This is a genomic window from Candidatus Bandiella woodruffii (genome assembly GCF_034359465.1).
Lineage (GTDB): Bacteria > Pseudomonadota > Alphaproteobacteria > Rickettsiales > Midichloriaceae > NDG2.
Genome location: NZ_CP110820.1, coordinates 56,264 through 113,934 on the forward strand (window position 1 = coordinate 56,264; position 57,671 = coordinate 113,934).

51 protein-coding genes, 2 tRNA genes and 2 pseudogenes (2 of these 55 running past the window's edge) are annotated in these 57,671 nt (G+C 37.6%); 26 read left to right on the forward strand and 29 right to left on the reverse strand.

The features are described from left to right. Positions 1-469 carry the 5' portion of an IS6 family transposase gene (locus tag Bandiella_RS00350; RefSeq protein WP_323732571.1) on the reverse strand. Its footprint begins 236 nt before the window's first position, so the window shows 469 of its 705 coding nt (coding positions 1-469); its start codon is at positions 467-469; its stop codon lies off the left edge, out of view. A gap of 68 nt (positions 470-537) precedes the next feature. On the opposite strand from Bandiella_RS00350, the pseudogene Bandiella_RS00355 reads away from it, so the two are divergent. Further along, positions 538-1,127, forward strand: a pseudogene (locus Bandiella_RS00355) (IS5 family transposase); the annotation flags it as partial. Between the two features lie 622 nt (positions 1,128-1,749). Here Bandiella_RS00355 and Bandiella_RS00360 read toward each other — a convergent pair. The 12 genes from Bandiella_RS00360 to Bandiella_RS00415 all read right to left on the reverse strand — a co-directional run bounded on the left by Bandiella_RS00360 (position 1,750) and on the right by Bandiella_RS00415 (position 12,970). Next, positions 1,750-1,824 (reverse strand) — tRNA-Gln (locus tag Bandiella_RS00360). A 183-nt stretch (positions 1,825-2,007) separates the two neighbouring features. Next, a complete protein-coding gene (gene ccoG / locus Bandiella_RS00365; RefSeq protein ID WP_323732943.1) occupies positions 2,008-3,369 on the reverse strand; it encodes a cytochrome c oxidase accessory protein CcoG in 1,362 nt (453 codons plus the stop codon). A gap of 10 nt (positions 3,370-3,379) precedes the next feature. Beyond that, entirely contained in the window at positions 3,380-4,621 is a 1,242-nt protein-coding gene (locus Bandiella_RS00370) for a proline--tRNA ligase (protein ID WP_407651247.1), read from the reverse strand. Positions 4,622-4,713: 92 nt separating this feature from the next. Continuing rightward, complete coding sequence (locus Bandiella_RS00375) at positions 4,714-4,959, reverse strand: DUF2312 domain-containing protein (RefSeq protein ID WP_323732945.1); 246 nt, start codon at positions 4,957-4,959, stop codon at positions 4,714-4,716. A gap of 8 nt (positions 4,960-4,967) precedes the next feature. Then, the gene (locus tag Bandiella_RS00380; protein ID WP_323732946.1) at positions 4,968-6,038 is read right to left on the reverse strand and encodes an AI-2E family transporter; all 1,071 of its coding nucleotides are present in this window, start codon (positions 6,036-6,038) and stop codon (positions 4,968-4,970) included. Next, positions 6,025-6,351, reverse strand: a complete 327-nt coding sequence (locus Bandiella_RS00385; RefSeq protein WP_323732947.1) for a zinc-finger domain-containing protein — start codon at positions 6,349-6,351, stop codon at positions 6,025-6,027. The genes Bandiella_RS00380 and Bandiella_RS00385 overlap by 14 nt, the downstream gene beginning before the upstream one ends. Further along, a complete protein-coding gene (locus Bandiella_RS00390; RefSeq protein ID WP_323732948.1) occupies positions 6,335-7,096 on the reverse strand; it encodes a type III pantothenate kinase in 762 nt (253 codons plus the stop codon). The genes Bandiella_RS00385 and Bandiella_RS00390 overlap by 17 nt, the downstream gene beginning before the upstream one ends. A 12-nt stretch (positions 7,097-7,108) precedes the next feature. Further along, positions 7,109-8,569, reverse strand: coding sequence for an NADH-quinone oxidoreductase subunit N (locus Bandiella_RS00395; RefSeq protein ID WP_323732949.1), 1,461 nt, complete (start codon positions 8,567-8,569; stop codon positions 7,109-7,111). Between the two features lie 10 nt (positions 8,570-8,579). Beyond that, positions 8,580-10,085 (reverse strand): NADH-quinone oxidoreductase subunit M, encoded by a 1,506-nt coding sequence (locus Bandiella_RS00400; protein ID WP_323732950.1) that lies wholly within the window; start codon positions 10,083-10,085, stop codon positions 8,580-8,582. A 3-nt stretch (positions 10,086-10,088) separates the two neighbouring features. Continuing rightward, positions 10,089-12,020, reverse strand: coding sequence for an NADH-quinone oxidoreductase subunit L (gene nuoL, locus Bandiella_RS00405; RefSeq protein ID WP_323732951.1), 1,932 nt, complete (start codon positions 12,018-12,020; stop codon positions 10,089-10,091). Beyond that, a complete protein-coding gene (gene nuoK, locus Bandiella_RS00410; RefSeq protein WP_407651248.1) occupies positions 12,021-12,353 on the reverse strand; it encodes an NADH-quinone oxidoreductase subunit NuoK in 333 nt (110 codons plus the stop codon). Then, complete coding sequence (locus Bandiella_RS00415) at positions 12,347-12,970, reverse strand: NADH-quinone oxidoreductase subunit J (protein WP_323732952.1); 624 nt, start codon at positions 12,968-12,970, stop codon at positions 12,347-12,349. The genes nuoK and Bandiella_RS00415 overlap by 7 nt, the downstream gene beginning before the upstream one ends. A gap of 136 nt (positions 12,971-13,106) precedes the next feature. Here Bandiella_RS00415 and Bandiella_RS00420 point away from each other — a divergent pair, with 136 nt between their 5' ends. The 6 genes and pseudogenes from Bandiella_RS00420 to Bandiella_RS00445 all read left to right on the forward strand — a co-directional run bounded on the left by Bandiella_RS00420 (position 13,107) and on the right by Bandiella_RS00445 (position 18,783). Next, the gene (locus Bandiella_RS00420; protein ID WP_323732953.1) at positions 13,107-13,739 is read left to right on the forward strand and encodes an epoxyqueuosine reductase QueH; all 633 of its coding nucleotides are present in this window, start codon (positions 13,107-13,109) and stop codon (positions 13,737-13,739) included. A gap of 6 nt (positions 13,740-13,745) precedes the next feature. Then, positions 13,746-14,582, forward strand: coding sequence for a TIGR01459 family HAD-type hydrolase (locus Bandiella_RS00425; protein ID WP_323732954.1), 837 nt, complete (start codon positions 13,746-13,748; stop codon positions 14,580-14,582). Between the two features lie 14 nt (positions 14,583-14,596). Beyond that, complete coding sequence (locus tag Bandiella_RS00430; protein WP_323732955.1) at positions 14,597-15,154, forward strand: NifU family protein; 558 nt, start codon at positions 14,597-14,599, stop codon at positions 15,152-15,154. A gap of 15 nt (positions 15,155-15,169) precedes the next feature. Then, positions 15,170-17,401: an NADP-dependent malic enzyme gene (locus Bandiella_RS00435; RefSeq protein WP_323732956.1), complete on the forward strand. Its 2,232-nt coding sequence runs from the start codon at positions 15,170-15,172 to the stop codon at positions 17,399-17,401. A 257-nt stretch (positions 17,402-17,658) separates the two neighbouring features. Beyond that, positions 17,659-17,976, forward strand: a complete 318-nt coding sequence (locus Bandiella_RS00440) for a hypothetical protein (RefSeq protein ID WP_323732957.1) — start codon at positions 17,659-17,661, stop codon at positions 17,974-17,976. Positions 17,977-18,078: 102 nt separating this feature from the next. Further along, a pseudogene (locus Bandiella_RS00445) lies at positions 18,079-18,783 on the forward strand (IS6 family transposase). 40 nt (positions 18,784-18,823) lie between these two features. Here the strand turns inward: Bandiella_RS00445 and Bandiella_RS00450 are convergent. Continuing rightward, positions 18,824-19,099 (reverse strand): hypothetical protein, encoded by a 276-nt coding sequence (locus Bandiella_RS00450; RefSeq protein WP_323732958.1) that lies wholly within the window; start codon positions 19,097-19,099, stop codon positions 18,824-18,826. A 55-nt stretch (positions 19,100-19,154) separates the two neighbouring features. Here Bandiella_RS00450 and Bandiella_RS00455 point away from each other — a divergent pair, with 55 nt between their 5' ends. Further along, the gene (locus Bandiella_RS00455; protein ID WP_323732959.1) at positions 19,155-19,352 is read left to right on the forward strand and encodes a hypothetical protein; all 198 of its coding nucleotides are present in this window, start codon (positions 19,155-19,157) and stop codon (positions 19,350-19,352) included. Here the strand turns inward: Bandiella_RS00455 and murA are convergent. Both murA and Bandiella_RS00465 read right to left on the reverse strand, forming a co-directional pair. After that, entirely contained in the window at positions 19,347-20,672 is a 1,326-nt protein-coding gene (gene murA, locus Bandiella_RS00460) for a UDP-N-acetylglucosamine 1-carboxyvinyltransferase (protein WP_323732960.1), read from the reverse strand. The genes Bandiella_RS00455 and murA overlap by 6 nt on opposite strands. Continuing rightward, positions 20,672-20,977, reverse strand: a complete 306-nt coding sequence (locus Bandiella_RS00465) for a hypothetical protein (protein WP_323732961.1) — start codon at positions 20,975-20,977, stop codon at positions 20,672-20,674. Before Bandiella_RS00465 ends, murA begins: the two co-directional genes overlap by 1 nt. Before the next feature lie 246 nt (positions 20,978-21,223). Between Bandiella_RS00465 and Bandiella_RS00470 the strand changes: the two genes are divergently transcribed. The 11 genes from Bandiella_RS00470 (at position 21,224) to rpoC (ending at position 35,481) form a co-directional block, all read left to right on the forward strand. After that, entirely contained in the window at positions 21,224-21,808 is a 585-nt protein-coding gene (locus Bandiella_RS00470; protein ID WP_323733405.1) for an IS6 family transposase, read from the forward strand. Between the two features lie 189 nt (positions 21,809-21,997). Further along, the gene (hemB, locus tag Bandiella_RS00475; protein ID WP_323733425.1) at positions 21,998-22,993 is read left to right on the forward strand and encodes a porphobilinogen synthase; all 996 of its coding nucleotides are present in this window, start codon (positions 21,998-22,000) and stop codon (positions 22,991-22,993) included. A 167-nt stretch (positions 22,994-23,160) separates the two neighbouring features. After that, the gene (locus tag Bandiella_RS00480; protein WP_323732962.1) at positions 23,161-24,096 is read left to right on the forward strand and encodes a class I fructose-bisphosphate aldolase; all 936 of its coding nucleotides are present in this window, start codon (positions 23,161-23,163) and stop codon (positions 24,094-24,096) included. A 249-nt stretch (positions 24,097-24,345) separates the two neighbouring features. After that, the gene (secE, locus tag Bandiella_RS07390; protein ID WP_407651249.1) at positions 24,346-24,543 is read left to right on the forward strand and encodes a preprotein translocase subunit SecE; all 198 of its coding nucleotides are present in this window, start codon (positions 24,346-24,348) and stop codon (positions 24,541-24,543) included. 1 nt (position 24,544) lies between these two features. Then, the gene (nusG, locus tag Bandiella_RS00485; RefSeq protein WP_323732963.1) at positions 24,545-25,081 is read left to right on the forward strand and encodes a transcription termination/antitermination protein NusG; all 537 of its coding nucleotides are present in this window, start codon (positions 24,545-24,547) and stop codon (positions 25,079-25,081) included. 11 nt (positions 25,082-25,092) lie between these two features. Next, a complete protein-coding gene (gene rplK, locus Bandiella_RS00490; protein WP_323732964.1) occupies positions 25,093-25,521 on the forward strand; it encodes a 50S ribosomal protein L11 in 429 nt (142 codons plus the stop codon). Between the two features lie 17 nt (positions 25,522-25,538). After that, a complete protein-coding gene (gene rplA, locus Bandiella_RS00495; RefSeq protein WP_323732965.1) occupies positions 25,539-26,237 on the forward strand; it encodes a 50S ribosomal protein L1 in 699 nt (232 codons plus the stop codon). A gap of 46 nt (positions 26,238-26,283) precedes the next feature. Further along, positions 26,284-26,793 (forward strand): 50S ribosomal protein L10, encoded by a 510-nt coding sequence (rplJ, locus tag Bandiella_RS00500; protein WP_323732966.1) that lies wholly within the window; start codon positions 26,284-26,286, stop codon positions 26,791-26,793. 20 nt (positions 26,794-26,813) lie between these two features. Next, positions 26,814-27,179, forward strand: a complete 366-nt coding sequence (rplL, locus tag Bandiella_RS00505) for a 50S ribosomal protein L7/L12 (protein WP_323732967.1) — start codon at positions 26,814-26,816, stop codon at positions 27,177-27,179. 43 nt (positions 27,180-27,222) lie between these two features. Next, the gene (gene rpoB / locus Bandiella_RS00510) at positions 27,223-31,359 is read left to right on the forward strand and encodes a DNA-directed RNA polymerase subunit beta (RefSeq protein WP_323733426.1); all 4,137 of its coding nucleotides are present in this window, start codon (positions 27,223-27,225) and stop codon (positions 31,357-31,359) included. A 21-nt stretch (positions 31,360-31,380) separates the two neighbouring features. Beyond that, the gene (gene rpoC / locus Bandiella_RS00515) at positions 31,381-35,481 is read left to right on the forward strand and encodes a DNA-directed RNA polymerase subunit beta' (RefSeq protein ID WP_323732968.1); all 4,101 of its coding nucleotides are present in this window, start codon (positions 31,381-31,383) and stop codon (positions 35,479-35,481) included. Between the two features lie 599 nt (positions 35,482-36,080). Here rpoC and Bandiella_RS00520 read toward each other — a convergent pair. Both Bandiella_RS00520 and Bandiella_RS00525 read right to left on the reverse strand, forming a co-directional pair. Then, a tRNA-Met gene (locus Bandiella_RS00520) sits at positions 36,081-36,157 on the reverse strand. A 253-nt stretch (positions 36,158-36,410) separates the two neighbouring features. Beyond that, entirely contained in the window at positions 36,411-37,703 is a 1,293-nt protein-coding gene (locus tag Bandiella_RS00525) for an MFS transporter (protein WP_323732969.1), read from the reverse strand. 159 nt (positions 37,704-37,862) lie between these two features. Between Bandiella_RS00525 and Bandiella_RS00530 the strand changes: the two genes are divergently transcribed. Further along, positions 37,863-39,098, forward strand: coding sequence for a lipoprotein-releasing ABC transporter permease subunit (locus Bandiella_RS00530; protein ID WP_323732970.1), 1,236 nt, complete (start codon positions 37,863-37,865; stop codon positions 39,096-39,098). A 3-nt stretch (positions 39,099-39,101) separates the two neighbouring features. After that, entirely contained in the window at positions 39,102-40,340 is a 1,239-nt protein-coding gene (tyrS, locus tag Bandiella_RS00535; RefSeq protein WP_323732971.1) for a tyrosine--tRNA ligase, read from the forward strand. A gap of 75 nt (positions 40,341-40,415) precedes the next feature. Here tyrS and Bandiella_RS00540 read toward each other — a convergent pair whose 3' ends face one another. Then, complete coding sequence (locus tag Bandiella_RS00540; protein ID WP_323732972.1) at positions 40,416-41,384, reverse strand: NAD(P)H-dependent glycerol-3-phosphate dehydrogenase; 969 nt, start codon at positions 41,382-41,384, stop codon at positions 40,416-40,418. Continuing rightward, complete coding sequence (gene recJ / locus Bandiella_RS00545) at positions 41,377-43,176, reverse strand: single-stranded-DNA-specific exonuclease RecJ (RefSeq protein WP_323732973.1); 1,800 nt, start codon at positions 43,174-43,176, stop codon at positions 41,377-41,379. The genes Bandiella_RS00540 and recJ overlap by 8 nt, the downstream gene beginning before the upstream one ends. A gap of 77 nt (positions 43,177-43,253) precedes the next feature. On the opposite strand from recJ, the gene truA reads away from it, so the two are divergent. Then, positions 43,254-44,030, forward strand: coding sequence for a tRNA pseudouridine(38-40) synthase TruA (gene truA, locus Bandiella_RS00550; RefSeq protein ID WP_323732974.1), 777 nt, complete (start codon positions 43,254-43,256; stop codon positions 44,028-44,030). Here truA and Bandiella_RS00555 read toward each other — a convergent pair. The 9 genes from Bandiella_RS00555 to secD form a co-directional block, all read right to left on the reverse strand. Beyond that, positions 43,985-44,650 carry a helix-turn-helix transcriptional regulator gene (locus Bandiella_RS00555; protein WP_323732975.1) on the reverse strand — a complete coding sequence of 222 codons (666 nt, stop codon included), beginning with the start codon at positions 44,648-44,650 and terminating at the stop codon, positions 43,985-43,987. The two genes, truA and Bandiella_RS00555, sit on opposite strands and share 46 nt — an antisense overlap. 86 nt (positions 44,651-44,736) lie before the next feature. Then, the gene (locus Bandiella_RS00560) at positions 44,737-45,204 is read right to left on the reverse strand and encodes an ATP synthase subunit B family protein (RefSeq protein WP_323732976.1); all 468 of its coding nucleotides are present in this window, start codon (positions 45,202-45,204) and stop codon (positions 44,737-44,739) included. After that, positions 45,201-45,644 carry an ATP synthase subunit B family protein gene (locus Bandiella_RS00565; RefSeq protein WP_323732977.1) on the reverse strand — a complete coding sequence of 148 codons (444 nt, stop codon included), beginning with the start codon at positions 45,642-45,644 and terminating at the stop codon, positions 45,201-45,203. Before Bandiella_RS00565 ends, Bandiella_RS00560 begins: the two co-directional genes overlap by 4 nt. A 14-nt stretch (positions 45,645-45,658) precedes the next feature. Further along, the gene (locus Bandiella_RS00570) at positions 45,659-45,886 is read right to left on the reverse strand and encodes a F0F1 ATP synthase subunit C (RefSeq protein WP_323732978.1); all 228 of its coding nucleotides are present in this window, start codon (positions 45,884-45,886) and stop codon (positions 45,659-45,661) included. A gap of 24 nt (positions 45,887-45,910) precedes the next feature. After that, positions 45,911-46,633 (reverse strand): F0F1 ATP synthase subunit A, encoded by a 723-nt coding sequence (locus Bandiella_RS00575; RefSeq protein ID WP_323732979.1) that lies wholly within the window; start codon positions 46,631-46,633, stop codon positions 45,911-45,913. Positions 46,634-46,977: 344 nt separating this feature from the next. Further along, a complete protein-coding gene (locus Bandiella_RS00580; protein WP_323732980.1) occupies positions 46,978-47,985 on the reverse strand; it encodes an outer membrane protein in 1,008 nt (335 codons plus the stop codon). A gap of 326 nt (positions 47,986-48,311) precedes the next feature. Beyond that, positions 48,312-49,253: a DMT family transporter gene (locus tag Bandiella_RS00585; RefSeq protein WP_323732981.1), complete on the reverse strand. Its 942-nt coding sequence runs from the start codon at positions 49,251-49,253 to the stop codon at positions 48,312-48,314. 37 nt (positions 49,254-49,290) lie between these two features. Then, entirely contained in the window at positions 49,291-51,234 is a 1,944-nt protein-coding gene (locus Bandiella_RS00590; RefSeq protein WP_323732982.1) for a sensor histidine kinase, read from the reverse strand. A 9-nt stretch (positions 51,235-51,243) separates the two neighbouring features. Continuing rightward, on the reverse strand, positions 51,244-52,821 hold the full coding sequence (gene secD, locus Bandiella_RS00595; RefSeq protein ID WP_323732983.1) for a protein translocase subunit SecD: 1,578 nt from the start codon (positions 52,819-52,821) through the stop codon (positions 51,244-51,246). 53 nt (positions 52,822-52,874) lie between these two features. On the opposite strand from secD, the gene glmU reads away from it, so the two are divergent. From glmU to petA, 4 genes are all read left to right on the forward strand, one after another. Beyond that, positions 52,875-54,200, forward strand: a complete 1,326-nt coding sequence (glmU, locus tag Bandiella_RS00600; RefSeq protein WP_323732984.1) for a bifunctional UDP-N-acetylglucosamine diphosphorylase/glucosamine-1-phosphate N-acetyltransferase GlmU — start codon at positions 52,875-52,877, stop codon at positions 54,198-54,200. A gap of 177 nt (positions 54,201-54,377) precedes the next feature. Next, positions 54,378-56,399, forward strand: coding sequence for an NADH-quinone oxidoreductase subunit NuoG (gene nuoG, locus Bandiella_RS00605; RefSeq protein ID WP_323732985.1), 2,022 nt, complete (start codon positions 54,378-54,380; stop codon positions 56,397-56,399). Positions 56,400-56,533: 134 nt separating this feature from the next. Next, entirely contained in the window at positions 56,534-57,340 is an 807-nt protein-coding gene (locus tag Bandiella_RS00610) for a polyprenyl synthetase family protein (protein ID WP_323732986.1), read from the forward strand. 8 nt (positions 57,341-57,348) lie between these two features. Next, a protein-coding gene (gene petA, locus Bandiella_RS00615; protein ID WP_323732987.1) for a ubiquinol-cytochrome c reductase iron-sulfur subunit crosses the window boundary here: on the forward strand, positions 57,349-57,671 show its 5' portion. 217 nt of this gene lie beyond the right edge of the window; only the first 323 of its 540 coding nucleotides appear in the window; it begins with the start codon at positions 57,349-57,351; its stop codon lies beyond the right edge, outside the window.

Consider the following 57,671-nt stretch of genomic DNA (forward strand, 5'->3'; position numbering starts at 1 on the left):
ATGGCTTATTGATCGAATTCAAAGCAGAAGTATTAGAGCCACTTTTATCTATATTAACCTTTATAGGCTGGCCACTAGATTTAATTGCTTTCCTGAAAAACGCTTTAGCTGCCCTTTTATCTCTTTTTGCTCTTAGCATAAAATCTATGGTATCCCCGTATTTATCAACTGCTCTATACAAATAGACCCATTTACCTTTAACCTTGATATATGTCTCGTCCATTCTCCAGCTGCCGTTGACTGGCTTTTTTCTTTTTCTGAATCTTCCTTCAAGTATTGGCATAAACTTTACTACCCATCTTTGTAGAGTGGCGTGATCTATGTTGAGTCCTCTCAACCCGCCTATCTCTTCTATCTCTCTGTAACTTAAAGAATATCTTCCTTTCATATACAGCGATACCATAATGATTTCTGCGCCATATTCATGGTTCTTAAAATACTTCATTAATTTTGGGTCTACTTTAAACATTATTACCAGCAACTATTTCTTTCAGAATATCAAAAATTCTTATGTGTTTCAACAGATGCGACAGAACCGAATATGGAGGATGGAAAAATACACATAAAAGATTTTGCAGATGGAGAGACAAAAGGATATGGGAGGCTTTATTGGAGATATTTGTGAAAGAACCTGATATGGAATGGTTAATGATAGACGCAAGTCATAGTAAAGTGCATCCACATGCTTCAGGTGCAAAAGGCGGCAATCAAGATATGAGTCGTACAAAAGGGGGCTCAATACAAAGATTCACCTTGCCGTGGATTCACATGGTATGCCACTCAAAGTTATTATCACAAAAGGCTCAGAAGCTGATTGCAAGCAGGCTGTTAATCTTATTGAAGAGATGAAAGCTGAGTACTTACTAGCCGACAGAGGGTACGATGCTAATTACATAATTGACCATGCCCAAGAATTGGGCATGAGAGTTGTTATTCCTCCTAAAAAGAACAGAATCACCCAGAGAAAATACAATAAAGATTTATATAAAATAAGGCATATTGTAGAAAACACCTTTCTTCATCTTAAAAGATGGAGGGGAATTGCAACCAGATATGCTAAAAATTCAGCTTCTTTCCTTGCCGCAATTCAGATTAGATGCTTATCTCTTTGGCTTAAAATCTCATGACGACATTATCTAAGTATAAGGAAAAGATGCGAACTTTAATAACAGATAATTTTCAGACAATTACTACTAACCATTTTGCCAACTCTTCAAGTTAATGTGGTATACCTAAGACGAAAAAAGCTTTATCAAAGAAAGATAAATTAATGATGAAGCGCAGGAACGCTATAGAGCCAATCATTGTTCATTTAAAGAATTTTTGCCGAATGGGCAGAAACTATTTGAAGGGTAAGATCGGAGATATCATCAATCCCTTTATCTCTGCGATTGGGTTGAACTTACGCTGTATAGCTAATCATCTAGCAGCCATAAGCTAACCATCCGCAAGGATCGCCAGCTTTAGAAGAAATGCATGAATGCTAAACCAAGCCCTATACCAAAAATTTGCTTTACCACTTTGAAATTGATCATTTTTTTAGAAAAAGATTGATCCCTGCTTTAAAAATCACAAAAAATTAACCTACCACCCAAAAAACTAAATCTTTCTCTTTTTAAAAATTCATTTTTTGACGGAGAGACTATATATATCATATCTCTTTATCTCACCTGGAAACAGCAGAATGAAAACTCTATTCCCTACTTACATAAAATCACCCGCCTGAACAGATACTAGATTCTAAAAGGTTGGTTGGGGTGGATGGATTCGAACCACCGCATGACGGTATCAAAAACCGTTGCCTTACCGCTTGGCTACACCCCAAAAAGCGTAAATAGGATTGTATATGGTAAATTATTTTTTTCAAGAGTTTTTAATGTTATATTAGATTTTATATTACGCAGTGGTCTTTATGAGGGAACGTACAATAGTACTCAACGAAATACCCCAGACCGATATATTTTTAGGCTAATTTTGAAGTTAGCGGAGTGTACAGCTTCAGCAGTCCTAATTAAATATAAAAACGCTTGTCTCGTTATATAACTTATGGCTGGACGTATCTTTCAAAGTAAATTCTATTTTCTGCTCATGAAAGCTGCTGTTGTTCGCTTCAATAAAAATCTTCAATTCAGTTTCCAGTTCTGGCGCCAAACTAATGATGAATTCTCTCCCAGAACTTTGTTGAAAGCCCTGGACTTTAAACTTATAGCTATCTAATCCATCTATAGAAAGTAAGTACTCTTTCTGCGATAAAGACTTGTTTTGTAGTTTTAACGTATAGGCGTTTCTTATTGTCCCGGCCGGAGTTAATGTGAAAAGAGGTGCCCTTTCTTTGATGACTATTATGCTAAGTTCCTGCTTATTGATTAAGCTGAAAACAGCAAGACCGAACACTACGCAAAAGACTAAAAAATAAAAAATACTTTTGGGGCTTGAAATTTTCTTGAGTGTTGGTTGGTCTATAGAACTGGATTTTACAGCATCCTCGCTGCTGTAAGCAATTAGCCCCTTTGGACGTTTTATTTTTTCCATCACCTCATCACAAGTATCCACACAAAGACCACATCCGATGCATTCCATTTGCAAACCATCTCTAATATCTATCCCCATAGGACACACTAAAAAGCATTTATAGCAGTCTATACAATCCCCAACAACTTCACTTACCTTACCTCTTGGTTCACCTCTTAAATGATTGTACGTAACTACAGTTGTGCTTTTTTCAATCATTGCAGATTGAAACCTTCCGTATGGGCACATATATATGCAGACTTTTTCTCTAAAAACCCCTGCGAATACATAGGTTGTAAACGTCAGGGATAGCAACCAAAGTATGCCAGAAAAACTGATGCTGAGACTGTAGAAATCTTTAGCCAAATCCATAGCATCATAGAAATATGCAACCCAAGCAAATGCAAAAAAGAAAGCAACAATTAACCACGAGATATAGGTGAGTGATTTTTTTATGAATTTCTTCTTATCGAGGCAAGAATTATCCAGCGTAATTCTTTCGTTTCTGTCACCCTGAAAAAAAGTTTCGATTTTAATAAATATATCAGTAAAAACAGTATGAGGGCATGTATAACCACACCAAAGCCTACCAAACAAGGTTGTAAAAATAAAAAGTCCAAGAGCTGCTAGTATTAAGAGTATGGTTATAAAATAGATTTCATCCGGCCATATTTGCAGTCCAAAAAAGTAGCCTTTTCTTGAAGGTAAATCAATTATAATAGCTTGATTAGGAAACCCCATGCCTCTATCCCACCTTATCCATGATGCGAAGAAATACGCAAGCACTAAAGCAATATTAACTTTATTCTTGAGTCTTCTATACTTACCTTTGACCGATAATGGATAAATCTTTTTCAACAACGCTGGGTTACTTAGAACTATTGGTTTTGTAGCTTTTTATATGTTGAGCTACTTCATGAATCTGTGCTAAATCCAAAACTTCTATAGCACTAGTTTTTCTATTTTTCAGCTCGAATTTTCTTTCAGTCGCAAGTTTAGGGCCTATGATTACCTGCCACGTTATGCCAACTAAGTCCATATCCGCAAATTTTCTTCCAGCACTATTGTAAGTATCGTCACAAAGCACTTCATATAACGAACTAAGTTGTGTATACAACTCTTTTGCAAGGGTATCACATACTGCATCATCTGGCTTTAAATTGATTATAACAAGATCAAATGGTGATATTGCACTTGGCCAGATTATGCCTTTGGAATCGTTAGAGCTTTCTATTACAGCAGCCACCAACCGTGAAATCCCTATGCCGTAGCAACCCATTTCGGGAAAATGATTGCCCCCATCGTTTGCCTGATATATGCAACCTAACGCTTTACTATATTTCTGCCCTAAATAAAACAAATGTCCAACTTCTATGCTTTTACTCTGCACAACATTGAGAGAGTCATAACTTTCTGGGATATGTTTTTCCTCTTCTTTTGCATAAAATTTTTCGAAGTTTTGCAGTGTGAAGTCATTTTGCTTGAGATAATCCAGTAGCTCTGTTTGGTAATATATCGTACTTTCACCATTTGGGGATAAAATATGAAATTCATGACTGTAATTCCCTCCCATCGCACCAGTTGGAGCTAATACCGGCACAACAGTTAAATCCATTCTCTTGAAAATATTCAGATATGCTCTAAACACCCTTTCATAACTTTCAAGCGCCATATCCCTACTTGTGTCAAAAGAATACGCGTCTTTCATCAAAAACTCTTTTGCACGCATAACGCCATGTCTTGGCCTAATCTCATCCCTGAATTTCCAGGTGATCTGGTAAAGTATTTTACCCATCTCCTTATACGACTGCACGGAGTTATTGAAGAGATCGGTAATTACTTCTTCTCCAGATGGTGGCAATACGTACTTACTCTCTTTATGATCTACCAGATGAAAAATTTGTGATTTCATGTCGGATTCTTCTACAGCTCTACCCGACTTTTCCCAAAGAGTAAGCGGTTGTAATGATGGTAGGACAATTTCTTGACCATAAATAACATCGAGTTCTGCTCTTATAACGCTTTCAATTTTACTTAGGACCCTCACGCCTAAAGGAAGCCAACTATATATCCCGGAGGATACTTGTTTTATCATGCCACTTTTCAACATTAATTGGTGAGACACAAGTTTTGCTTCTGACGTTACATCTTTGCTGGTTGGTAATAAAAACTTACTTAAGTACATTTGTATAAAAAATTTATTTATTCTAACCCAACAGCATTTTTGTAAAGCTCAAATAGGGCTTCTTGCTCATTTAAAGTATCTGCATCCATTTTTCTGGCTTTTATTACCTGTTTGATTATGTTGGGTACAAACCCCTTCGCTTTTGCATCAAGCAACAAATCCTTAATGTCATTGCTAATAAGATTTCTTTCTTCTTCTAGCCTTTCTATTTTTTCAATATACTGTTTGAGCAGTTCCTTTGTGTTGTTATCAATAGATTCCATATGTTACCTTAATATTTATATAATTTACTTTTTTTATACAGCCTTACTATAAACCTTATAAATACAGCGATAATAGCTGTCAATGGAATTGCAAGCAATATCCCAAAAAATCCTAATAAGCTTCCACCAAGGAATAAACCCAAAATAATCCATAATGGGTGCAGATTTAAGCTTTTTCCTATCAGTTTTGGGGTAATAAAAACGCCTTCCATAATGTGCCCACATACATATACTGCGGTTAAATAAAGCAAGATATTAAATGTTTTAAATTCTATAAACCCAAGAATGGCCGTTAGTATAAAGCTAAATGCAATGCCTAAGTAGGGTATGAATAATGAGATACCTGAAAATATCCCAAGCACCACAGCATAGTCAATCCCAAGAGCGAGTAGTGCTACGCTATAATATATCCCTAAGATTATACAGACAGTAATCTGCCCCTTTAGATATTTAGACAATGTAGTGTTTACTTCGTTAATCAGGTTGAGCACATCTTGTTTGTGATTTTTTGGTATTAAATTTTTAAGACAGTCTTTAATTTTTTGCATATCAAAAGCAAAGTAAAAAGTTAAAATTGGAGTTATAAGTAAAATGGTTGCCAGGTTGAGCAGAAATCTGCCAGAATTTATTATATTAGTAAATATCTGGTTGGAAAATTTAAAAAAGAAGGTGGAAATATCATCCAGACTACTTTGCATCATGTGGGCAAAAGCTGGGAAATTTTCTCTTAAAATATCTGTCACATAATTCATTACGGTTATTTTAGAGAAATAATATTGCACATTTAGTTTTGTTAGCAATCCATCTGTTTCTGCCAAAAAAATGGGTATCAAATAATAAAACAGAAGGAAAAATCCAGCAAAAAAACCAAGCAACACAATCGTTATAGAGAAAGTTTTATTTAGTTTTCTTCTCAGTGTCATATAACGGATAAGAGGTTCAAGGAAATATGCAAACGCAAAGGCTAAAATAAATGGTATGAATATCGTCGTGAATGTAAAAATAACAGCGATAAAAGCGGCAAAAAACCCAGCTATAATCAGCAGCTGATATTGCGAAACATTGTTATTGGAGTTCATCAGAGTTCCTGCATAAATCCATTGCAGTTGGTGATTGTGTAGTCAAATCGTTACCAAAGCGCTTAAATTGTTCATGTTCTTCTTTCTCTAACATTCCAGCAGTTGTTGTATGCAATCTATTATGTGCTGTCTGATCTAAAGGCGTATAAATAAACTGTCTGCTGCAATATGGGCAGGCTATCTTGTTATCCGAAGAAATTTTTAAATAAACTCTTGGATGTCCAAACTCTTTACTTTCGCCATGGCATTGAACTTCCGTCTTTGTTGAATAAACTATATCGTTAGTCTGGAGCATTTTATTTGTTAAAATCATATAAAAGTTTTAATCCTTTGAGCGTCAAGTCTGGATCATAAAAATCCACTGATTCAATTTCATTCTGGATTATGGATGCAAAACCTCCGGTAATCACAGTTTTAAAATCTCTTTCATGTTCCCTGCGGATCATCGAGAGTATACCATTAACAGCACAAACGTAAAAGGTATATATTCCAGAACTTATTGCAGTGGCTGTGTTAGTTCCAAGTATATGTTTTGGTTTGGATATATTGGTGTGGCCTAGGAGGTCTGCCTTGCTTATAAGAGCACTGTGCGCTGTCTTTATCCCAGGTGATATCGTAGCTCCCAGAAATTCTTTTTCTTTTGTAATCACACCAATTACAAGCGCCGTTCCAAAGTCCAAAAATATACAATTCTCTTTAGCTAAATCGTTCGCCGCTATTGCATTGGCTAATATGTCCGAACCAAGTTCTTCTGGTTGCTCAATCTTCAAAGATACATCGTGCATGCAGTCTTTTGCGATTAAAGGGGTTAACTTCAGATACTTTTTCACAAAGGCAGACATGGGTTTCACAGTCCTTCTAACCACTGATGAGATGATGGCTCCATTAATTTGCGTCAAATCTATATTTAAAAGGGTAAGAAGTGGTAATATTTGTCCCGCATATTCATCCTCTGTATACTGGTTTAACGTCGCAATTCTCCATTTTGCGATTATGGTATCATCGTTAAACAAACAAATTACTATATTAGTATTTCCCGCATCAATTACAAGTAGCATAGACCACCGCCCCTAGCTAATACAACTCTTTATCAAATCTAGCATGTAAGATGGGAATAATATATAGAAAAGATTGAAGGCTGCGCCAAAGGCAAGAAATAAAACCTCCACCCAAGTGAAGTTAATAGCCTTTGGTCGCACCTTAAGGTTCTGTTTTTCGAAATATATCGCTCTTATTACATTGAGGTAGTAGAACACGCCAATTACCGTAGTAATAAACGCAATAATTGCCAGCTGGTAATAACCTGTTTTTAGCAGCATTACGAAGATGTAGAATTTAGCAAAAAACCCAGCCATTGGTGGGATACCTGCCATAGAAAACATTACAACAACAAAGATAAGAGATAAAAAAGCACTATCTCGTGACAAACCACTTAAACTTTTTAAGCTTCCGTCAAACCCCTCTTTTTTATTCAGAACAACCACTAGCGCAAAGAATGTTAGGGTTAAAGTAACATACGTAATTGCATAAAAAATTATGTATTCAAGATAAGCTTGGTGATATATCGCAATGCTCATCAAAATAAAGCCCATATGGCTTATTGAACTATAGGCTATAAGTCTTTTTATGTTTTTTTGTAATATCGCGGCAATGTTGCCAAAAAACATGGAGGCAACAGCTACGATTATTAAGACTGGTTGTAATTGCTCTTTAAAAACAAGTAACGGTTCAAAGATCAATCTCAAAAACAAGGCGAATACTGCATATTTAGCCGAGGATGCTAGTATCATAGTAATCGTAGTTGGAGACCCTTCATACACATCCGGGGCCCAATTATGGAAAGGGAATAGCGAAAGTTTAAACATCATAGTGATTATGAGCAGCATCAATCCTATAAGTAGAATCGGACTGTGTGTTGCATCATGTGAACTGCAACAATAATTACTGCTATAAATAAAACTTATCTCATCAAAATTTATAACGCCTGTATAGCCGTAAATCAGCGATGCTCCAAGTAAAAAAATACCAGAGCTAATAGACCCTAAGATAAAGTATTTTAAGCTTGCCTCTATCGATTTTTCGTCATCTCGATTGGTTGCGATCAGAATATATAAACTTAAACTGAAGAGTTCAAGCCCTAAATACAAAACCAACAAACTGTTACTGCTCACAAAAATGCACATTCCTAAAGCAGAAATGGAGATAAGGATTGGTGTTTCGAAAGTCGAGGTCTGTCTTTCAAAATAAGAAATAGCAAGCAATGCCATAAAGTTGCACGCAATGATTATGATCTTAGTCAATTGAGTAAAGTTACTAACCAAGAATGAGTCGTTAAATAATAAAAATGTTCCATTCTCCACATGCAATATCTGGTATACACTCGCGATAAACACAAGAAGTGTAAGATTGCTTGTAATCCGGAAGGCTTTGGTTTTTAAAAATACTCCAACCATTAGGGCCAAAAAAGCCCCAAGTATCATGGTGATTTCTGGGGCAATGTGATATAAGTCTATGTGTAAAATTTTTAACATCGGTTTAAGATTATCTGTTTAGCTTTTGAATCTTCACATTACTTATTTTAGTTACAAGCTGTTCAACTGCCTTCTGTGAGTAATCATTAATTATTTTAGGATACACTCCAATTGTTATAATTAATATTGCAAATACTGTCAGTATGACCCTATCTAACCCTTTTATATCTTGCAAGGCTTGGAGTGTCTTGTTATGGTCACCAAATATTGTTCGTATATATAACCAAAGCATGTATGCTGCACCCAAGACCATTCCAAATGTAAGCAATATACCATAAAGATGGTCAAACTCAAACGCCCCAAGTAAAACCAGAAATTCACCGACAAATCCAGCAGTTGAAGGTAAACCTATCGATGCCATAACAAATACCGTAAACAATAGCGAAAATTTTGGCATTTTATGCGCCAGTCCTTGATACACAACTATTGCTTTTGTATGTGTTTGTGCGTATAAAACCCCAACACAGAGGAACAACGCGCTAGAAACTAAGCCATGGCTTATCATTTGAAAAATCGCTCCCTGAATTCCATATACATTGAAGGAAAAGATGCCGGCAACAACATACCCCATATGAGCAACTGACGAATAGGCGATCATTTTTTTCATATCCGTTTGCATCAATGCGACGATAGATGTATAGATTACGGCTATTATACTAATCCATAACACGTAATCTGCGAAGTAGATTGATGCTTCTGGAAACATTGGCAGATTGAATCTTAATAGTCCATACCCCCCGATCTTCAACAACACACCTGCAAGTATTACAGAACCACTTGTAGGTGCTTCAACGTGTGCATCTGGCAACCAAGTATGAAATGGCCATAATGGGATTTTTATTGCAAACGAAATAAAAAAAGCCAGCCACAAAAGCTTCTGAATCTCAAGCGGATAATTTTGCAAGATGGTTGCCAATTCAGTGATATCATTGGTAGACTCGTGCACGAATATGTAAGCAATCGCAAGTAGCATCAATATTGAGCCAAAAAGCGTATATATGAAAAATTTTATCGACGCGTAGACTCGGTTCTTCCCACCCCATATACCTATGATAAGATACATTGGGATTAGAAAAGCCTCAAAAAAAACGTAAAATAAAATCAAGTCTTTAGCGCAAAACACACCTATCACACAGGTTTCTAAAATTAGAAACAAGCTGACAAAAAGTATTCTGTGAGTTTTAATGGACTTCAACCCTACCGCGATACACACCGGGGTCAAAAAAATAGTCAACAACACAAGGTAAATAGAAAAGGAATCCACACCCAATGAATAAAATATGTTCATTGACCGAAACCAAACAAGCTTTTCTTCAAATTGAAAATCAGAATTATTTTGATCAAACGATCCCCAAAGCAATACACCTAAAACTACTTCGCCAAACATACATACTAAACAAACCACCATTGCCATATCTTCAGAATGAGCCCTAAAAACATAGGAATATATGGCAATTGCACACACTGCGATGAGTGGGGCAAGAAGTATGTGGGTTAAAATTGTGAAGTGTTCCATTTTCTAACTAAAAATAACTATACTGACAATCGCCAAAATGCCCATAAGCATAGTGAATAAATAATGATAAACTTTCCCAGTTTGCACATGACGAGCCACTCTTGAGATGTCGAATGTCATCCTAGCCAAACTGTTGGGTATGCCGTCAATTATACTATTATCAAACCATTTCCAAAGAAAGTCACTCAAGTCTTTGATTGTTACTACGAATATCCTGTTATAAATCTCGTCAAAGTAATATTTATTGTACAAAACTTCACGAATAAGTCTCAGCCTATCTATTATAATATACATAAAAGACGAATTTCTGAAATAGGTTATATAAGCAAGCATAATGCCTGATACTGCTATTACAAGTGGTAGTATCTTTACAAACTTACTTGAATCATCCCCCCCATGCGCATGGGCTGCCAAAGCCCCGTTCCAAAAACTGCTATTAGGGGATGAAATTTTGAATATGTATTCTCCAACATAGCCACTAAAAACAGCCCCAACTGCAAGCAATATCATTGGTACCATCATACTTTTAGGAGCTTCATGAATGTGTTCTTCAGACTCGGCTTCGCAATTAACTCTTGAGGATTTATGAAACACCAAAATAATAAGCCTCCATGAGTAAAAAGCTGTGCAAAGTGCAGCAAATAGACCCATCCAATACGCGAAAGTTCCTAAGCCAGAGCCGGCAAGATGCGCATGCTCCAGAATCAAGTCTTTAGAGAAGTACCCAGCAAACGGGAAGATGCCGGCAAGAGCAAGAGAGCCTATCCACATGAAAGCATACGTCACTGGCAAAAATTTATACAACCCTCCCATTTTGTTGATATCTTGTTCATTGTGTATCGCATGGATCACGCTTCCTGCTCCCAAAAACAACAGGGCTTTGAAGAAAGCATGGGTCATCAAGTGAAATATTGCCACTGAGTAAGCCGAAACGCCGCATGCAAAAAACATATATCCCAGCTGACTGCTTGTGGAATATGCTATGATTTTTTTGATGTCGGTTTGTACCAACGCAATGCTTGCTGCAAACAAGCATGTAAATGCACCAATTACTGTAACAGTGTTAAGCGCCATCTGCGAATGTTCGAAAAGAAAAGAGCATCTCGCTAATAAAAATACGCCTGCTGTTACCATTGTTGCTGCATGTATTAATGCAGAAACTGGTGTGGGCCCTTCCATTGCGTCTGGAAGCCATGTGTGCAACCCTAATTGCGCGGATTTCCCCATGCACCCGATCAGCATAAGTATGCATATGATGTCCATGGTGGAAAGCTCAATACCAAAAAATTTGGCATATACAACTTCTATTCCGGAAAGGCTTGCAAAAATTTGTTGGTATTCTATAGACTTAAACGTAACGGCAATTAGAAAAATTGACAATGCAAGGCCAACATCGCCAACTCTATTGACTAAAAAAGCTTTAAGAGCTGCTTTGCTTGCACTTTCTTTCTTGAACCAAAAGCCAATCAGAAGAAAAGAGCTTAATCCAACTCCCTCCCATCCAAGAAATAGCTGCAATAGGTTGTCCGACGTGACTAACATAAGCATAAAAAAAGTGAACAAAGAAAGATAGCTCATAAACCTTTGTTTAGAATCGTCATCTTCCATATACCCTATAGAATATATGTGCACCAGGCATGAAACGAAAGTCACAACGAATAACATCACGGCCGTCAACGAGTCTACGTATATAGACCAATAAGCTTGAAAAAATGATATATCCACCCATTTTAAAAGCCTGATGTGAATTACCTCATGCAGAAAAACAACATGATAGAACACAATTACAGAGAAAATAGCCGAAAAACACAGCATACTAGTTGTGATTAATTGAGCGGATAAAGCGGTGAATTTTCTAGTATTTAACCCGATCCAAAGCGCTCCCAATAATGGAAAAAACACGCTGTATACTGCCAATAATTCAATTTTAAACATCTATCCTTTTAGCTCTGTTGTGTTATCTATATCAATATTTTTCTTATTTCTAAAGAATAGTATCAGTATTGCTAAGCCAATTGCGGATTCTGAAGCAGCTATTGTTAATATGAATATGGAGAAAACCTGCCCATCAATTGCATTTAGCAACTTAGAAAATGCCAAAAAGTTTAGATTCACAGCAAGTAGCATAATCTCTATCGAGAACAGTATGTTGATTATGCTTTTTTTATTGAGCATTATCCCAACAATGCCAACTAAAAAAAGAAGGGTTGAGAAGATAATAAAATGGCTGATTGAAACGCTGCCAAGCAATATTTGGTTTTCTACCATACCTTTACTCCACTTCTAGATTTCACATCGACCAATTCTATTGAATCAGCTTTACTTCTTCTAACCTGTTTATATACATCCTGCTTTCTTACAAATTTACCAGAACTTCTATGTACCAATGTGATCGAACCAACCATGGCTAAAAATAAAATTACCCCGGCAATCTGAAACTCCAAAATGTGTTTTGTGTAAAGCGTTTTGCCCAATTGGTCTACTGCGTTCTGGAAAAGAGCTTCTTTACCATAGTTTTCAACAAATGCTGCCGGCAAATTGATTTTCGATTGTGTGAGCGCAAAACAAACACCACCCAAGAATATAATAACAAATAAAACGGCAAAAGGTAAAGTTTTTGGCATATTGCTTTGCATCTCAGCAAGATTGATGTTGATCATCATTACAACAAATAGAAAAAGGGTGACAACTGCACCAACATAAACTATAAGCGTAATCATCGCTACATACTCAGCCTCAAGCATGATCATTACGCCAGCCGCGTTGACGAATGTTAGGATTAGGAAGAGTACAGAATGTATAGGGTTTTTTAAAGAAATCACAAACAATGCAGATATTAACACTAGCGCGAGTAAAAGGTAAAATATAATCGAAACCATCAGCATCTGAATGCGTTCATTATTTATAAGTTCAAGTTATAAGATTATGTGATAAAAAATCAAGCAATTTGATGAGAACTATTGAAGAAACCAAATATTTTATGTATTATTCTGTCCTGATAACTCAAAAGATCAAATATTGATGGAAAGGGAAAAAATTACATCCCCCGGCGACAAAAATAAAGTGCTGCTACACTCATGTTGTGCGCCTTGTTCCGGAGAGGTGATCCAAGCGATGGTCTCTTCCGGAATCAATCTTACGATATTTTTCTATAATCCAAACATCCACCCTAAAAAAGAATATGAGATCAGAAAAGATGAAAACATCAAATATGCACAAAAATTAGGGATAGACTTCATAGATGCCGATTATGATGTGCAAAATTGGTTTAGAAGAGCTAAGGGAATGGAGTTTGAGCCTGAAAGGGGGCCAAGATGCACAATGTGTTTTGATATGCGCTTTGAGAGAACGGCGTTGTATGCTTATGAAAATGGCTTTGAGGTTATTACAAGCTCCCTTGGGATTTCCAGGTGGAAAAATATGGAGCAAATTAACGAAAGCGGGAAAAGAGCTGCTGCAAAGTATCCTAAAGTTGAATATTGGACTTATAATTGGAGAAAAAATGGTGGAAGCAGTAGGATGTATGAAATAGCAAAAGAGGAGAGCTTTTATAAACAAGAATTTTGTGGTTGCGTTTTTTCATTGAGGGATACAAACGATTGGAGAAAGAAAAATGGAAAAGGGGAGATAGAGATAGGTAAAATGTATTATTAAATCAACATGAAAACAGGCAATATCAGTAACTATGACGTATTATTACTCGACTTATGGGGTGTTATTTACGATGGACACAATCTTTATCCAGAAGCGTTGGAAACTTTGCAAAAATTAAAACAAATTGGTAAGGAGGTGATTTTCTTTTCCAATGTTCCAAGAATGGCTTCGACCGTAAAGTCTATGTTAACTGGCTTTGGCATAAACGATTCTTTATATTCTAAGCTAGTTTCTTCAGGTGAATTTGCGAATGATCTCCTCACCAAAAAAAAGCAATTTGGCACCAAATACTTTTACATTGGCTCACCAGAGTCCGAAGAAGTGGTTTTTAACTTAGGTGGGTATCAAAAAGTTAGTAAGGCAGAAGATGCAGACTTTGGAATTATCACAAGCATCATCAATTACCATGAGGAAGCAAAAAAACTAGCAGAAGAAGCAATAAAGTATAAACTCCCGGTGCTCTGTGTCAATCCAGATAAATCTTCGATAAAAACAAGTGGGGAAGTTGTTCCATGCCCCGGTGTTATTGCTGAGGAATATGAAAATTTGGGTGGTGAAGTCATTTATTTCGGTAAGCCGTACAAGCATATATATGAATATGCCCTTAAAGACGTCGCGACTGGCAAAAGAGTTCTGGCGATTGGGGACAGCATGGAAAATGATATAAAGGGGGCTAATAATATGAATATAGACTCCGTTTTGGTGTGCAGTGGAATTCACAGACACGATTTGGCAATAGGTGTTGGGGAGATACCAGAAGAGGAAAATTTAATGAAGCTGTATGAAAAATATTCACTAAAACCTACATTTGTGATAAGTTTGCTAAGAGATATAAAAATATAAAGTATAGTGGTTGCATGTATATACAAACTCAAGATACTCCCAACCCCAATACAATCAAGTTTATCCCTGGGGTAGAGGTTTTAAAAAAGGGGACGTACCATTTTAATAATGATGACGACTATTCAAATTCACCATTGGCAAAGCGATTGTTTGAGATTGATGGTGTAAAATCGGTTTTTTTAGGGAAAGACTTTGTTTCTGTTACAAAAGAAGAAGATATTGCGTGGGATAGGTTAAAGACCTATGTTTTAGCAGGAATGGTTGACCATTTTATAGCTGGGATACCAGTTATTGAGAAGAAGAAAGAGGCAGGCACTAAGAAATTGGGGATAGAAAAAATCAATTCTGAAATTGAAAGGCAGATAATAGAGCTGATCGAAACAAAAATAAGGCCTGCAGTTGCGCAAGATGGCGGCGACATAACATATAAAAATTTTGAAAACGGAGTAGTATACTTAGAACTGCACGGAGCATGCCAAGGCTGCCCAAGCTCTACGATTACGTTAAAACAAGGGATAGAAAGTATGTTGAAATATTACGTGCCGGAAGTGCAATCAGTAGAATCAATTTAATAACAGGACATATTCATGAATGATTTAGAACAAGAAGCATTAGAATTCCATGCTAAAAATCCAAAAGGCAAAATCTCTATAAAGTTGCCTAAAAATTTGGTTAACAAGCATGATTTGTCATTGGCGTATAGTCCTGGAGTGGCAGAGCCATGCAGACAAATTCATAAGGAGTTTGGAAAGATATACGACTACACCGCAAAAGGCAACTTTGTTGCAGTCATCAGCAATGGAACTGCAGTTTTGGGGCTTGGGAATTTAGGAGCAGCAGCTTCCAAGCCGGTGATGGAAGGAAAAGCTGCGTTGTTCAAACGTTTTGCAGACATCGATTCTATCGATATAGAAGTTGATGAAACCGACCCCGAAAAATTTGTGGAGATTGTAAAGAGCATAGCTGTTACTTGGGGAGGGATTAACCTAGAGGATATAAAAGCACCTGAATGCTTTATTATAGAAGACAAACTAAAGGAATGTCTAAATATCCCAGTGTTTCACGATGATCAGCACGGCACTGCCATAGTGACTGCTGCTGGCTTAATCAATGCATTGCATATTACTAAACGTAAAATTGAAGATGTAAAGATCGTTGTAAATGGAGCAGGAGCAGCTGCACTTGCGTGTGTGAGTTTGATAAAGAAAATAGGTGCCAAGCACAGTAATATAATTGTTTGCGATACAAAGGGGGTTATATACGAAGGCAGAACAGAGGGGATGAATGCATGGAAAGAAGCTGTTGCTGTTGATACTAAGTTAAGAACATTAGAAGAGGCTGCAAAAGGAGCAGATGTGCTTATAGGGCTTTCAGTTAAAGGAGCATTTTCCAAAGAAATGATAGAAGGTATGGCGTCTCAACCCATCATCTTTGCTATGGCTAACCCAGATCCTGAGATTACTCCAGACGAAGTAATGAAACTGAGACCAGATTCAATTATTGCAACAGGTAGGTCTGATTATAAAAATCAGGTAAATAACCTAATGTGTTTCCCTTATCTATTTAGAGGTGCGCTTGACGTTATGGCGACAACAATAAATGATGAGATGAAAATAGCTGCAGCTTATGCCTTGGCAAATCTTGCAAGAGAAGAAATAACCGAAGAAGTTCATGCAACTTGCTTGGATGGTAACTGCGAATTTGGTCCTGATTACATAATACCTATAACTTTCGATTCAAGATTGATGGAAGAAGTATCCGTAGCAGTTGCTAAGGCGGCTATGGAATCTGGAGTTGCAAGAAATAAGATAGAAGATTTCAAAGAATACCGTAAGAAGTTATCTGGAAGACTGAATCCGTCTATTAAAATTATTGATAGTTATTTCAATAAATTAAAAAATAATCCTAAGACCGTGATATTTGCAGAAGGAGAGGAGGACCCTGTCATTAAGGCAGCTGCAGATTGGCAAAAATTTGGCTATGGGGAAGCAATTCTAGTTGGTAGAGAAAGCGTTATCCAGGAAAAAATGAGTGCCTTTAACATTTCTGGTATAAAAATCATCAATGCTGCTTTGTCTGATAGCACCCAAAAATACGCCAAGCACCTTTATCAAAGGCACCAAAGAAGTGGCTATATATACAGGGACTGCATTAGGCTTGTGAACAGAGATAGGAACGTGTTTGCGGCCGAGATGTTGATGCACAACGAGGGAGACGCTTTAATTACGGGTATTACAAGAAACTATGCAAAAACCCTTGATGAAATAACAAGCGTAATTGATTTAAGAACAGGCATGACTTTATTTGCTCTTAGCGTTGTTTCCATTAATGAAAAGACCCTATTTGTTTCGGATACTGCAATCAATGAATGCTCAACAAGCGAGATGTTGGCAGATATAGCTATCCAAAGTGCAGCTGAAGTTAAAAAACTTGGAATAGTTCCAAAAGTTGCGCTAATTTCTGCCTCGAACTTTGGCAGTTCTTATAGCGCAGATGCACAAAAAGTAGCCGATGCTGTTAGAATTTTGGATCTAAAACACGTGGATTTTGAGTATGAGGGAGAAGTCTCCATTGATGTTGCGCTCAACCCAGAACAATTTGCCAAATATCCATTTTGCAGGCTTACGAGTGCTGCGAATATTCTTATTATGCCATCGCTTCACAGCGCTGATATTGCAGTAAAGTTGTTGTCACAATTTGGAGACGCCAGGTCAATTGGTCCTATACTATGTGGACTTACAAAGTCAGTACAGATTTTACCAATGAATGCAAGTGTTGCTGACATACTAAATTTTGCCGCTATTGCAGTTAGTGAATGATAAAGACCACTGCATAAACGCTCTTTTTTGTAATTTTTGCGTCAGAATGAAAATAGCGATCCTCATATACTGCCTCAACTGAATGCCCAGGCTATAAGGCGCGCGCAAGTTTTACTATTTGCGATTTTAAAAACTTAATTCTTTGCAACCCTTGTCCAAAAGGCACCGTCAAGTTAAAAAAGTTGAGGTGCAAAAGGTATTGAGAGAAGAGGGAAAAAATAGTAAATTGGAGCAAAATAAAAAATAATAGAAAAACAATGGAAGAAAGAGCGAGCAGATACAGATATCCAATGGTGATAATAGGACATGCAGTTTGGTTGTACCACAGATTTAATTTGAGTTATAGAGACGTAGCAGAAGAGTTGTTATACAGGGGTATAGAAGTAAGCCATGAAACGATAAGAGCATGGTGTATTAAATTTGGAAAAAGGTTTTTAGATATAATCAAGAAGAAGCAGAGGAAAGTAAAGGATAAATGGCATTTGGATGAGATGAGCATTAAAATTAACGGTAAATATTTTATTTTGTGGAGAGCTGTAGATGGCACCGTCAAGTTAATGGAGGTAAGGGCGTGACAGAGCATCTTTTTGAAAATTATGCAGCAGCTATGGTTCTGTCGCATCTGTTGAAACACATAAGAATCTTTGATATTCTGAAAGAAATAGTTGCTGGTAATAATGTTTAAAGTAGAATCAAAAATAATGAAATATTTCAAGAATCACGAATATGGTCCAGAAATAATAATGGTATCTCTGTACATGAAGGGAAGATAGTCATTAAGCTATAAAGAGATAGAAGAAATAGATGGATTAAGGGGTCTGAACATAGATCACACTACTCTGCAAAGATGGGTGATAAACTTTATGCCAACACTTGAAGGAAGATTTAGAAAAAGAAAAAAGCCAGTCAATGGTAGTTGGAGAATGGACGAGACTTATATCAAGGTTAAAGGTAGATGGGTCTATTTGTATAGAGCATTTGATAAATGCGGAGATACTATAGATTTTATGCTAAGAGCAAAAAGAGATAAAAGAGCTGCTAAAGCGTTTTTCAAGAAAGCAATCAAATCTAGTGGCCAACCTACAAAGGTTAATATAGATAAAAGCGGCTCTAATACTGCTGCTTTAAATTCAATCAATAAGCCATTATCTAAAGAAGACCAAATAGAAATTAGGCATAACAAATATCTAAACAATAGGATAGAAGGCGATCACAGATTTGTAAAGAAACGAACTAGACCGATGCTTGGTTTCAAATCCTTTAGAAGTGCCGCCAGGACTATTGCAGGAATAGAGCTCTTGCACATGATTAAAAAAGGACAACTTGCTGACAATGACAATTATAATTCTGACTTTGATAAATTTCTTTCACTAACTGCTTAATGGAAAAATATACAAATAATTTGAAAGTTTTTGCATCATATTACAGATGCGACAGAGCCGTCTCGTCCATTCTCCAGCTGCCGTTGACTGGCTTTTTTCTTTTTCTGAATCTTCCTTCAAGTATTGGCATAAACTTTACTACCCATCTTTGTAGAGTGGCGTGATCTATGTTGAGTCCTCTCAACCCGCCTATCTCTTCTATCTCTCTGTAACTTAAAGAATATCTTCCTTTCATATACAGCGATACCATAATGATTTCTGCGCCATATTCATGGTTCTTAAAATACTTCATTAATTTTGGGTCTACTTTAAACATTATTACCAGCAACTATTTCTTTCAGAATATCAAAAATTCTTATGTGTTTCAACAGATGCGACAGAACCCAAAAGAAAGACTACTGCACAATAGAAGAAAGAAGTGGGGAATCATAAAAGGTCTGGCCATTTGGGATTTAACCCCTTTTTTCTTTACAACCATTGTCCAAAACTCAGGTTATCTAAATTCAATTTTGACGGACAGAAGATGTAATGGAATCCGAAGTATGACAACACCAATTTTTGCTTTATGATTCTATCCTTTGAAGTGCGATGTTGGTATTTTTTAACTTCTCAGCTAAGTTACCATAACCCCGTTCAATTTGTTCAGCTGCATCAAGCTGCGTTTCCCCTTCGGCAAGAACAGCTGCGATTAAATATGCCAGACCAGCTCTTAGGTCAGGAATAACTATTGGAGAAGATATTGCAGTGAGTTTTGTTGGTCCATGAATTAAAGCGCTGTGCATAAAATCTTGCCCTCTGTAACGGCATGGCACGGAACCTAAGCATGAGCTAACCACTTCGGTTTTTGCTCCTAGTTGGTTTAATATCGCTAAATAGCCGAACCTCTTCTCGTGCACAGTCTCGTGAATTACGGAAATGCCATTGGCTTGAGTCAGAATTGTTGCAAATGGCTGTTGCCAATCTGTTGCAAACCCAGGGTATACATCTGTTTCTACCTCGGTTGATCTGAGTTTTTCCTTGCGAAAAAACAAAATGCTGTCATTGCTCAAAAATTTGAATCCACCCTCTATTTTTGTATAATGTGGCAAAAAATTACCTAATAAATCCGGCCTTATACCCGACACTTCAATTTCTCCATCTGATGCGCACGCCAAAGAAGCCCATGAAGCTGCTTCAATTCTGTCTCCAGCAATAAAAAAGTTTGTACCATTTAGTTTTTCAACGCCATGCACTATCAATTCTCTGTTGGTGGACAAGAAAATGATGGCTCCCATGGAGCGTAACATCGTAATAAGCTCGATGATTTCAGGTTCTAAAGCAATATTTTTTATAATACTTGTGCCTTGTGCCAAAACACTTAAGAACAAGCACGTCTCTGTCGCTCCAACAGAAGGGTACGGCAAATCAATGTGACAAGCTTTTAAACGCGAATTTGCATGGGCAATGTATTTATCTTTTTTTTCAACGACGTCTGCCCCGAATTTTTTTATTGCATCAACATGATAATCCACATTTCTTTTGCCGATGTGGTCCCCGCCAACAGTTGGGACTGCAGCTTTACCCAATCTATGTAGCAGAATACTTAAAAGTAAAATTGGGATTCTATTGGTTCTACTATCTGGCAAGGATGCTTCATATATGTTTATGTTAGTGGCATCTATCAGCATCGTACCATCGTTTCTACTCCAAGTGATCTTAGCCCCTGCTGACCTTAGTAACTCTGCGGTGATTTCCGCATCACCAATGTTTGGTACGCCTTGCAATACTGTTTTGTCTTGGGCCAGCAACGCTGCAACCATCACTTTTGTTGTGAGGTTTTTTGCCCCCATGCATGTTATTTTCCCCTTAATAGGTACTCCGCCCTTGATTTTATATGAAATGTTATTCATTACCTTGCAATTAAATTATCGATGGGTAATCTCACCCCAGCTGTTCCCATTATATTCGATAAATCTTTTAATATAAAGTTAAAATTATCTTGCGAATACCCTTCCAGTCTGACGGTCAACACATCTTCGCTATTAGACTCCCTTACTAGATACCAACCTTTTTCATTCTCTATTCGGATTCCATCTAAATCGGAGTAATTGCGATCTAATTCGTTTAGTATATCTTTTAGTTTTTGTATAATGTTGTTTCGTTTAGGTTTACCGCAAGGGATTCTAATTTCTGGAGAGATGAAGCTTTCTGGCAAGCTATCAAAGTAATCTTTATTATCTCTGTAGGCACCGTCAAGTTAAAAAAGTTGAGGTGCAAAAGGTATTGAGAGAAGAGGGAAAAAATAGTAAATTGGAGCAAAATAAAAAATAATAGAAAAACAATGGAAGAAAGAGCGAGCAGATACAGATATCCAATGGTGATAATAGGACATGCAGTTTGGTTGTACCACAGATTTAATTTGAGTTATAGAGACGTAGCAGAAGAGTTGTTATAAAGGGGTATAGAAGTAAGCCATGAAACGATAAGAGCATGGTGTATTAAATTTGGAAAAAGGTTTTTAGATATAATCAAGAAGAAGCAGAGGAAAGTAAAGGATAAATGGCATTTGGATGAGATGAGCATTAAAATTAACGGTAAATATTTTATTTTGTGGAGAGCTGTAGATGAAGATGGATATGAGATAGATGTCTTCCTACAGACCAGACGTAATAAAAAGTCTGCGATAAGGTTTTTATCAAGATTATTACAATCAAATCCAGTACCCAGAGTAATCGTGACAGATAAATTAAAAAGCTATACCAAACCTATAAAAGAAATGTGCCCTAAAACAGAGCATAGGCGCCATAAAGGATTAAATAATAGGGTTGAAAATGCACACCAACCAACACGCAGGAAAGAGAAATGCCTAATAAAATTCAAATCTCCTTCTGGGGTACAGCAAACTCTTTCTTTGATGGGAAAAATAAGGAACATATTTTCAGTAGATGTGGGCAGGTATATTAACAGTTCTAGCAAGCAAAAAGAAATGTTTTTCGAAGCTAAATCTATTTGGGATCACGCCGCTCAATCCATAGCTGCTGCATAATTTTCAAAAAGATGCTCTGTCACGCCCTTACCTCCATTAACTTGACGGTGCCGTTAAAAATTCTTAATTTTTACTTTTTATTTCAAAAATTAACAGATGCGACAGAACCTTATAGGGAAGTCTATTCTTGACATAACGTCTTATAAGTCGGTATACAGTAAAAAAATGGTTAACAACAAACAAACAAAAATGGTAAGCATTCAATATCCGTCCACCAGGCTAAGAAGAAAGAGAAATGCAAAATGGAGTAGGGATCTGTTTGCAGAAAACTCCTTGCAACCATTTAACCTAATACAACCATATTTTTTAACTGAGGGATTGGGAGTAAAAGAGCCCATAACAACAATGCCTGGTATTTTTAGGTTGAGTTTGGATAATGTTATAAAGGAGGTGGTGAACGCAGCGAACTTAGGAATTAAAGCGATAATGCTATTCCCACAAATTGACAAAGCAAAAAAAAGCCACGATGCGAAAGAAGCATATAATCATGACAATCTGATGTGCAGGGCAATAAAAGAGCTCAAAAGACAAAACATCGGCATAGGAATTATAGCCGATGTTGCACTTGATCCATACACTTTGAATGGGCATGATGGCATCACAGATAAAGCTGGAGCTGTTCTAAATGATCAGACAGTGAGCGTTCTATGTAAGCAGGCTTTGGTGCTTGCAAAAGCGGGTTGTGATGTTATAGCCCCTTCCGATATGATGGATGGACGGGTAGGCAAAATACGTGAATCACTTGAACAAGAAGGCTTCCCTGATACGCAAATTGTTTCTTATGCTGCAAAGTATGCATCAAATTTTTATGGCCCCTTTAGAGATGCAGTTGGCTCAAAGAGCCAGCTTGGGAAGCTTGATAAAAAAAGTTATCAGATGGATATAAGAAACTCTCAAGAGGCAGTCATTCAAGCTGGCTTAGATATCTCTCAAGGAGCTGATGCCATAATAATTAAGCCGGGGATACATTATCTTGACATCATAAAGCTTATTAAACTAGAGTACAACATACCTATAATAGCTTACCAAGTAAGTGGAGAATATGCTATGTTGAAAATTGCGGGAGAACAAGGTGTGTTTTGTGGGGATGAGGCCATGATCGAAAGTTTAGTATCATTTAAAAGAGCGGGAGCCTCCGCGATTGTCACTTACGCGGCTACAGAAATAGCCAGTTTACTTCGTTAGCTTCAAAATTTCATCATTTTAACATTTAGTGTTTAGATTTGCACTTGGCACTCTGCGCTAAGCGTATTTTTTAAGTTAATTTTGATTATTAGGTGTGTAAATTTTTTATATTGCAAAATTTTTCAGTTTACAATACCCTCTGGCTAAAGTTTTTATTACAAAATTTTATGCATTTAACCGCACAAGTTGCAAATATACTTAAAAATTATACAAGTGAGACCCCTGCCGTTAAGTCCAACATCGTGAGAATATTGATGAGTGGAAAACTAGCAGGCACAGGCAAAATGGTCATTTTACCTGTGGATCAAGGATTTGAGCATGGGCCTTCTAAAAGCTTCGCGGTAAACGAAGCGGCATATGACCCAGTATACCATGTAAAACTAGCGATAGATGCAGAGCTGAATGCATATGCAGCCCCCAAAGGAATGTTAGAGGCAATCCCTGATGAATTTCGCGGTGCAATACCACTAATCTTAAAAGCTAATAGTAGCAATTCCTTGGTGCCTAAAAACAACTCGCCCAATCAAGCCATTACTGCAACTATACAGGATGCAATTTATCTGGGGTGTACTGCTATAGGCTTTACTATATATCCAGGTTCGAGTGATTCCCTTGACATGATTCAAGAGATAAGTGAACTAATCTCTGAAGCCAAGGCTTATGGACTTGCAACAGTGCTATGGTCATATCCCAGAGGTGGGGATATCACTAGAGATGGTGAAACAGCCTTGGACGTTATCGCCTATGCGACGCATATTGCCGCGTTAATGGGCGCTAATATAATAAAAGTAAAAATACCGTCCAGCGCCGTAGAGCTGGGTGCAACGCAAAATATATACTCTGAATCTAAAAAAGATTTTCAGGACATAGCAAAGCGGGTTGAGCATGTTATGCAGTCGGCGTTTGTTGGAAAGAGGTTGGTTGTATTTTCAGGAGGAGATGCTAAATCAGAGGAAGATATATATAGAGAAACTATTGGCATTCATGCAGGGGGGGGTAACGGCTCGATTATTGGGAGGAATAGCTTTCAAAGACCTTATCAAGAAGCGTTAAAACTCCTTTCTAATATTATAGCTATATATGCACAGAACGAGTACAGATAATTCTGTTACAATATTTAAAGTTAGCATAGTATACTCTGCGTCTTTTAAAAGTTGGCATCGTCATTTTTGCGCTCTCATATTTCGTCACGTACTTTTGTACGCTCCTTATGCTCGGCACTCAATTCCTTGCCAATTCTTAAAACACTTTGAGTATATATATAATAATTTCTTGGCAAAAGAAAAATCTGTCTTGACTTTGTCATTAATTTATATACCATTACATTCCATAATTTCATTATTTAAGGTCCGGTGAGAATAATAAATTTCGCAAATTTTTTTAGAGAGGTTAAAGCCGAGGGGGATAGGATTGCTTGGCCAACGCTTAAAGAAACTCTGATCGCATCTTCTCTTGTTTTTGCGGCAGTTTTTGTAGCTTCGTTATTCTTTTTGATGATTGATGGAGTGATATACAAAGCGATTAACTACATTTTGACGGTAGGGGGTTGATTTGGCTACTAAATGGTACATAATTAACGTGCTTTCCGGATACGAAAAAAAAGCAATTGAGTTGATCAGGCAGAACGCACAGAAAAAAGAAGTAGATCATTTGTTTGAAGATTTCGTCATTCCCGTTGAACACACCTTAGAGTTAAAGAAAGGAAAAAAAGTTGACTCGGAAAAGAAAATATTCCCAGGTTATGTACTGGTTAATATGGAGCTAAACGATCTTACTTGGAACATCGTAAAGAATACTCAGTATGTTGGCAAGCTGCTTGGTGGTGGCAACAGACCTCTCCCTATTCCAGAACATGAAATAAAAAGGGTGTTGAAGCAGGTTGAGGAAGGGAAGGTTGTGAAAGAGAGAAAAAAAACGTTTGAAATTGGAGAAAATGTGAGGATAATTAATGGAGTTTTTGAGACGTTCAATGGAATTGTTGAAGAGGTTGACGATGAGAAACAGCGTTTGAAGATATTGGTTTCAATATTCGGTCGAGAGACTCCTGTAGAGTTAGAGTTTGAGCAAGTGGAAAAAATTAATAACTAAAGGTAAATAAAGTGAAAAAAAAGGCTGTTGGAGAAATAAAATTGCAGATATTGGCTGGCAAAGCTAACCCTGCCCCACCTATCGGGCCGGCTTTGGGGCAGAAAGGTTTGAATATTGCTGAGTTTTGCAAACAATTTAACGATAGAACGAAGAACGAAGATCCAAATATGAAGATGCCTGTCATCATAACTGCTTATGCGGACAGAAGCTTCAGCTTTATAGTCAAAGCACCGCCAGTAGCGGATTTAATTAGGAAGTACGCTGGATTGCAAAAAGGCTCTTCTACTCCTGGCCGTACCATGGTTGGAAGTATAAAGAAAGAGGATGTCGTTAAGATTGCTGAAATAAAGCTTGAAGATATTGGGGTTGATAAAATCGAATCCGCTACGAAAGTTGTCGAAGGAACAGCTCGTTCTATGGGCGTCAAAGTGGTTGATTAATTTAAAACAAAAGGAATATGGGTAAACGAATAGAAAATGCAAGAAAGTTGCTTAATGCCGGTGAGCTATACAGCTTAGATAATGCTATATCGTTTTTTGTAAACGATTATGCGCAAAAATTTAAGGCTAAGTACGACGAAACCATAGAGTTGGTTCTGCAGTTGGGCGTTGATGCTAAGCAGTCTGATCAAATGGTTAGAGGGGCAGTTGCAATGCCACATGGGCTTGGTAAGCAAAAAATAGTGGCTGCTATTGTTGATGAAAAGAGAGTGCAAGAAGCTAAAGATGCTGGAGCAGAACACGTAGGCGGCGAAGATCTGATAGAAAAGATCAAAAGTGGGTTTTTGGATTTTGACGTATGCGTTGCTACGCCGGCGATGATGCCGAAACTTGCAGCTATAGCGAAGTTACTTGGTCCTAAGGGATTGATGCCTAATCCAAAGCTGGGCACTGTTTCTGACAACGTATCAGAAGCCATTACAAGTGTAAAAAAGGGACAGGTTGAATTTAGGGTGGAGAAAAATGGGATCATTCATGCGGGCGTTGCTAAGATAGGGTTCGCTGAAAATAAGATAAAGGAAAATCTGATGGCGCTTTATGGTGCAGTGTTAGCTGCTAAGCCTGCTAAATCAAAGGGTGTTTACGTTAGAGGCTCTTTCTTATCGAGTAGTCAAGGACCTTCTTTAAAGCTTGACTTAAAAAGTTTTGTGATTTAGTATCACCAGCCGTGCTACTATTAAATAATTAAATCTTTGGTATAAAGTGGATAGAATTAGTAAAGAAAAATTAATTGTAGACTATAACAAGTTATTTGACCAATATAAGTCAATTTTTTTGGTGAAAAACCTGGGATTGTCAGTCGTGGATTCTAAGCTTATTAGAGCCAAGCTTAAACCGGCGGGGGCTAAGTTTATAGTGGCAAAAAATAGTTTGGCGAAAATTGCTGTCGCCAAAACAAAGTTTGCAAACATTGAAAGTTTGTTCGTAGGGCCTGTGGTTATGGCTTATGCAGACGATCCAGTCGCCGTCTCTAAGTTGCTTGTGGAATTTTGTAAAGAAGGACGTAAGCTGGAGATTATAGGTGGAGCAATGGGAGAGAAACAGTTGAGCAAGGGAGACGTTGTTCACTTATCTCAATTACCTACGGAAGATGAAGTTAGAGCTAAACTTATTGGTTTGGTTAACGCTGCGGCAAGCAAGCTTGTTACTGTTCTTAAAGAGCCTGGTAGCAAGTTGGCTAGAGTTATTAAAGCTTATGCCGAGAAACAATAAACACATAAATAGGAGTTAAAATGGAAAAAATAATTGAGCAATTATCGAAATTGACAGTAATTGAAGCCGCAGAGCTTGCAAAAAAATTGGAAGAAGCTTGGGGCGTTACTGCTTCTGCTGCAGTGGCTGTTGCTGCTCCGCAAGGAGCTGTTGCTGCTGGTGGTTCTGAAGAGAAATCAGAGTACGACGTTATCCTTGAGTCCGCTGGAGATAAAAAACTTAATGTTATAAAGGAAGTTAAGACAATTACAGGATTGGGGCTTAAAGAAGCTAAAGATTTGGTTGATTCTGCGCCTAAAGTTGTTAAAACTGCGGTTCCTAAAGACGAAGCTGAAAAACTAAAAACATTGTTAGAAGCTGCAGGAGCAAAAATCAGCTTGAAATAATTTTTTATTTCATCGGCTGTCTACTGAGATTTTATAATAAAACATATTAGGTAAAATAGTGACCTCGTATCTTTCTAAAAGGCGTATCAGATATAGTTTTGGGAAAATTGTAAGTGATGTAAGAATACCAAACTTGATCAAAGTTCAAAAAGAGTCTTATGAAGGGTTCTTGCAGTTAAATGCTGGGAAAGAGAATCGCAAAGATCAGGGGCTAGAAGATGTTTTGAAATCTGTATTCCAAGTAGATGATCCTGAAGGGAAAGCAAAGTTAGAGTATGTTAGTTATAAACTAGGAGAGCCAAAGTACGAACCGGACGAATGTATTCAAAGGGGTGTGAACTATGCCTCTCCTTTGAGAGTAGTGTTGCGGCTTATAGTTTGGGACACAGATCCAGAATCCGGAGTAAATGAAATAAAAGGGATTAAAGAACAGGAAGTTTACATGGGGGACGTCCCTTTGATGACGGACAAAGGAACTTTTATCATCAATGGTGCGCAAAGAGTTATTGTATCACAATTGCACCGTTCTCCAGGTGTTTTCTACACTCATGACGAAGAAAAATCTTCTTCTTCCGGAAAATACATATATTCGGCGCGGATTATACCCTACAGAGGCTCTTGGATTGATTTTGAGTTTGACACAAAAGATATATTGTACTTCAGGATTGATAGAAAGAGAAAAATACACGTTACCACCTTGCTCAGAGCGATGGGGTATAACAAAGATGAAATTCTTAAGGAGTTTTATAAATTTATTACTTATAGATGGGAGAAAGATAAATTAATCACCAAGTTTGAGCTCGAACGATTCAGAGGAATGAAAATCGAAAATGATGTAATTGATGCTAAAACTGGTGAAATAATTTTGGAAAAAGGCGTTAGAGTCACGCCAAGAATCATCAAGAATCTTCAAGGGTCCAGCGCAGAAAAAGAATATATTACGAGTGATACGTCGTTGGTTGGTAAGTATTTGGCTGAAGACGTTGTGGATAGCACGACTGGCGAGATTGTGTGCAGTGCTGCTGAAGAAATTTCAGAAGATTTGATAGCAAGCTTTAAAGCACATAAGTGTAAGCAGATCAAAGTTCTTGATATCAACGGGGTTGATTCTGGTAACTTTATTGTTAGCACCTTGTTGCTTGACAAAAATATTGATGAAGAACAAGCTTTAGCTGACATATACAAAGTATTAAGGCCAGGAGAGCCTTCCACCCCCGAAGCTGCAAAGCAACTTTTTGAAAGTGTATTTTTTGATAGAGAAAAATATGACTTATCTGCTGTGGGACGGATGAAAATCAATAAAAAACACGACTTAAACATACCTGACGATACCACTGCATTAACTAAAGAAGATGTGTTGGTGATCATCAAACATCTCACGCACTTAAAATGTGGTAATGGTATGGTTGATGACATTGATAACCTAGCTAATAGAAGGGTTAGGTCTGTAGGTGAATTGGTGGAAAATCAGTTCAGAATGGGGTTGGTGAGAATGCAAAAATCTATAATTGAAAGAATGTCTTCGGTAGAGATAGACAACGTGATGCCTCATGATCTCATTAATGCAAAAGCACTTATGAGCTCTTTGAGGGAGTTCTTTGGAATTTCACAACTTTCTCAGTTTATGGATCAGACTAATCCTCTAGCTGAAATCACTCATAAAAGAAGGCTGTCTGCCCTTGGTCCTGGTGGTTTGACCAGAGATAGAGCTGGTTTTGAAGTAAGGGATGTGCATACCACCCACTATAGTAGGATTTGTCCTATTGAAACTCCTGAAGGACAGAACATAGGTTTGATAAGTTCTTTGGCTACATATGCTGATATTGATCAATATGGATTTATCCAAAGCCCCTATCGTAAAGTTAAGGATGGTTATGTGACAGAAGAGATAGTGCACCTAACTGCAATCGAAGAAGAAAAATATAATATAACAAAAGCGAGTATAGAACTCGACGACAATGGAAGGATAGTTGATGACATCGTCACTTGTCATAGAAAAGGTGAAGTGGTATATGTTCTAAGGCAGGACGTCAACTTAATTGATGTGTCTCCTCAACAGCTTGTCTCTGTTGCTGCTTCCTTAATTCCGTTTTTGGAAAATGATGATGCCAACAGGGCGTTGATGGGCTCTAACATGCAACGGCAAGCAGTACCTCTAATTATTAACGAAGCTCCTTTTGTTGGTACTGGAATGGAACAAATCGTGGCACGTGATTCTGGCACAGTAATTTTAGCGAAAAGGAGTGGTGTAGTTGACCAGGTTGATTCAAAAAGAATAGTAATAAAAGTTAAGGAAAAGGAAGATGAGGATGTATCGGGAGTGGATATTTATACGTTAATGAAGTATGACAAATCGAATCAAGGCACCTGTATTAACCAAAGAGCGATAGTTAAAATTGGAGACTTCATAAAAAAAGGAGATATTCTTGCTGATGGGGCTTCGACCAACATGGGGGAGCTTGCTTTGGGCAAGAATATATTAGTGGCTTTTATGCCTTGGAACGGATACAACTTCGAGGATTCAATCCTACTTTCTGAGCGTTTGATAAAAGATGACGTTTACACATCAGTTCACATTAATGAATACGAGGTAGTTGCAAGGGATACAAGACTTGGCCCCGAGGAAATCACCAGAGATATTCCAAATATGAGTGAAGAAAATCTGAGTCATCTGGATGAAATAGGGATAGTGAATATTGGTGCTGAGGTAAGAGCGGGAGATATCCTGGTAGGCAAGGTGACGCCTAAAACCGAATCGCCTTTGACTCCTGAAGAGAAGCTTCTTAGGGCGATCTTTGGTGAAAAAGCTGCTGACGTTAGAAATTCATCTTTAAGAGTACCACCTGGTGAAAAGGGCGTTGTTGTGGATGTAAAAATATTCACAAAACGTGGAGTTCAAAAGGACGAAAGGGCAATTTCTATAGAGAGAACGCAAATAGAGAAGTTTTTTAAAGATAAAGAAGATGAGATAAGGATTATAGCAGACTATGTTTTAAATAGGCTTAAAAAGGTTTTTGCCGGGCAAAAAGCTGCTGCTGATAGTAAGTTGGTTAAGTCAGGCGTGGTGTTGAAAGAAGAATTGTTTGTTGTGTCTAAGTTGAAAGACATTTTTGCTATAAAAGTGCTTGATAAAGATGTAACGACAGAAGTAACAAAGCTTGAAAAGTTTTACGTAGAATACCTCGAAAAACTTGAGCACAATTACAGAAAAAAAATTAAGAAATTGCAAAGCGGAGATGACTTGCCGCAAGGTGTTTTGAAAATTATTAAAGTGTATGTTGCGAATAAGTTGAAGATTCAACCCGGGGATAAAATGGCGGGGCGTCACGGTAACAAAGGGGTGGTATCCAAAATTTTACCAGTCGAGGACATGCCGTTTTTGGACGATGGTCAACCTGTTGATATTGTATTGAATCCTTTGGGTGTTCCATCTAGGATGAACATAGGACAAATATTAGAAACTCACTTGGGGTGGGCTTCGGTTGGTCTTGGTAAAAAAGTTGCTTCCGTGTTGGAAGAGAGTTTAAAAAATTACCAGGCCTCCAACGAAACCAAACTGAGAGAATGTATCAAAGATACGTTTTCATTTGGGCAGAAAAAATCTGCTGATATCTGCAGCTATATAGACAGTCTTGAGTATAGCGATTTGCTTGAGCTTGCAAAAGATGTTAGTTTAGGTGTTAACTTCGCAACCCCCGTATTTGATGGGGCAAAAGAAAATCAGATCAATGATATTCTGCAAAAAGCTGGTCTTGGTAAATCTGGACAAGTTAGGTTAAGAGACGGAAGAACTGGTCAATATTTTGATCGTAAGGTGACGATAGGGTACATTTACATGATGAAGCTAGACCATCTTGTTGACAACAAGATTCATGCTAGATCTATTGGTCCTTACAGTCTTGTGACTCAGCAACCTTTAGGTGGTAAATCTCATTTTGGTGGACAAAGGTTTGGGGAAATGGAATGTTGGGCATTACAAGCTTATGGTGCTGCATACACACTCCAAGAGATACTTACTGTCAAATCAGATGACGTGACTGGAAGAATCAAGGCATATGAAGCTATAGTCAGAGGAGAGAACTCTTTCGATGTTGGTCTTCCAGAATCATTCAAGGTGATGATCAAAGAAATTAGATCGTTAGGATTGAATATGGAGATCAAAGAAAGAGAAGAAGAATAATATTTATATAGAGGTAAATCAGTGTTTAACTATTTCAACTCAAAAGACAGTCAAGGTTTTGATAGCATAAAAATATCAATTGCGAGTCCAGAGCATATAAGGGCGTGGTCGTTTGGTGAGGTAAAAAGACCAGACACTGTGAATTACAGAACTATTAAACCTGAAAATGGTGGTTTATTTTGTTCAAGGATATTTGGTCCCGTCAAGGATTATGAATGTCTTTGCGGCAAGTATAAAAGGATGAAATATAGAGGAACGGTATGCGAAAAATGCGGAGTTGAGGTTACCACTTCGAAAGTTAGAAGGGAAAGGATGGGCCATATAGAGCTGGCTACACCAATAGTACATATATGGTTTTTAAGATCCTTACCCTCCAGGATTTGCACCTTGTTAGATGTTAGCCTAAAAAAGATTGAGAAAGTTTTATATTATGATGCATATATAGTCAATGACCCTGGTATTACTAATTTTGAATATGGTCAGTTGCTATCAGAAGAAGATTACTACAAAGCTGTAGAACATTATGGAGAAGATAGCTTTAAAGCTGGAATAGGCGCAGAAATCATCCGAGATATGTTAAAAAATATAGATCTGCAAGAGGAAAAAAACAATCTTAGGGCTGATTTAGCAAAAACAACATCGGAAACTGTTCGCAAAAAAATAGTTAAAAGACTTAAATTAGTTGAAGATTTCTTAGAGTCAGGTAATAAATTGGAATGGATGGTGCTAGAAGCACTTCCGGTTATCCCGCCTGATTTAAGGCCGTTAGTTATGTTGGATGGTGGAAGATTCGCTACCTCCGATTTGAATGAGCTATACAGAAGGGTGCTGAACAGAAATAACAGATTAAGCAGGCTTATTGAGCTTAAGGCTCCTGATATTATAGTGCGTAATGAAAAAAGAATGCTGCAGGAGTCTGTAGATGCACTGTTCGATAATAGCAGAAAAAGTAAGGTTGTGAAAGCAGCGAACAAGAGGCCTCTAAAATCTTTGGCCGATATGCTAAAAGGTAAACACGGTAGATTTAGACAAAATTTATTGGGTAAGAGGGTCGACTACTCTGGTAGGTCTGTTATCGTGGTTGGTTCTGAATTAAAACTACATCAATGCGGTTTGCCAAAGAGAATGGCCCTTGAGCTAATGAAACCATTTATCTATTCAAAATTAGAGCTTTACGGCATTTCTGCCACAATTAAAGCTGCAAAAAGAATAGTAGAGGAGGAGAGACCTGAAGTTTGGGATATCCTGGAAGAAGTCATAAAAGAACATCCTGTGTTTTTAAACAGGGCTCCTACTTTGCACAGGCTTGGTATACAAGCTTTTGAACCGTTGTTGATTGAAGGGAAAGCTATCCAGCTACATCCTTTAGTATGTGCTGCGTTTAACGCCGATTTTGATGGAGATCAGATGGCAGTGCACGTACCGCTTTCAATTGAGGCTCAGTTGGAGTCAAGGGTGTTAATGATGTCGACTAATAATATTCTAAGCTCCGCGAACGGAGAGCCTGTGACAGTACCTACGCAGGATATTGTGTTGGGCATATATTATCTGTCTTTGCAGTTTGACAAGCAGTTAGGTGAAGGTATGGCTTTCTCTAGCTTAAGCGAAGTAGAACATGCGATTAATGCTGAAAAACTCTCTATACAGGCCAAGATTAGGTTCAAGTATAAAAGTCATGATCAAGATGCTGAGCCTGTGATGGTAGAGACAACTGCTGGGAGGTTGTTTATAGCTGATCTTTTACCGAAAGAGTCGGACGTCAGCTTTGATTATATCAATAAGGTTATGACGAAAAAGGAGATATCAAACCTTGTGGATATCGTGTACAGAAATTGCGGGCAAAAGAAAACGGTAATATTTTCTGATCGTTTGATGGGGCTTGGTTTCAAGTATGCCTGCCAATCTGGGATATCAATAGGTAAAGATGATATTGTTGTACCTGAAACGAAGAAGGTACATCTGGATGCTACATTCAAGAAAATTAAAGAGTACGAAGAACAATATGCTGATGGACTAATTACATCTGGAGAGAAATACAATAAAGCAATAGACGAATGGACTAGGTGTACGGACAGGATCGCAGCTGACATGATGAAAAAATTGTCTAATCAAGCTGGTGATCATGATGAGGGTAGTGGTTTTGAGTCCCTTAATAGCATATACATTATGGCAGATTCAGGTGCCAGAGGTTCTTCAGCACAAATTAGGCAGCTTGCTGGGATGAGAGGTTTGATGACTAAGCCATCTGGAGAAATTATAGAAACGCCTATTGTATCTAACTTTAAAGAAGGTCTAAACGAATTGGAATATTTTATTTCAACTCACGGTGCAAGAAAAGGTTTGGCAGATACAGCGCTTAAAACAGCTAACTCTGGTTATTTAACCAGAAAATTGGTTGATGTAGCGCAAGACTGTATAGTAACTCAAGAAGACTGTAAGACGTCTACTTCTCTTCTAACGAGAGCGAAGATTGAAAACGGTGAGGTTATCGTACCGTTAAGAGAACTTGTACTTGGGAGAGTATTGGCTGAGGACGTTTATTCTTTGGCTCATAACACACTCATAGCACGTAAAGATACACTGGTTGACGAAGAAACCATGGATCTTCTAGAAAAAAATAATATAGAAACCCTAAAAATAAGGTCTGTCCTAACATGTAAAACTGAGCACGGCGTGTGTAGTAAATGTTATGGCAGGGACCTTGCAACTGGACAAATTGTGAATTTAGGTGAAGCTGTGGGAGTTATAGCTGCGCAATCAATTGGTGAGCCTGGAACTCAGCTAACCATGAGAACTTTCCATATTGGTGGTGCCGCACAGAAAATCGCTAATAAGTCTGACGTTGTTTCTTCTCACTCCGGGACAATAAAACTCAACAATGCGTTTATCATCAATGACAAGCAGGGTAGCGCAATAAATATGAGCAGAAACTGTGAAGTAGTTGTGATAGACAATGCCTATAGCGAAAAATTTAGATGTAAGGTTCCATACGGTGCAAAAATCTATTTTAAAGATGGAGATGATATCAGAACTGGAAACAAGATTGCAGAGTGGGATCCATTTACTGCACCTATAATGACTGAAGTATCTGGTTATGCATCTTTTGTGGACTTAGAGGATTCGGTTTCCATTAAAGAAGTTCAAGACGATGTAACTGGGATAATCAGTAAAGTTATCATAGATGCTAAAAATACTAAGGGCTCTAATTTAAGACCAAAAATAGTTATTAAAGATAAGGACGGTAATCCAATAAGACTAAAGAATGGTTTAGAGGCGAGGTACTTCTTACCTGTGAATGCTATAGTTAATGTGTCGGACAATCAAAGTGTAGAGATTGGTGATGTGTTAGCTAGAATGCCTAAAGAATCTTCAAAAAGTAGGGATATTACCGGTGGTTTACCTAGGGTTGTTGAGTTGTTTGAAGCACGTCAACCTAAAGAAGCTGCTATCCTAAGCGAAATAGACGGATATGTTGAATATGGTCAAGATTATAAGTTTAAAAGAAGGCTTGTGGTTAGATCAAAAGATGGAGAAACAAGTGCTGAGTATTTTATTCCAAGAGGTAAACATATCACCGTCAATGAGGGAGACTATGTTTTAAGAGGGGAGATGCTTTTAGAAGGGCATCCATCACCACACGATATATTACGTATACTTGGTACCGAAGCATTTGCCAGCTATATGATTGATGAGGTTCAGCAAGTTTATAAACTGCAGGGGGTTAAAATCAATAACAAACATATAGAAGTAGTCTTAAAACAGATGTTGAGGAAAGTTGAAATTACTGACCCAGGTGAAACAACGTTTATAGTCGGGGAGCACATCGATAAAGATGAGCTGGAACAAATGAATGAGAAAGCTAAGAGAGAGAATTACAAGCCAGCTAAGGCAGTTGGTGTGTTGCAAGGAATAACCAAGGCTTCTCTTCAAACAACCTCGTTCTTATCGGCTGCTTCGTTCCAAGAGACTATTAAGGTACTTACAGAAGCTGCGGTTTCTGGTAAAGAGGATAAACTTCAAGGTCTAAAGGAAAACGTGATAGTTGGAAGACTTATACCAGCTGGTACAGGTTTCTATATGAATCAGTTAAAAAATAGGCACAAAGAGAGCGAGCATTCTTAAATTCATCTACATCTCTACTACTTTTGACTTAGGGGACTTTGTAAGATGAAGCCGATTTTTGAAGTTACAGGGATATAGAGTGGGAGCGTTGAAAGATAAAATAAGGATAAATGTTATGGTTTGATTTAAGGAAGTTTGGAACATGGTCTAAAAAAATTAACAAAAAATTGGTTTCCCCAAGAATTCAAAAGATTTCTTTGAGGTGGGATATGGTAATTTTTAGCTTTTTATTGATTCTGCGAAGCGTGATTTTATGAGCTTAGGCAGTAAGAACCGTTAAACGTTTTAAATTAAAGCAGATAGCATTCATAAATTCAGCAAACTGATTTTTGGCAATTCCTATGTATCGCAATCGTTTATTATCTTGAGAAAACACCCTCTCAAACGGAGCCCTTATGGAAGTATACTCCGATAACTTGAAAAATTGGCCTCAAAATACTTCGGATTTCGCATAACGTTTAGGTACATATGTACGCGCCTCATGCTCATCACTCTTTTTAAAGCTATCTTTCGTCTATAAATTTTGCCAAGTCTCAGTTTGACCTAGGGTAGTGTCTGTCGGTCAAAAGTTGGATTTAGATATCATGAGCTTCGGTCAATGGTTGCGGGGGCAGGATTTGAACCTGCGACCTTCAGGTTATGAGCCTGACAAGCTGCCGTGCTGCTCTACCCCGCGTTACTACTTCTTTTAATACTGCAACCCCGGATATTTACAGCTCTCTACCGTAGTACCCAGCTTACTGTTACGCCTGAACTCTATACCATTCTGCTGATAAATTCAACTGCTATTTGTTAGTAAATAATCTTTTAAAACTCAACCCGAGGTTAAAGCTCTATGTAAAAGCCTTTTTTCCAGGGATGAGAAGTCTATTCTGATAACTTGAAAAACACCGGTAATTAGAATATCGTAATGACTTTTGGTTCTTAGATCATTGGTTGGCCAAAAACCTTCTATTCAAAAAACTAATGATTATAAACATCAATGCCACAAATGTGAGATAATAGGCAGGTGCAATATAGCCTAGCTGCATTACCAGAAATGTAGAAATAAGTGGGGCTGTGCCACCAAACAACGCATTCCCCACATTCCAACCTAGAGCTATCCCTGAATATCTAAGTGCAGGAGTGAAGAACTTAACCGCAAATGGATAGTATGGCGCCGCAACAGAGGCAAACAATATGCCCAAAAGCGTAATACCATAAATAACGTTGGTTATGTCGTGATGTGCGTTATCAATAATAATATTGAAAATGGGGGTGACAGATAAAACATAAATAAATACCGCGGAATAAATATATTTCTTATGACCGAATTTATCCGCTATATAACCAAAAACCGGCAATGCAATAACTAATGCCATAAGTGCTAATGACACAAGATGAAGAGCTGTCTCTTTATTCAACTCCAACATCTCGGCGAAATAAACGTTAAAAAATCCCCTGATCATATAAGTGCTGGCGGTTGCAAGGCTGGCGAATGAAGCTATAATCAATATGCTTTGCCATCTTTCCATCAAAACCCTTTTGAGAGGGAATTTTTCAATGTTATTGCCCTTCTTCATTTCTTCAAAAACCGGCGTTTCTTTTATTTTATAGCGCATGAGCAACCCAACAAAACCCATCAAACCACCTATAAAAAACCCATAACGCCAGGTAAAATCATCTATACCAAATAAGCGCTCAATAAGAATGCCAACTAATATAGCCAAAAGTGTTCCCATAACGTTGGATGCCATAACGATGCTGCCAATTAAACCTATTTTTTTCTCTCCGAAATGCTCAATAATAAATATTGCGGAACCAGCTCCCTCACCACCTATACACATGCCCTGGAACATTCTGATGACCGTAAGCATAATTGGAGCTATCATACCAATCTGACTGTAGGAAGGTAGAGACCCCATAAGAATGGTACAAATTCCCATTCCTACTATTGAGATTGTCAGCGCTGTTTTTCTGCCAAACTTGTCGCCTATATGCCCAAAAAGCACTCCCCCTAAAGGCCTCATAAAAAACCCTATTGCAAAAATTGCAAAAGAAAACATCAGCTGAATGTACTCCTCAAAATTAGGAAAAAATAATTTGCCTATTGTGTCTGCGAAAACTGAATATATGCCAAAATCATAATACTCTACGATATTACCAATAAGAGATGAACCAATCACAGCTCTTTTAGTAAGATATCTTTTGCGTAATCTCTGCTTTAATTTTAAATTTATCAATCTCAATGTGCCGACTTAGTCACTTATTTAAACTGCAGTATATCAAATTAAATATATTAGTCCATTTGTATATGATCAAAATACGGGGAGCATAAACAGTTTCTTTTTTACTTATAATGGGTTACAATCGCCACTTCAGTGTTGTTAACAGATTCATGTATGATAAAAAGTTTTGAATGGAAAATCGCAAAGAAATACATAGGATACCATAACCACTTTATTTCTTTGGTGAGTTACTTAGCCACCCTTGGTATCGCGCTTGGTGTGATGACACTTATTATAGTGATGTCTGTGATGAACGGGTATGAGGTTGAGTTGATAAAGAAAATATTGGGAATCAATGGGCATATAAGCATTAGTAGTTACGAGCATAAAATTGGTGACTACAACAAGCTAATCCAAAAAGTAAAAGATATTCCTGGGGTTACATATGCAGCACCGCTTGTAACTGGTCAGGCGCTTGCCGAGAGCAATGGTGCTTCAACTGGAGTTTTGGTGCGCGGCATGGATATGGACTCTCTCAACAAAAAGCCAATAATGCACCACGTTTTTGCTGGTGCGCAAATGACCTTTGAGAAAAATGAGATATTGATAGGGAGGTCATTGGCAAAAAATCTAAACCTAAATGTGGGAGATAAAATTAGGCTTATGATACCAAAATTAGAGGCCACTGTTTTGGGCGTTATCCCAAGGTTGAAAACTTTTTATGTAGCTGGAGTTTTCGATGTTGGAATGTATGAATATAATGCAAGTACGGTTTTCATCCCATTACATACTGCACAGATATTATTTGAACGGGGCGATTTTGTGTCGGAGGTTGAGGTTATCATCAATGACCCCAAAAAAATTGACAAAATCAAAATGGATATTCTTAACACTTCTCAGGACCAAGACCTTTTGCTTACTGACTGGGGATTGGCAAATCAGTCTTTAATAGCTGCGTTAAAAGTTGAAAGGACTACGATGTTTTTTATTTTGGTCTTAATCATAATGATTGCAGCATTTAATATTATTTCTGGGCTCACTATGTTGGTTAAGGAAAAGTATAAGAGTATCGCTATATTGCGTGCAATTGGTGTCAGCAGAGCCTCTATTATAAAGATATTCATTTTAACGGGAGTTTTTTTAGGTGGGCTTGGTACGTTAGGTGGGGTGGTTCTTGGTTCCATATTCTTGATGAACATAAACAGAATCAAGCAGATACTTGAATCTGCAACAGGAACAACTTTATTTGACCCTATGATATATTTTTTAACTTCCCTGCCTTCAGAGCCAGATGTGGGCGAAATTATTAGCATAGTGGCTGTAGCTGTGCTACTATCCTTTTTTGCAACAATTTATCCTGCCTGGAAAGCTGCGAATATGCTCCCAGCAGAAGCATTAAGATATGAATAATATATGGATAATTTTATCGAAACTTTACAAGATAGAGGATTTGTCTATCAATGTACTGATCTCAAACAGTTAACATCACTTGCTGCGGGGAAAAAAATCAAAGCGTATATAGGGTTTGACTGTACGGCGAAGTCCCTGCATGTTGGCAGTTTGATTCAAATTATGATGTTACGTTGGTTGCAAAAATTAGGTCACCAGCCCATCGTTTTGTTAGGCGGGGGGACGACGAAAATCGGGGACCCTTCAGGCAAAGATGAGGCAAGGAAGATATTGGAGCTTAAGGATATAGAAGAAAATAAGTCTGCTATAATGCAAGTATTTACCAAGTTTTTGGATTTTGATTCTAATAACAAAGCTATAATAGTGGATAATGACGCATGGCTTAGTGAAATTAAGTACATAGATTTTTTAAGAGAATATGGTAGTTATTTCTCAATCAACAGAATGATAAGTTTTGAGAGCGTTAAATCGCGCTTGGATCGAGAACAGTCTTTGAGCTTCCTTGAATTTAACTACATGCTTTTACAAGCATATGATTTTTACAATCTGCACATCAAAGAGGGCTGTATGCTGCAGATGGGTGGTTCAGATCAATGGGGGAATATAATTAACGGCGTGGAGTTAATAAGAAAAAAGCTGGGACGCGAAGCTTTTGGATTGACATCGCCATTACTTACAACCAGTTCAGGTACCAAAATGGGGAAAACTGAGGGGGGAGCAGTATGGTTAAGTGAAAGCATGTTAACACCATATGATTATTGGCAATTTTGGAGAAACACTGAAGATGCTGATGTTGTAAAATTTTTGCGGTTGTTTACTGAACTGCCGTTGGACAAAATTGACGAGCTTTCTAAACTGAAAGGGAAAGATATCAACGAAGCAAAAATGATCTTGGCAGACGAGGCCACTGCATTATGTCATGGAGTTTCAGCCGCCAAAACTGCTAAAACAACCGCACAAGAAACTTTTGTGCTAGGAGGTGTTGGCGATAATCTACCAGAATATCATGTTGACCTAAAGAGAATCAAGTTAGGCATTGACCTTTATAGTCTTTTAGTTGAGTGTGGTCTTGCGCAATCCAATCGCGCTGCAAGGAAATTGATTGAAGGGAACGGGGCAAGAGTTAACAATGAAGTCGTAAATAACACCAAGCATCTAATCACCGAAAAGGGGTTTAAGAATGACATTCTTAAACTATCTGCTGGCAAAAAAAGACATGTGATTGTTAGACTTGCAAAATAAAAGTGCAAGCCTTCATGCAGAAATAACAGTAAAATCTTATTATCATTCTCTATCAGAAGCAATCGACCTCACAGGTCATTCAAATATTCTGGTAATTTCATTTAGATTTAAATCACCATACAATACATCACGGACATATTTGCATATCGGAGCATCTATCTGATGTTTGTTTATGATATTAGCAAGTGATTTAGCAGTATAATATCCCTCAACAGTAGTATTATCCAAGCCTCTATGTTTTTGCACTGCCAGATTATAACCAAAACTTGTGTTCCTGGATGTTAAACTATAGCAAGTTAGTAGCATGTCACCAAGCCCAGCCAAAGAGTATACGGTTTCTTGCTCTCCCCCCAAAATTCGTACAATGCTTTTTATTTCTTCCAGCGCAGCCACAAGTAATGAAGCAGCAAAATTCTGCCCCAAATCCAACCCCTTGGCAATACCGATTGCAATCGCTATCACATTTTTAATGGCCCCACAAACTCCAACCCCAATTACATCTTTGGATATTTCTGGATAAAATGTATTTGTTTGAAATATTTTTTGTAGATATAGCGCATACGCCTGATTTTTTGTTGCGATCAAAGTTTTGGTGACTTTTCCAGACGCTATCTCCATAGCAAAATTTGGCCCTGAAAGAACTGCGATATTAGCATGGGGAAAATGTCTCTCACATATCTGAGAAGGCAAATTTAAAGACTGATTATCTATACCTTTGGAGCATATAACAATATTATCGAAACTATGTTTTTTTTTAAAATTACTACATAGCTCATCCAGTGATTTAACTGGAGACACAATAACTACTGTATTTAAATCTTTCACATCAGAATCAGCATGGATAGCTTTGATATTTTGTGGCAATACGACCCCTGGAAGCTTTTTATGATTACAGTTGTCATTGTTTATTTGGGCAGCTAATAAGCTGTTTCGCGTATATAAAAATATATCGTCGATGTTACAGGCTAAAATCTTTGCCAATGCAGTACCCCAAGCACCAGCTCCCAAGACCATAATCCTATTCAAATTAAATTTATCACTCATTAAAAGCAAAATCCTCAATAATAAAATCCACTTTGGTTTGATCAAAAAAATTAAGTTGCAAATACCCAACCAAATTCACTTTCTTACCTCCACTTTTTAGCAAACATTGGCCATAATCAGTACCAACACCTCTGAATAACATACACTTCAAGCTGTTGTTTGAAAAATCACCGGCAATACCATCTTTAACAATTACTGCGATATGGTGATTGGCAACAATCCAGGTTTTTACTATTTTGGCATCCACAATTACAAACCTTGGTCTTTCATTGCCCTGCCCAAACGGCTCCACCGACGCTAAGTTGTGAAAAAACTCAACGCTAACACCATTGACACTCACTGCAGCATCTATTCTCAATACTTTAGCTCGTTTGTAAATTTGTTTTGTATCGCTATTGTCTTGAACTGTCAATAACAAGAAGTTATAAAATTCCTCGATTTTATCTTCAGCAACACTGAAGCCACCAGCCATAGCATGCCCTCCTCCGTCCAATAAAAAACCCTCTTTTTTGGCATTTGCAAGGCTCATCCCAATATCAACCCCAATGATTGATCTTGCAGACCCCTTTCCAACTCCATCATTTAACGACACTACCAATACTGGTTTTTGATATTTTTCCTTGATTCTACTTGCTAAGATTCCTAAAACACCTAAATGCCAGTTATGTCCCATAGCAAGTATAATATTGTTCGCCTCGTAAGATTTCATTTTTATCCAAGCCAAAGCCTCCTCATATACTAAGCTTTCTATGGCTTTTCTTTGTTCATTATACTTCTCCAGATCAAGAGCTGCGTTGTACGCCTCCTCATAGTTGTCTGTAGACAGCAAAACAGAACCCAAAGAGCCTTTCCCAACTCTGCCACCGGCATTGATTCTTGGGCCCAGTATGAAACCTAAATGATAAGACTCTGGTTTTTTATCAATTTTAGCTGATTCCAAAAGCACACTTAAACCTAAGTTTTTCTTTTGGTGTATCAAGCTCAAACCGTGTTTTACAAAAGCTCTGTTAAGGCCTATAAGTGGCATCACATCGCATACAGTACCAAGTGCCACTAAATCCAGATATTGCATTATGTCTGGCTCTGCCATAGCGTTATCACGAAAATGTCCTCTTTCCCTTAATATATTGCGGACCGCTGTGATCACAAAAAACACCACACCAACCGCCGCCATATCCTTGAATGGGAAGGTGTCATCCAATCTATTTGGGTTCACAACAGTATGAGCGTTTGGTAAAGTTTCTTGAGCCAGGTGATGGTCAATGACTATCACATCTGTATGATGTTCTTGGGCATAACTAATCGGTTCAAAAGCAACAGTGCCACAATCAACCGTAATGATCAGTTGGTAGCCATCCTCTATGAGCGCCTTGAATGCACTCAGATTAGGGCCGTAACCTTCTTTAAATCTGCAGGGGATATAAACCGCAACGTCTATGCCAAGTGCACGAGAAAATCTCTTTAAAACAGCAGAGGAAGTTGCGCCATCAACATCATAATCTGCGTATATAACTATTTTTTCTTTCCCAATAAAAGCATCAGCAATTCTATTGGCAGCTTTCTTCATATCTTGTAGTAAGAATGGGTTTGGCATTAAATTTCTTATCTTAGGGTCTAAGAAGTTGCCAACCAAATCAAGTCCTCTTATGCCTCTATTGACTAAGATTTGGGCAATAATATCGCTAATTCCAAACTTTTGAGTAAGAAGCAGACATTCCTTTAAATCTTGTTCTGGAATTTGCCAATCAAAATTTCTGGCCGACCTCCCAAACTGATTTTTTTCGCTGCACATTCTGTTCTTTATTTACAAATCCTTAATTTTAATTAAAAATAGCACATAAAAAATATTAACCAACAAAAGAAAATCATTTGCCAAGATATAAACTAGTCATTGAATATGACGGCACAAACTTCCACGGTTGGCAAAGCCAAAAAAATGCAATCACCATCCAAGGAGAACTTGAAATTGCAATATCCAACTTGTTAAAAATTGAGGTGAAAGTGCAAGGGGCCAGCAGGACAGACTCTGGAGTTCATGCTTATGGCCAAGTTGCGCACTTTGATGTCGAAAAAAGTTACGATATTTATAGAATGCAAAATGGAATAAATTATTATCTAAGACCCCATAAAATCTGTATTGTTGCGATTGAAAAAGTGGATGATGAGTTCCACGCCAGATTTTCCGCCAAGCATAAACAGTATGTGTACCAAATCATTAATAGAACAGCCCCAACAGTGCTTTTTGAAAACAAAGCTTGGCATATCAAAGAACAACTAAACATATACAAAATGCAAGAAGCAGCTGGGCATTTGATTGGCACCCATGACTTCTCCAGCTTTCGAGCAACCGGATGTCAGGCCCAATCACCAATTAAAACACTTGATTCTGTACAAATAGAGAAAGTGGACGATCAGATCAGCATAAAACTGACTGCGAAGTCTTTTTTGTATAATCAGGTGAGGATTATGGTCGGCACACTGCGAGATTTTGGCCAAGAGAAATGGTCGCCTTCGCATATGAAGGCTATATTAGAAAGCAAAACAAGAGCGTTGGCCGGCCAAACCGCACCAAGCCATGGATTACACCTAAAAAAAATTGATTACTTGCACTCGCCACTTATCATTTCCCAAACCATTTCAAACTGATTGGAATGAGCAAGAAACAGATGAAAGTTCTCTATTAATATAACTCTGATTGGATTGAAAATGATGGCAGCAACTTTACGGTCATAAATGTATATAGGTAGCGGGAAAAAGTATTCAGAGGGGACAGCTCTATACTCAACATATTTCCTAGCATATGGGTTAAAATCTCTATTACTTATCAACACCTGGAAGGTAAGGTTTTTAACTCTTTGCATTCTATTTATGTGCATGGCGATGTAGTCCTTATCAAGGGTTTCCTGCAGTAAATTTTCATCTATACCACTCACTTTAACACACCCACCGTTCTCTTTGACCGATTCATACACCTCATCCAACAACATATGAACGCCATTTTTCCCTTCGAATACCTTAATTACTTCAACTTTGCTTCTCAAACCATCGTTGCCTAAAAACTCTATATTAGCTTCTGTGAACGCCTGATATATCTTATCTGCAGTTTTACTTGTTAGATGATGTTTTTCGTTTTCAATATTGGCAATCGTAGCTTTAGTCAAGTTGCATCTGTCAGCCAACTCAGACTGCGTCCAATTTAACAAGCCACGCGCAGCACGCACTTGAGCACTTGAAATCAACACCTGATCTGATCTACTTATGCTCATTGTTCTAGTTGCTTAGTTTCCTGAATATATGATCTATACATAATTTGGGTGCGAGTGCAACATTTTTTTATCCTAACTCCTAAAAGTTAGCGGAGTGTATATTTATTCAGTGACTTCATAATGTAACTGATATCTTTTGAATCACTTTTCTTTAATTCATCGATGATACTGGCTACATTTTCATTGATAACTATTGTCTTCAATTCCTGCCTTAGAACCTCTTCAGTCAGTACCCTTTGCGTTTCCAGGGCTTGAAACTGCCTTTCTATTTCCATTTCTATCTCTTTTTCATTTTGCAATCTTAATGATGATAGCTGCTCTTTTACCTGGTCTATTTTTTGCGTATTTATAACCAGTTGCTCAGCTAAGTTTTTTTCCGTTGTTTTCAACAGAATTTCAGCATCTTTATAGACTTTCTCTGCTTCTTGAAGCAACCTTTTTGCATCGTTGATTTTTGCGTCAAGAAATTGACTGACTAACGACTTAGTTGGCTTATAGCCAAAAAACAAAACCGCAATTAATGCAATGAACAGCCATGTAGTTTCATTAATCATTTTTCTTCACTTTCAAACAAATACGAATTTAACTTTGCGCTGATTTCCTGGGAGTAATGTTTCAAGCTAATGATCATCTCGCTTTTCAAATGATTAAGATACACCTCATGAGCCAAATTTTTGTTTTCAATCTCATTTTTAATGCTACTCAAACGATGTTCTTTGATTTTAGATATTTCGTTATGCACGCTTCGCTCAAGTTCTATAATCTCATCATTTAGCCTTTTCTTATAAGCCTCAATTTGTTTTTCTATAGAGCTTACTTTGCCTAAAATTCTATGGGCTTTATTTAAATATTCCTGTACTTTATTCTTTCTCATCGCAACAATCTGGCCATATTTACCGCAAAATACCTTCCCCACAGTTAGATATGTGAGCAAAAAAACTGCAAGTGACCAGATGACTTGATTAAAAAAATATGTAAAGTCTAAGTGCGGCATGCGTTCCCATTAAACTATGCAAAAAACAACAATAGTAAAGCTATCAAAAACGCAAACAATCCCATCGCTTCTGCAAGACCAGCGCCAATAAATGCGCTTTTCATCAGCTTGTCCTCAGCAGAAGGGTTTCTTGCTATACCATTTAGCAATGCGGAAAATATGTTGCCAATTCCGATTGCCGCTCCCAACATACCTATTGAGCTTAATCCCACCCCGATATATTTTAAGGCTTCTAATTCCATATTCCTCTCCTTTTTAAAATGATTTTAATGTAAATTTAAAGCATCGCTTAGATATGCGCAGGTAAGTACTGAAAATATATAAGCTTGCAAAGCTGCTATGAATATCTCAAATCCCGTTAGGATTGTCAATAAAATAAAAGGTAAGAATCCAAGAAAACCCGAAGAAATAACGAATGTTGCCAAAACCTTAAGCACAACATGTCCAGCGGTCATATTCGCTGCTAAACGTATTGAAAGACTAACCGGGCGTGCTAAATATGCAAACAATTCGATCACTATCATCAGTGGTGCTAATATAATTGGTGTCCCTTTGGGGAGTAAAATTTGAAGATATTTGACCCCGTTTTTTATAAATCCAATTAATGTGATTAAAACAAACACGAAGGCTGCCAGAGCAAATGTAATTGAAATGTGACTTGTGGTTGTGAAAGCAATGGGGATTAAACCAATACTATTGCTTATAAGAATAAAGCTAAATAGTGTGAAGACAAGGGGACGGAAATTCTGTGAATTTTTGCTAGCTGTGGCGTATAAAAGCCCATCAATCATCTCAAAGATTGCTTCGCCGCAAACTTGTACTTTGTTGGGTATCAACCTTACTTTGAAACAAGCAACACAACAAAGCATAAGTAAAATTAAATAAGCGCAGAGCATGGCTATTGTGGAATTAGTAATCACAAAATTGTGACCAGCTATGCTGAAGTTAAATACGGAATATATTTCAAACTGCTGCAAAGGATTAAGCATCGCGAATAAAAATTTATCTATCAGTTAACAAATCAATAACATTAAACCCAAATAAATTCAAAAAAAAGTTTTAGTATTATATACTCAAAGTATTTTAAGAGTTGGCAAGGAATTGAGTGCCGAGCATGAGGAGCGTACAAAAGTACGTGACGAAATGTGAGAGCGCAAAAATGACGATGCCAGCTTTTAAAAGACGCCGAGTATACTCCGCTAACTTGAAAAATTGACGCCTCCTATAAAATATCTTAGAAATCAAATAGCAAAAAGCCCCAAGAGATTTCTCACTTGAGGCTTTCTTTGTTTCAAAAACAGAAACTCTTTTAATTCAACCGCGAAGGATCAAATTAGAACGCAAATCTAACACCAGCGGTGAAAGAGTATTGAACTGAAGGAGACTTTGTTTCGAAGTCTTTAGTGTTATTGTATACATCAGAAGATTTTCCATAGGCAAATGAACCACCTTGCGCAATTTTGTATACATGCTTATCTTTAGAACGTCCTGATAGTTTGTAACCAACATCCAACACAACGTCTTTAGAAACTTCAACGCCAACACCTAAACCAACTTGATACGCAAAGCTGTTTTTGTTTTTAGATTTAAGTGTTAATGAATCGTCTTGAACAGCCACGTTAGTACCACCAGTAACTGTTAATCCATTCTTACCAGAGAACGTAAATTCTTGTTTACTTCTGTCAAGACCAATACCACCCATTACGTATGGAGTGAAAGCTGAACCAGTTGCGATATCATAATAAACGTTAGCTATCAAGCCAATAGTTTTATTTTTGGTTTTAGCTGTATGATCTTTTGTAAGGTTAAAGCCTTTTCCAGCCTTTGCTACCGCAAGAGTTTGCGCCGCCGCATCCACAGTAGCTTGAGTAACAGTACCAATACTACCAGAATTTGCAGCACTTGCAGCAGTAATTATAACAGTGTTGTTTGACACAGCACCAACAGTTTTACGTGTTATTCCGGGAGCTAAATTTGCAGCATCTGAAGCAGTTTGAGCTTTTGTAAGTGCAGCACCATCAACAAAAGCAACGAACTTTTCATCAGTACCAGCAGGGTTAGTAGCTAACTTATTTGTTTGCTTTGCGCTTGGGCTAGAAAAGCTAACGGTTAGGTCTGTTCTGATGTTGTCTGCAATCGCATAACCAAAACCGATGTCACCAGTAAAGCCTTTTAGTTTTCCGCCACCGTTGGTTGCCCCAACTGATTTTAGAGCGTCAACTTTGCTACCACTAAATTGATAACCAGCGTCACCTCTTACATACATTTTACCAGCTTCAGTAGCAGATGCAGAAAGCGCCACTCCAGCTATGATAGTTGTTGTTAATAATAATTTTTTCATGTTAAAACCTTTTTATTGTTTCCTAAGAACTATCAACACCCTCCACACTCCAAGAACTGTTTTTGAAAACTTCAAGAGGCATAAGGCCTAACTTGCTATTTCCAAGCCCAATTTTTAAAATATTTCGGATTGAATCCTTAATTGATTCCATTTAAACACCAGGTTCAACAAACATTCAAATAAAAAAGTTGTTTTTTGAGAAAGTTTTTTGAAACTGTAATAATTTTATGACACCACCGGAGCAGAAGGCTATAAAAGAACCCGCCAATTTTTGAAGTTATCGGATTATACTCACAAACTGGTTGGGTTGGTGGTGCTGAGGGGCGTCATTTTTGTTTATCCTTCTGGATTGCATGTTCATATTTCATTAAGAATATGCCAGCCAATATAATCAGGGCATATCCCATGTAAACCGTACTATCAGGGGCTTCATTAAACAACAAATATCCCAAAATCCCGACAAACACAATTTTCATGTAGTGATATGGCGCCAGAGCTGACATGTTTGCTTTTTGCATTGCTTTAAAAAATGCCACTGAATGTATGACGTAACATAGAGTGATCACTGCGAAATAAGCGGCATAAATTGGTTTAAATTCTATGTTATAAAAAGGAACAACCCCTTGAGGCATTGGAACGGAAAACACAAAATCCACATACTGCCAGTCCACAAATGCTACAGGAAACGCAAAGATTGATGAAAATAGCAAGGCATAAAATGCTTGTGTTTTATTTTTTGCAGTTCTTCCTAGAACTTTAACAGAAACGCTGTTAGCAGTCCAACTCAAGACCGCCAGCATGGTGAATGTGTAGTAAGGATTATAATCTGAGGTGGTAATAACTTGGATGTTGACAAATGGAGGAATAAATTGGATCAACCCAGGGTAAATCACAGCTGCAGCTCCCAAAAAACTTACAACAACTGCTGTTATTTTTAAAATTGAGAACTTCTCTTTAAAGAAGATCATGGCAATAACTGCCCACAGCACTTGTTCTAAGTAAGATAATGCTGTTGCATTAGCAAGCTTAACATGCTGCAAAGAATACATAAAAAATAACGAACCAGCTGCGCTGAAAAACCCTCTTAATATGTGCAGTTTTAACTGGGGGGTTTTTAATATTGACAATCCATCGCTAAACACCCATGGTAAAATGATTAAAAAGCAGCAAATCTTATAAAAAAACACCACTTGGCTTGAATTCAAACCCACACCAAGTTTTTTCATCAATATATATACTATAGCTAAAGAAACAGAGTTCAGGATCATATAGTTGATCCCCCCTCAGATACTGGCTTTTTTTCATCTACTTTCTCCTAAATTTCAAATTAAACTTAACGCACACACCGTTTTCTATATTGCTCAAATGAAGATCGCTTTCATGATCTTCTAGAATTTTCTTCACTATCGATAGCCCAAGGCCCATACCGGTTTTTTTAGTAGTCACATAAGGTTCTGCTATCCTTAATAGCAAGTCCTCATCAAGTCCATTGCCATTATCTTCAACTGTTATTTCTATCTGCCCGTTGTCGATTTCTTTTATGGTAAACTTTATACTTCCAACCCCAGCACTATTGCCATATCTAGTGGCAATCGATTCAGCAGCATTTTTCGCTATATTGGTCAATACTTGAGTAATCTGCATCTTATCACAGATAACATAATAATCCTCAGATGTAAATGTAAAATTAATATCCCTAAATATATTTTTTTGGTTGAATATCACGTCCTTTATAATGCCAACTATTTCGTGCTCTTCCAGTTTAGGTTTGGGAATTCTTGCAAATTGTATGAATTCGCTGACTATTGCATGTATGTCACTTGCGTTTCTTAAAATTGCGCTAACGTATTTTTGATAGTTTTCTAGGTCGTCTTTATTTATTTGCTTTGAATATTTGCTGCTTAACCTTTCTGCAGAAAGTTGAATTGGAGTGAGCGGATTCTTTATTTCATGTGCGATCCTCCTTGCCACATCAGACCAGGCAGCCTCTCTTTGCGCAGCCACCAGCTTAGTTATGTCTTCAAAGCTGATGACGATGTTGCTTATTTCATCATCGATTACGACTGCTCCAATTTTAATAAACAAGTGGATTGTGCGCCCGTTTCTTTTTATGATGAAGTTGTCTTGGAATACACTTTTTGGCTCCCTGAGAATATTGCTAAGCAGCGGTTCTATCTCTGGTATTATAGCAGAAACCTCTACGTCCCCAGTTAATTTATCAAGTGAAAGAAGCTCTTTTGCTGCGTTGTTATATAACGTTACAAAGCCTCTGGCATCCAAAGCTATAACTCCAGATGATATCTCCCTTAGAACCGTTTCTATAAACTTAACTCGTTCATCTATGTCTCTATAGGCAACATTTAATTCAGTATGTTGTTTTTCTATTGTTCTGGTCATTTGGTTGAATGCTTTTCCCAATAAAGATACCTCATCGTTCAAATCTCTCTCAGGAACTCTTATAGAATAATCCCCTTCTTTTATTTTTGTGGTTGCATTTAGTAATTTGTTAAGTGGGTTGGAAATAATACTGGCAAGTTTTACAGAAATGATAAAAGACGCAAAACACATCAATACGGAAAGCGATATAAATGCAATTTGTAGATTATTTTTTGTGAATTTTACTCCAGAAAGTAGGTAATAATATTTCTGAGCGGACCCTTGTGTTTTTTGCAAGTAGTCAATAATTTCTTTGTCAATATATTTGCCTATAATTAAATACAATCCATCATAGTGTATGCCTTCTAGCTTTGTGATGGCCATGACTTTATCTTTGCTATGGTTTTCAAGCAGCACCACTTTTTCTTGGTCAATTTCTTCAAATATTTCTTCAGGGATTCTCTGGAATATCAGAGAAAAGCTGAGTGCACTTTTGGCAACCACAGCCTCTCTGGTGAAGATCATCGCTTCGGAAATACCCCTTGTTTTAACCTGTTCGTCTAACAGATCACTCAGTTCCCTACTTTCACTGATCACCTTCATTTGCCTTTCCAGTACTTTTTCCACCTGTAACAAATCAAACTTCACACTTTCATTACTTTGTTTTAGGTATAGTCTGGCGATATTTACTGTGTCAGAAACTGCTTTGCTAACTTGGTTGTTAAACAACGACTCAACCCCCGAGTAATAATACACCGAGGCCAACATACCAATCAGTATCGTTGGTGTGATTGTTACAATCCCTCCAATTAAATAAATAAACTTTCTTCTAAGCGTTAAATTTAAAAATTTATTTTTTAACCTTTTAAACACAATAAATTATTAAATATTGATAGTCTTTGGGTTCCTCGCCCTATACCATATGGTGACAAGAACTTTTGTTACGGTAACTGACGTAAACATAGAGCATAAGATTCCTACAATCAACGTGACAGCAAATCCTTTGATTGGTCCTGAGCCAAACATGTAAAGAACTGCTCCTGCAGCTATGCTTGTGATGTTTGAGTCTAAAATTGTGGCAAAAGCAAATTTATACCCATTGTGCAAAGCGTGAAGAGGGGTTCTTCCCTTTTTCAATTCCTCCTTAACCCTTTCGAAAATCAGGACATTAGCATCCACTGCCATCCCAAGTGTTAAAACTATTCCAGCAATACCAGGCAGCGTTAACGTCGCTCCAAAAATTGCAAGCACGCTGATCATCATCACAAAGTTTATAACTAGTGCTAAATTGGCTATTATACCGAAAAACCTATAGTAACTAACCATTATAATCAAAACCAGAACTGCTGCCAATATGCAGGCTTTAATACCAGCTATAATAGATTCAAGACCTAAAGTTGGGCCAACAACCCTTTCTTCTATAATTTTCAACGGCACAGGCAGTGCGCCAGCCCTGAGTAGTAACGCAAGTTCAGAAGCTGATTCAGGAGTGAAGCTGCCTGAAATAACGCCTTCGCCTGAAAGTATTGGTTCTCGGATAGATGGTGCGCTTATAATTTTGTTATCAAGAACAATTGCTAGCATCTTACCTTTGTTCTTTGTTGTGACATCGGCAAAAATATTACTCCCTAGGCTGTTTAGGCGAAATTTTATCACTGATTCTCCCATACTGCCATAGTCCGCATTGGCAAAGCTTAGCATGTCTCCCGTCATGGATGGAATGCTCTCAACTGCTAACATCCCTACTTTTTGGCCGTCGACATTTTCAATTGGTAAAACTTTGGAGTTGATGAGAAGAGCAATTCTATCTTCTTCGCTTAAATTATTTCCAATACTACTTTTTACGATGTGAAATGTGAGTCTGGCAGTTTTTCCAATAACTTTTTTGATCTCTTCAGGGTCATTTAACCCTGGCACCTGCAGTAATATCATATCCTTGCCAATGGTCTGGATCTCAACTTCTTTTGTTCCGATTGAGTCCACACGTCTGGTAACGATTTCCATACTCTGCTTTATAACCTCAGCTGTTAGTTTTTCTTTATAGAGATCGTCAAAAGCAAGCGAAATTTCATTACCTGAGTTTTTTAGCTGAAGGTCATAGGTTCTGGCCAAAGTACAAATCTCTTTGAGTACTTTGTTACGATTGCTGTCAGTGCTGTTTAAAGTGAATTGGATGATGTTATTATCTTGTTGCCAATCGCTAAATTGTATTTTTTCTTCAGCAAGTTTGTCTTTTAATTTTTCAGCTGTTATGGAGAATTTTTCCTTTATGTATTCTTCTATATCTGCTTCTATTGTGAGTGAAACTCCGCCTTTTAGGTCCAATCCAAAGTTGATTTTTTGAGCTGGGAAAAAGGGAATTGTTTTGACTTCATAAAAAAATGTTGGTATGGCAAAGTAAATCGAGAGTGTTATAATGGCAAATATCAAGGCAGATGTCCACTTGGAAAAACTTAGCATTGTCAAGATTAATGTGAGTAATAAAACAAACTAATAGGGAATATTTCATGATTATGCAAGCAAAATTTGAACCAACCATCATCATCCTCTCCGCAGGGAATGGAGAACGGATGAACTCTTCCACCCCAAAAGTTTTGCATGAAGTTGCACAACAAGCGCTAATAAAATATGTTTTAGAATTAAGTGGCAAAGTCAATAGTGGTTGTGCAAACGCACATATCGTCATCAATCGTGAACTGGAGGGCAACAAACAGTTCCAGGAAATCTGCAAGCAGTATCAAGTAAAAACCATCATACAGCAGGAAAGGTTAGGTACGGGTGATGCAGTAAAAACAGCATGCGATAGTATCGACGCTCTAAGAGACCTAGTACTAATTCTCTACGGCGACACCCCTTTTATCAAGCCATCTAGTATAAACGCAATGGCTGAACAGATAGAAAAAGGAGCTGATATAGTAATTATTGGGTTTAATGCGCAAAATCCTACTGGATATGGAAGGATAGTTTCAACAGATGGAAACAGGGTAGAAGCTATAGTTGAAGAAAATGAGACAACTGAAGTGCAAAAAAGCATTCGTTTATGCAATTCTGGGATTCTTCTGGTTAAAAAAGATGTTCTGTTGGATTTTTTGGTCAATGCCAAGTATAATCGTGATAAAGAATTTTACCTAACGGATATTGTTGGGTGTACAAAAAATAAAATCTGTACATATATCGTAGCTGATGAGGAAGAAGTGATGGGGATAAATGATCGCAAACAGCTGTATGTTGCAGAAAAATATATGCAGAAAGTTATAGTTGAGAAAATGATAGAGTTGGGAGGAACAATCATAAAGCCGGAAACTAGTTATTTTGCAGCAGACATTTTGATATCTCGCGATGTTGTTATCTATCCAAACGTATTTATAGGTAAAGATACTGTCATCAAGAGCCATGCAAGAATTCATTCTTTCTCACATATAGAAGGGGGATGCATAGACGAGCATGCTATAATTGGTCCGTTTGCAAGAATTAGACCAAATACACAAATTGGCAGCAAATCCAAGATAGGCAACTTTGTTGAGGTCAAAAATTCAACAATTATGGAAGGTGTCAAAGCTGGCCATTTATCTTACATTGGTGATGCCACTATTGATAATGACGTGAATATTGGGGCAGGCACAGTTTTTTGCAACTATGATGGGAGCAAAAAACATCATAGCAAAGTGGGGGAAAAAAGTTTTATTGGGTCAAATACCTCTATTATCTCCCCAGTGATTATAAAAAATAAAGCCACAATTGCAGCTGGAAGCGTTATTACAAAGGATGTTGATGAAAATGATTTGGCAGTTGCGCGGGCCCGACAACTTAACATAAAAAACAAATCCAAGATAAAATAACTGGTATCATGTATTTGAAGTTGGCAACGTATAGAGGTTATAAATATGCTGTTTTGGACTTTTTTGCATTATTTTTACAACTCTTTTATCCTAATTTGGTTATAGCCACACTTATTAATGGATGAGGTGTGATTCTTATGATATATGTTTTTCATATTTCTGTTTTTTATAGCATAAATGCCTAAATTAAAAATTAATGGTCAAGAGGTTGAAGTCCCTCAGGGTTTTAGCGTAATACAAGCATGTGAAAAAGCTGGCATAGAAATCCCAAGATTCTGTTATCACGACAAATTAAAAATAGCCGGAAACTGCCGTATGTGTTTGGTTGAGATGGAAAAATCTCCTAAACCCATTGCAAGCTGCGCCCAAGTTGCGATAGACGGCATGGTGATTCATACCAATACTCCGCTTGTTAAAAGGGCTAGAGAGGGGGTGATGGAGTTTTTACTTGCGAATCATCCACTAGATTGCCCAATATGTGACCAAGGCGGCGAATGCGATCTTCAGGATCAAGCAATGAAGTATGGAAGAGGCGAAAGCAGATATAAAGAAGAAAAAAGAGCCGTAAGAGACAAAAATTTTGGTCCGTTAATTCAAACTCACATGACCAGATGTATCCATTGCACTAGGTGCGTTAGGTTTATGGAAGATATAGCTGGTACTAATGAATTAGTAGCAGTTAATAGGGGAGAGGACATGGAAATTACTACATATACTGGGGAAGCCATCCGTTCAGAATTATCTGGTAATATCATAGATTTGTGCCCGGTTGGAGCTTTAACATCTAAACCGTATGAATTTAAAGCAAGAAATTGGGAGCTACGTAAAACAGAGTCAATAGACATAATGGATGCGGTTGGCTCAAATATCATAATCAACAGCAGGGGTAATGAGGTGATGCGAATCCTTCCTTTGGCAAATGATGATATCAATGAGGAATGGATATCCGATAAAACAAGGTTTTTTTATGATGGATTGAAGTACCAAAGGCTTGATAAGCCAATGTTAAGGGATGCTGGGAAGTTAACTGCATGCAGTTGGCAAGAAGCACTATCGTTCTTAGCGAATAAAGTGAAAGGGATAAATCCAGCAGCTATAGGTTCTGTTGCCGGTGATCTGACTGATGTTGAAACAATGTTGGTGACAAAGGAATACCTTCAAGCTTTAGGGAGTGGCAATTTTGACTGTCGGCAAAATCAAAGTAAATTGACTAATAAAAACAGGGGTGATTATCTTTTTAATACTAGTATATGTGGGATTGAAGAGGCAGATTATTGCTTATTGGTAGGATGCAATCCAAGGTATGAAGCAACAATGGTCAATGCTAGAATCAGAAAAGCAAAATTGCGAAATAATTTACAAGTTGCATTGATTGCTGATAAAGTCGACCTAAGCTATCCATACAAACATCTCGGCAACAACCCTTGGGTGTTAAAGCAAATTACTGATGGAGTTCATCCGTTATGTCAAACTCTGCAAAATATGAGTAAACCCATGGTTATCGTAGGAGATTCGTTAACAGCGCAGGAAGATTTCGAGGCGATTGAGTATCACTGCCAAAAATTGCTCAATCAGTTTAATAAAGCTGGTAACCAATGGAATGGCTATAATATATTGCATAAAAGTGCTTCTAGGGTTGGGGGACTGGACATAGGATTTGTCTCTCAAGATGCGGACACCAACACAAAAGAGATATTACGCAGATGCGAGGTTCTTTTTCTGTTAGGGGCTGATGAGATCAATCCAAGTGATATTAATCATCGGGCATTTATTGTATACATTGGACATCACGGCGATAAAATGGCTGAGATGGCCAACATAATATTGCCTGCTACTGCGTTTACTGAAAAAGATGCAACTTACGTCAATCTGGAAGGAAGGGTACAAAATGTTTGGGCAGCAGTTGATCCTATTGGCCAAGCTAAGGTTGATTGGCAGATTATTTTGGATATAGCTAGGGCATCTGGAATTAATTTACCTTACTCCAACTTAAGTGGCATAAGAAAAAGAATGGTGGAGATAAACGATGTATTTGCGAAAGATAGCCAAATCAGTCATTACTCATTGCCTAGTGTAACGTCAAGGCAGAAAGAATTTACATCTGATAAATTGAACAGTTTTACGGAAAATTATTATCTCACAAACTCTATATGCAGAAGCTCAAGAACAATGCGTCAATGTTCCGAACTAATATCCTGAGAACTCTATATACCTCTAGTAAATCAAGGGGTGGCAAATTTATAGACGACAGAGAACTTGGAAAAGAGCTAGGAATACAAGCGATGAGCATGAGGCGCGACGCCAATTTTTTAAGTTAGCGGAGTATATATTATATGAAAGAATTTATGGACATCAAAACTCGGTGGAATGAAGTCAATGCACTGGTCCGGATGAATATGGAGAAGATGCTGTTTGAAAAGGAGCATGCAAAAGAGGGTGTAATTGTCGAAGCGATGAGATACATGCTACTTAGCGAAGGAAAAATGTTGAGGCCTTTTTTAGTTTGCATAGTTAATGAAATGTTTGGCTTAAGTACAGATTTAGTAATTAGTGGAGCAACTGCCATTGAGATGATTCATACATACACATTGATACACGATGACTTGCCAGCGATGGATAATGATGATTATAGGCGTGGGAAATTATCTTGCCATAAAAAATATGGCGAAGCGATAGCAATTCTTGCTGGTGATGCATTGCTTACATTGGCGTTTCAGCTTTTGGTAGATACAAACGTGGAGCCGCAAATAAAATTAAAGTTAATCAAAGATACAACTGAGCTCATAGGTTATAAAGGCATAATAGCTGGCCAGGTGTTGGATTTGCTTGCAAAAAAACAAAAATTAGATGCTGATGAACTAAAAAAGATGAGGATTTTGAAAACCTCCAATCTATTTATGGCCTCTTGCAGGTATTCAGCTACTATTAACAACGCGAATGCAGCAGAGTTAAATGCTTTGGATAATTATGCAAAGAGTCTCGGCCTTGCATATCAAATTAAGGATGATATAGAAGACGGAGACGAACTCCAAAGTAACTTTATGTTAAACGATATAGTAAATGAATCGTTGAATTATCTTGATATTTTTGGTAAAAAAGCAAAGGTCCTTAGAGATTTTACCAGCTACCTGTTTAAGTGAGATTTGATATGCAAGATAAAGAAAAAGAGACAAACGAAGAAGAAAAATCTTCCAGACGAGACTTCTTTGTGATGAGTGCAACAGCAGTTGCATGCGTTGGCGCAGCTGCCGCTGCAATCCCAATCATAAGCTCTTTGGGTCCAGACAAAGGGGTCCTGGCAGCAGGCAGTACTGAAGTTGATATATCAAACATAAAACCAGGGGAGACTCACACAGTGATGTGGCGAGGAAAACCTGTTTTCATCACCAACAGAACACCTGAAGAAATTCAGGAAGCCGAAGGTGTTAATGTGGCTGAGTTAAGGGATCCACAAGAGGATAAAGACAGAGT

Bases quoted from the DNA above. Each gene is read 5' to 3' on its own strand.
- Bandiella_RS00370 (WP_407651247.1), bottom strand. From the start codon at position 4,621: ATGTTGAAAAGTGGCATGATAAAACAAGTATCCTCCGGGATATATAGT.
- Bandiella_RS00375 (WP_323732945.1), bottom strand. From the start codon at position 4,959: ATGGAATCTATTGATAACAACACAAAGGAACTGCTCAAACAGTATATT.
- Bandiella_RS00380 (WP_323732946.1), bottom strand. From the start codon at position 6,038: ATGAACTCCAATAACAATGTTTCGCAATATCAGCTGCTGATTATAGCT.
- Bandiella_RS00385 (WP_323732947.1), bottom strand. From the start codon at position 6,351: ATGATTTTAACAAATAAAATGCTCCAGACTAACGATATAGTTTATTCA.
- Bandiella_RS00390 (WP_323732948.1), bottom strand. From the start codon at position 7,096: ATGCTACTTGTAATTGATGCGGGAAATACTAATATAGTAATTTGTTTG.
- Bandiella_RS00395 (WP_323732949.1), bottom strand. From the start codon at position 8,569: ATGTTAAAAATTTTACACATAGACTTATATCACATTGCCCCAGAAATC.
- Bandiella_RS00400 (WP_323732950.1), bottom strand. From the start codon at position 10,085: ATGGAACACTTCACAATTTTAACCCACATACTTCTTGCCCCACTCATC.
- nuoL (WP_323732951.1), bottom strand. From the start codon at position 12,020: ATGTTTAAAATTGAATTATTGGCAGTATACAGCGTGTTTTTTCCATTA.
- nuoK (WP_407651248.1), bottom strand. From the start codon at position 12,353: ATGGTAGAAAACCAAATATTGCTTGGCAGCGTTTCAATCAGCCATTTT.
- Bandiella_RS00415 (WP_323732952.1), bottom strand. From the start codon at position 12,970: ATGCTGATGGTTTCGATTATATTTTACCTTTTACTCGCGCTAGTGTTA.
- Bandiella_RS00420 (WP_323732953.1), top strand. From the start codon at position 13,107: ATGGAAAGGGAAAAAATTACATCCCCCGGCGACAAAAATAAAGTGCTG.
- Bandiella_RS00425 (WP_323732954.1), top strand. From the start codon at position 13,746: ATGAAAACAGGCAATATCAGTAACTATGACGTATTATTACTCGACTTA.
- Bandiella_RS00430 (WP_323732955.1), top strand. From the start codon at position 14,597: ATGTATATACAAACTCAAGATACTCCCAACCCCAATACAATCAAGTTT.
- Bandiella_RS00435 (WP_323732956.1), top strand. From the start codon at position 15,170: ATGAATGATTTAGAACAAGAAGCATTAGAATTCCATGCTAAAAATCCA.
- Bandiella_RS00440 (WP_323732957.1), top strand. From the start codon at position 17,659: ATGGAAGAAAGAGCGAGCAGATACAGATATCCAATGGTGATAATAGGA.
- Bandiella_RS00450 (WP_323732958.1), bottom strand. From the start codon at position 19,099: ATGTTTAAAGTAGACCCAAAATTAATGAAGTATTTTAAGAACCATGAA.
- Bandiella_RS00455 (WP_323732959.1), top strand. From the start codon at position 19,155: ATGCGACAGAACCCAAAAGAAAGACTACTGCACAATAGAAGAAAGAAG.
- murA (WP_323732960.1), bottom strand. From the start codon at position 20,672: ATGAATAACATTTCATATAAAATCAAGGGCGGAGTACCTATTAAGGGG.
- hemB (WP_323733425.1), top strand. From the start codon at position 21,998: ATGGTAAGCATTCAATATCCGTCCACCAGGCTAAGAAGAAAGAGAAAT.
- Bandiella_RS00480 (WP_323732962.1), top strand. From the start codon at position 23,161: ATGCATTTAACCGCACAAGTTGCAAATATACTTAAAAATTATACAAGT.
- rplA (WP_323732965.1), top strand. From the start codon at position 25,539: ATGGGTAAACGAATAGAAAATGCAAGAAAGTTGCTTAATGCCGGTGAG.
- rplL (WP_323732967.1), top strand. From the start codon at position 26,814: ATGGAAAAAATAATTGAGCAATTATCGAAATTGACAGTAATTGAAGCC.
- Bandiella_RS00530 (WP_323732970.1), top strand. From the start codon at position 37,863: ATGATAAAAAGTTTTGAATGGAAAATCGCAAAGAAATACATAGGATAC.
- tyrS (WP_323732971.1), top strand. From the start codon at position 39,102: ATGGATAATTTTATCGAAACTTTACAAGATAGAGGATTTGTCTATCAA.
- Bandiella_RS00540 (WP_323732972.1), bottom strand. From the start codon at position 41,384: ATGAGTGATAAATTTAATTTGAATAGGATTATGGTCTTGGGAGCTGGT.
- recJ (WP_323732973.1), bottom strand. From the start codon at position 43,176: ATGTGCAGCGAAAAAAATCAGTTTGGGAGGTCGGCCAGAAATTTTGAT.
- Bandiella_RS00555 (WP_323732975.1), bottom strand. From the start codon at position 44,650: ATGAGCATAAGTAGATCAGATCAGGTGTTGATTTCAAGTGCTCAAGTG.
- Bandiella_RS00560 (WP_323732976.1), bottom strand. From the start codon at position 45,204: ATGATTAATGAAACTACATGGCTGTTCATTGCATTAATTGCGGTTTTG.
- Bandiella_RS00565 (WP_323732977.1), bottom strand. From the start codon at position 45,644: ATGCCGCACTTAGACTTTACATATTTTTTTAATCAAGTCATCTGGTCA.
- Bandiella_RS00570 (WP_323732978.1), bottom strand. From the start codon at position 45,886: ATGGAATTAGAAGCCTTAAAATATATCGGGGTGGGATTAAGCTCAATA.
- Bandiella_RS00575 (WP_323732979.1), bottom strand. From the start codon at position 46,633: ATGCTTAATCCTTTGCAGCAGTTTGAAATATATTCCGTATTTAACTTC.
- Bandiella_RS00580 (WP_323732980.1), bottom strand. From the start codon at position 47,985: ATGAAAAAATTATTATTAACAACAACTATCATAGCTGGAGTGGCGCTT.
- Bandiella_RS00585 (WP_323732981.1), bottom strand. From the start codon at position 49,253: ATGATCCTGAACTCTGTTTCTTTAGCTATAGTATATATATTGATGAAA.
- secD (WP_323732983.1), bottom strand. From the start codon at position 52,821: ATGCTAAGTTTTTCCAAGTGGACATCTGCCTTGATATTTGCCATTATA.
- glmU (WP_323732984.1), top strand. From the start codon at position 52,875: ATGCAAGCAAAATTTGAACCAACCATCATCATCCTCTCCGCAGGGAAT.
- nuoG (WP_323732985.1), top strand. From the start codon at position 54,378: ATGCCTAAATTAAAAATTAATGGTCAAGAGGTTGAAGTCCCTCAGGGT.
- Bandiella_RS00610 (WP_323732986.1), top strand. From the start codon at position 56,534: ATGAAAGAATTTATGGACATCAAAACTCGGTGGAATGAAGTCAATGCA.